General features: G+C 65.9%; 57 protein-coding genes, 1 pseudogene and 1 riboswitch (2 of these 59 cut by a window edge). Of the genes and pseudogenes, 36 read left to right on the top strand and 22 right to left on the bottom strand.

Annotated features, from left to right (window positions below):
* Positions 1-108, top strand: the end of a protein-coding gene (locus tag MNAB215_RS17315; protein ID WP_077079922.1) for an isoprenylcysteine carboxyl methyltransferase family protein. The gene continues 393 nt to the left of window position 1, outside the view; 108 of the gene's 501 nt are visible here — the last part of the coding sequence; its start codon lies off the left edge, out of view; it ends in the stop codon at positions 106-108.
* Positions 105-1121: an NAD(P)/FAD-dependent oxidoreductase gene (locus MNAB215_RS17310; protein ID WP_077079921.1), complete on the top strand. Its 1017-nt coding sequence runs from the start codon at positions 105-107 to the stop codon at positions 1119-1121. Before MNAB215_RS17315 ends, MNAB215_RS17310 begins: the two co-directional genes overlap by 4 nt.
* Before the next feature lie 7 nt (positions 1122-1128).
* Here MNAB215_RS17310 and MNAB215_RS17305 read toward each other — a convergent pair whose 3' ends face one another.
* Complete coding sequence (locus MNAB215_RS17305; RefSeq protein WP_077079920.1) at positions 1129-1929, bottom strand: crotonase/enoyl-CoA hydratase family protein; 801 nt, start codon at positions 1927-1929, stop codon at positions 1129-1131.
* Positions 1926-3074 (bottom strand): thiolase family protein, encoded by a 1149-nt coding sequence (locus MNAB215_RS17300; RefSeq protein WP_077079919.1) that lies wholly within the window; start codon positions 3072-3074, stop codon positions 1926-1928. Before MNAB215_RS17300 ends, MNAB215_RS17305 begins: the two co-directional genes overlap by 4 nt.
* A gap of 375 nt (positions 3075-3449) precedes the next feature.
* On the opposite strand from MNAB215_RS17300, the gene MNAB215_RS17295 reads away from it, so the two are divergent.
* Positions 3450-4643 carry a hypothetical protein gene (locus MNAB215_RS17295; protein WP_165691584.1) on the top strand — a complete coding sequence of 398 codons (1194 nt, stop codon included), beginning with the start codon at positions 3450-3452 and terminating at the stop codon, positions 4641-4643.
* Positions 4613-4864 (top strand): hypothetical protein, encoded by a 252-nt coding sequence (locus MNAB215_RS30040; protein WP_131829138.1) that lies wholly within the window; start codon positions 4613-4615, stop codon positions 4862-4864. Before MNAB215_RS17295 ends, MNAB215_RS30040 begins: the two co-directional genes overlap by 31 nt.
* Here the strand turns inward: MNAB215_RS30040 and MNAB215_RS17285 are convergent.
* A complete protein-coding gene (locus tag MNAB215_RS17285) occupies positions 4849-6333 on the bottom strand; it encodes an aldehyde dehydrogenase family protein (protein WP_077079916.1) in 1485 nt (494 codons plus the stop codon). The two genes, MNAB215_RS30040 and MNAB215_RS17285, sit on opposite strands and share 16 nt — an antisense overlap.
* Positions 6334-6726: 393 nt before the next feature.
* Between MNAB215_RS17285 and MNAB215_RS17280 the strand changes: the two genes are divergently transcribed.
* From MNAB215_RS17280 to metE, 8 genes are all read left to right on the top strand, one after another.
* Positions 6727-7719, top strand: coding sequence for an SDR family NAD(P)-dependent oxidoreductase (locus tag MNAB215_RS17280; RefSeq protein WP_077079915.1), 993 nt, complete (start codon positions 6727-6729; stop codon positions 7717-7719).
* An 88-nt stretch (positions 7720-7807) separates the two neighbouring features.
* Positions 7808-8974 carry an acyl-CoA dehydrogenase family protein gene (locus MNAB215_RS17275; protein ID WP_077079914.1) on the top strand — a complete coding sequence of 389 codons (1167 nt, stop codon included), beginning with the start codon at positions 7808-7810 and terminating at the stop codon, positions 8972-8974.
* Positions 8971-10092, top strand: a complete 1122-nt coding sequence (locus MNAB215_RS17270; RefSeq protein ID WP_077079913.1) for an acyl-CoA dehydrogenase family protein — start codon at positions 8971-8973, stop codon at positions 10090-10092. The genes MNAB215_RS17275 and MNAB215_RS17270 overlap by 4 nt, the downstream gene beginning before the upstream one ends.
* Positions 10092-10739, top strand: a complete 648-nt coding sequence (locus MNAB215_RS17265; RefSeq protein ID WP_077079912.1) for a nitroreductase family protein — start codon at positions 10092-10094, stop codon at positions 10737-10739. Before MNAB215_RS17270 ends, MNAB215_RS17265 begins: the two co-directional genes overlap by 1 nt.
* A 104-nt stretch (positions 10740-10843) precedes the next feature.
* The gene (locus MNAB215_RS17260) at positions 10844-12151 is read left to right on the top strand and encodes a TetR/AcrR family transcriptional regulator (RefSeq protein ID WP_077079911.1); all 1308 of its coding nucleotides are present in this window, start codon (positions 10844-10846) and stop codon (positions 12149-12151) included.
* A 99-nt stretch (positions 12152-12250) separates the two neighbouring features.
* Positions 12251-13093: an SDR family oxidoreductase gene (locus MNAB215_RS17255; RefSeq protein ID WP_077079910.1), complete on the top strand. Its 843-nt coding sequence runs from the start codon at positions 12251-12253 to the stop codon at positions 13091-13093.
* 30 nt (positions 13094-13123) lie between these two features.
* Positions 13124-13765: an NAD(P)H-binding protein gene (locus MNAB215_RS17250; protein ID WP_077079909.1), complete on the top strand. Its 642-nt coding sequence runs from the start codon at positions 13124-13126 to the stop codon at positions 13763-13765.
* Between the two features lie 38 nt (positions 13766-13803).
* A riboswitch (cobalamin riboswitch) is annotated at positions 13804-14007 on the top strand.
* A gap of 155 nt (positions 14008-14162) precedes the next feature.
* Positions 14163-16433 (top strand): 5-methyltetrahydropteroyltriglutamate--homocysteine S-methyltransferase, encoded by a 2271-nt coding sequence (gene metE / locus MNAB215_RS17245; RefSeq protein ID WP_077082097.1) that lies wholly within the window; start codon positions 14163-14165, stop codon positions 16431-16433.
* On the opposite strand, the gene MNAB215_RS17240 is transcribed toward metE, so the two are convergent.
* Positions 16430-18187: a DUF3556 domain-containing protein gene (locus MNAB215_RS17240; protein ID WP_077079908.1), complete on the bottom strand. Its 1758-nt coding sequence runs from the start codon at positions 18185-18187 to the stop codon at positions 16430-16432. The two genes, metE and MNAB215_RS17240, sit on opposite strands and share 4 nt — an antisense overlap.
* 163 nt (positions 18188-18350) lie before the next feature.
* Between MNAB215_RS17240 and MNAB215_RS17235 the strand changes: the two genes are divergently transcribed.
* From MNAB215_RS17235 to MNAB215_RS17225, 3 genes and pseudogenes are all read left to right on the top strand, one after another.
* The gene (locus tag MNAB215_RS17235; protein WP_077082096.1) at positions 18351-18578 is read left to right on the top strand and encodes a hypothetical protein; all 228 of its coding nucleotides are present in this window, start codon (positions 18351-18353) and stop codon (positions 18576-18578) included.
* A 75-nt stretch (positions 18579-18653) separates the two neighbouring features.
* Positions 18654-18933, top strand: a pseudogene (locus tag MNAB215_RS17230) (short-chain fatty acyl-CoA regulator family protein); the annotation flags it as partial.
* 98 nt (positions 18934-19031) lie between these two features.
* The gene (locus MNAB215_RS17225) at positions 19032-20396 is read left to right on the top strand and encodes a flavin monoamine oxidase family protein (protein ID WP_077079906.1); all 1365 of its coding nucleotides are present in this window, start codon (positions 19032-19034) and stop codon (positions 20394-20396) included.
* A 68-nt stretch (positions 20397-20464) separates the two neighbouring features.
* On the opposite strand, the gene MNAB215_RS17220 is transcribed toward MNAB215_RS17225, so the two are convergent.
* Positions 20465-21643 carry a cytochrome P450 gene (locus tag MNAB215_RS17220; RefSeq protein ID WP_165691583.1) on the bottom strand — a complete coding sequence of 393 codons (1179 nt, stop codon included), beginning with the start codon at positions 21641-21643 and terminating at the stop codon, positions 20465-20467.
* A gap of 284 nt (positions 21644-21927) precedes the next feature.
* Here MNAB215_RS17220 and MNAB215_RS17215 point away from each other — a divergent pair, with 284 nt between their 5' ends.
* Positions 21928-23244, top strand: coding sequence for an HNH endonuclease signature motif containing protein (locus MNAB215_RS17215; protein WP_245830343.1), 1317 nt, complete (start codon positions 21928-21930; stop codon positions 23242-23244).
* Here MNAB215_RS17215 and MNAB215_RS17210 read toward each other — a convergent pair whose 3' ends face one another.
* Complete coding sequence (locus MNAB215_RS17210; RefSeq protein ID WP_077079904.1) at positions 23245-23754, bottom strand: DoxX family protein; 510 nt, start codon at positions 23752-23754, stop codon at positions 23245-23247.
* Between the two features lie 190 nt (positions 23755-23944).
* Between MNAB215_RS17210 and MNAB215_RS17205 the strand changes: the two genes are divergently transcribed.
* Together MNAB215_RS17205 and MNAB215_RS17200 are read left to right on the top strand one after the other, a co-directional pair.
* Positions 23945-25522, top strand: coding sequence for a pyruvate, phosphate dikinase (locus tag MNAB215_RS17205; protein ID WP_077079903.1), 1578 nt, complete (start codon positions 23945-23947; stop codon positions 25520-25522).
* On the top strand, positions 25519-26133 hold the full coding sequence (locus tag MNAB215_RS17200; RefSeq protein ID WP_077079902.1) for a MarR family transcriptional regulator: 615 nt from the start codon (positions 25519-25521) through the stop codon (positions 26131-26133). Before MNAB215_RS17205 ends, MNAB215_RS17200 begins: the two co-directional genes overlap by 4 nt.
* Position 26134: 1 nt before the next feature.
* On the opposite strand, the gene MNAB215_RS17195 is transcribed toward MNAB215_RS17200, so the two are convergent.
* The 3 genes from MNAB215_RS17195 to MNAB215_RS17185 form a co-directional block, all read right to left on the bottom strand.
* Positions 26135-27376, bottom strand: a complete 1242-nt coding sequence (locus MNAB215_RS17195; protein WP_077079901.1) for a WS/DGAT domain-containing protein — start codon at positions 27374-27376, stop codon at positions 26135-26137.
* A gap of 5 nt (positions 27377-27381) precedes the next feature.
* Positions 27382-28284 (bottom strand): alpha/beta fold hydrolase, encoded by a 903-nt coding sequence (locus MNAB215_RS17190; RefSeq protein WP_077079900.1) that lies wholly within the window; start codon positions 28282-28284, stop codon positions 27382-27384.
* A 130-nt stretch (positions 28285-28414) separates the two neighbouring features.
* Positions 28415-28882 (bottom strand): VOC family protein, encoded by a 468-nt coding sequence (locus MNAB215_RS17185; RefSeq protein ID WP_077079899.1) that lies wholly within the window; start codon positions 28880-28882, stop codon positions 28415-28417.
* Positions 28883-28969: 87 nt separating this feature from the next.
* Here MNAB215_RS17185 and MNAB215_RS17180 point away from each other — a divergent pair, with 87 nt between their 5' ends.
* A complete protein-coding gene (locus tag MNAB215_RS17180; protein ID WP_077079898.1) occupies positions 28970-29851 on the top strand; it encodes an alpha/beta fold hydrolase in 882 nt (293 codons plus the stop codon).
* Between the two features lie 18 nt (positions 29852-29869).
* Here the strand turns inward: MNAB215_RS17180 and gnd are convergent, their stop codons facing one another.
* Both gnd and MNAB215_RS17170 read right to left on the bottom strand, forming a co-directional pair.
* On the bottom strand, positions 29870-30898 hold the full coding sequence (gnd, locus tag MNAB215_RS17175) for a phosphogluconate dehydrogenase (NAD(+)-dependent, decarboxylating) (protein ID WP_077079897.1): 1029 nt from the start codon (positions 30896-30898) through the stop codon (positions 29870-29872).
* A gap of 13 nt (positions 30899-30911) precedes the next feature.
* Positions 30912-32321, bottom strand: a complete 1410-nt coding sequence (locus MNAB215_RS17170) for a glucose-6-phosphate dehydrogenase (protein WP_077079896.1) — start codon at positions 32319-32321, stop codon at positions 30912-30914.
* A gap of 132 nt (positions 32322-32453) precedes the next feature.
* Here MNAB215_RS17170 and MNAB215_RS17165 point away from each other — a divergent pair, with 132 nt between their 5' ends.
* Entirely contained in the window at positions 32454-33290 is an 837-nt protein-coding gene (locus MNAB215_RS17165; protein WP_077079895.1) for an adenylate/guanylate cyclase domain-containing protein, read from the top strand.
* On the opposite strand, the gene MNAB215_RS17160 is transcribed toward MNAB215_RS17165, so the two are convergent.
* Positions 33230-33418 carry a hypothetical protein gene (locus MNAB215_RS17160; protein WP_077082094.1) on the bottom strand — a complete coding sequence of 63 codons (189 nt, stop codon included), beginning with the start codon at positions 33416-33418 and terminating at the stop codon, positions 33230-33232. The genes MNAB215_RS17165 and MNAB215_RS17160 overlap by 61 nt on opposite strands.
* 25 nt (positions 33419-33443) lie before the next feature.
* On the opposite strand from MNAB215_RS17160, the gene MNAB215_RS17155 reads away from it, so the two are divergent.
* From MNAB215_RS17155 to MNAB215_RS17145, 3 genes are read left to right on the top strand one after another with little or no spacing between them, the layout of a single operon-like run.
* The gene (locus MNAB215_RS17155; RefSeq protein ID WP_077079894.1) at positions 33444-34235 is read left to right on the top strand and encodes an SDR family oxidoreductase; all 792 of its coding nucleotides are present in this window, start codon (positions 33444-33446) and stop codon (positions 34233-34235) included.
* A gap of 15 nt (positions 34236-34250) precedes the next feature.
* Positions 34251-34616, top strand: coding sequence for a carboxymuconolactone decarboxylase family protein (locus MNAB215_RS17150; RefSeq protein ID WP_077079893.1), 366 nt, complete (start codon positions 34251-34253; stop codon positions 34614-34616).
* A gap of 13 nt (positions 34617-34629) precedes the next feature.
* Positions 34630-35310: a guanylate cyclase gene (locus MNAB215_RS17145; RefSeq protein ID WP_077079892.1), complete on the top strand. Its 681-nt coding sequence runs from the start codon at positions 34630-34632 to the stop codon at positions 35308-35310.
* On the opposite strand, the gene MNAB215_RS17140 is transcribed toward MNAB215_RS17145, so the two are convergent.
* Positions 35307-35630 (bottom strand): putative quinol monooxygenase, encoded by a 324-nt coding sequence (locus MNAB215_RS17140; RefSeq protein WP_077079891.1) that lies wholly within the window; start codon positions 35628-35630, stop codon positions 35307-35309. The genes MNAB215_RS17145 and MNAB215_RS17140 overlap by 4 nt on opposite strands.
* 302 nt (positions 35631-35932) lie before the next feature.
* Positions 35933-36454 carry a glycoside hydrolase gene (locus tag MNAB215_RS17135; RefSeq protein WP_077079890.1) on the bottom strand — a complete coding sequence of 174 codons (522 nt, stop codon included), beginning with the start codon at positions 36452-36454 and terminating at the stop codon, positions 35933-35935.
* A gap of 333 nt (positions 36455-36787) precedes the next feature.
* Here MNAB215_RS17135 and MNAB215_RS30035 point away from each other — a divergent pair, with 333 nt between their 5' ends.
* The 4 genes from MNAB215_RS30035 to MNAB215_RS17115 all read left to right on the top strand — a co-directional run bounded on the left by MNAB215_RS30035 (position 36788) and on the right by MNAB215_RS17115 (position 38659).
* Positions 36788-37156 carry a DUF2510 domain-containing protein gene (locus MNAB215_RS30035; RefSeq protein ID WP_083746153.1) on the top strand — a complete coding sequence of 123 codons (369 nt, stop codon included), beginning with the start codon at positions 36788-36790 and terminating at the stop codon, positions 37154-37156.
* 82 nt (positions 37157-37238) lie between these two features.
* Positions 37239-37571, top strand: a complete 333-nt coding sequence (locus MNAB215_RS17125) for a DUF732 domain-containing protein (RefSeq protein ID WP_083746152.1) — start codon at positions 37239-37241, stop codon at positions 37569-37571.
* Positions 37572-37655: 84 nt separating this feature from the next.
* Complete coding sequence (locus MNAB215_RS17120; protein WP_083746151.1) at positions 37656-38234, top strand: DUF732 domain-containing protein; 579 nt, start codon at positions 37656-37658, stop codon at positions 38232-38234.
* On the top strand, positions 38159-38659 hold the full coding sequence (locus MNAB215_RS17115; protein WP_077079888.1) for a nitroreductase/quinone reductase family protein: 501 nt from the start codon (positions 38159-38161) through the stop codon (positions 38657-38659). Before MNAB215_RS17120 ends, MNAB215_RS17115 begins: the two co-directional genes overlap by 76 nt.
* Before the next feature lie 40 nt (positions 38660-38699).
* Here the strand turns inward: MNAB215_RS17115 and ychF are convergent, their stop codons facing one another.
* Positions 38700-39773 carry a redox-regulated ATPase YchF gene (gene ychF, locus MNAB215_RS17110; protein WP_077079887.1) on the bottom strand — a complete coding sequence of 358 codons (1074 nt, stop codon included), beginning with the start codon at positions 39771-39773 and terminating at the stop codon, positions 38700-38702.
* 144 nt (positions 39774-39917) lie between these two features.
* Between ychF and MNAB215_RS17105 the strand changes: the two genes are divergently transcribed.
* A complete protein-coding gene (locus MNAB215_RS17105) occupies positions 39918-41117 on the top strand; it encodes a DUF6542 domain-containing protein (RefSeq protein ID WP_077079886.1) in 1200 nt (399 codons plus the stop codon).
* A gap of 92 nt (positions 41118-41209) precedes the next feature.
* On the opposite strand, the gene MNAB215_RS17100 is transcribed toward MNAB215_RS17105, so the two are convergent.
* Positions 41210-42208 carry a 4-hydroxy-3-methylbut-2-enyl diphosphate reductase gene (locus tag MNAB215_RS17100; protein WP_077079885.1) on the bottom strand — a complete coding sequence of 333 codons (999 nt, stop codon included), beginning with the start codon at positions 42206-42208 and terminating at the stop codon, positions 41210-41212.
* 77 nt (positions 42209-42285) lie between these two features.
* Here MNAB215_RS17100 and MNAB215_RS17095 point away from each other — a divergent pair, with 77 nt between their 5' ends.
* From MNAB215_RS17095 to MNAB215_RS17075, 5 genes are all read left to right on the top strand, one after another.
* The gene (locus MNAB215_RS17095; protein WP_077079884.1) at positions 42286-42870 is read left to right on the top strand and encodes a lipid droplet-associated protein; all 585 of its coding nucleotides are present in this window, start codon (positions 42286-42288) and stop codon (positions 42868-42870) included.
* Positions 42867-44114 (top strand): exodeoxyribonuclease VII large subunit, encoded by a 1248-nt coding sequence (xseA, locus tag MNAB215_RS17090; RefSeq protein ID WP_077079883.1) that lies wholly within the window; start codon positions 42867-42869, stop codon positions 44112-44114. Before MNAB215_RS17095 ends, xseA begins: the two co-directional genes overlap by 4 nt.
* Positions 44104-44352: an exodeoxyribonuclease VII small subunit gene (locus MNAB215_RS17085; RefSeq protein WP_077079882.1), complete on the top strand. Its 249-nt coding sequence runs from the start codon at positions 44104-44106 to the stop codon at positions 44350-44352. Before xseA ends, MNAB215_RS17085 begins: the two co-directional genes overlap by 11 nt.
* Positions 44353-44414: 62 nt before the next feature.
* Positions 44415-45515, top strand: coding sequence for a 3-beta-hydroxysteroid dehydrogenase (locus tag MNAB215_RS17080; protein WP_077079881.1), 1101 nt, complete (start codon positions 44415-44417; stop codon positions 45513-45515).
* 31 nt (positions 45516-45546) lie between these two features.
* Entirely contained in the window at positions 45547-46692 is a 1146-nt protein-coding gene (locus tag MNAB215_RS17075) for an AI-2E family transporter (protein ID WP_077079880.1), read from the top strand.
* Here MNAB215_RS17075 and MNAB215_RS17070 read toward each other — a convergent pair.
* Together MNAB215_RS17070 and MNAB215_RS17065 are read right to left on the bottom strand one after the other, a co-directional pair.
* The gene (locus MNAB215_RS17070) at positions 46673-47470 is read right to left on the bottom strand and encodes a dienelactone hydrolase family protein (protein WP_077079879.1); all 798 of its coding nucleotides are present in this window, start codon (positions 47468-47470) and stop codon (positions 46673-46675) included. The genes MNAB215_RS17075 and MNAB215_RS17070 overlap by 20 nt on opposite strands.
* Positions 47471-47496: 26 nt before the next feature.
* Entirely contained in the window at positions 47497-48168 is a 672-nt protein-coding gene (locus MNAB215_RS17065; RefSeq protein ID WP_077079878.1) for a DUF4245 domain-containing protein, read from the bottom strand.
* Between the two features lie 80 nt (positions 48169-48248).
* Here MNAB215_RS17065 and glpX point away from each other — a divergent pair, with 80 nt between their 5' ends.
* Genes glpX through MNAB215_RS17050 form a run of 3 tightly spaced genes read left to right on the top strand, consistent with a single transcriptional unit; the run spans position 48249 to position 51887 of the window.
* Positions 48249-49358: a class II fructose-bisphosphatase gene (gene glpX, locus MNAB215_RS17060; protein WP_077079877.1), complete on the top strand. Its 1110-nt coding sequence runs from the start codon at positions 48249-48251 to the stop codon at positions 49356-49358.
* Between the two features lie 50 nt (positions 49359-49408).
* A complete protein-coding gene (locus MNAB215_RS17055; RefSeq protein ID WP_077079876.1) occupies positions 49409-50812 on the top strand; it encodes a class II fumarate hydratase in 1404 nt (467 codons plus the stop codon).
* A 49-nt stretch (positions 50813-50861) separates the two neighbouring features.
* Entirely contained in the window at positions 50862-51887 is a 1026-nt protein-coding gene (locus tag MNAB215_RS17050) for a hypothetical protein (RefSeq protein ID WP_077079875.1), read from the top strand.
* A gap of 25 nt (positions 51888-51912) precedes the next feature.
* On the opposite strand, the gene MNAB215_RS17045 is transcribed toward MNAB215_RS17050, so the two are convergent.
* The 4 genes from MNAB215_RS17045 to MNAB215_RS17030 all read right to left on the bottom strand — a co-directional run.
* Positions 51913-53370: an adenylate/guanylate cyclase domain-containing protein gene (locus MNAB215_RS17045; RefSeq protein WP_077082093.1), complete on the bottom strand. Its 1458-nt coding sequence runs from the start codon at positions 53368-53370 to the stop codon at positions 51913-51915.
* A gap of 111 nt (positions 53371-53481) precedes the next feature.
* Positions 53482-54357: a polysaccharide deacetylase family protein gene (locus MNAB215_RS17040; RefSeq protein ID WP_077079874.1), complete on the bottom strand. Its 876-nt coding sequence runs from the start codon at positions 54355-54357 to the stop codon at positions 53482-53484.
* A gap of 81 nt (positions 54358-54438) precedes the next feature.
* Positions 54439-55740, bottom strand: coding sequence for an RNA 5'-3' helicase PhoH2 (phoH2, locus tag MNAB215_RS17035; protein ID WP_077079873.1), 1302 nt, complete (start codon positions 55738-55740; stop codon positions 54439-54441).
* Positions 55741-55991: 251 nt separating this feature from the next.
* Positions 55992-56079, bottom strand: partial view of an acyl-ACP desaturase gene (locus tag MNAB215_RS17030; protein WP_077082092.1) — the 3' end only. It continues 740 nt past the right edge of the window; only the last 88 of its 828 coding nucleotides appear in the window; the start codon falls outside the window, past its right edge — the gene reads right to left on this strand; the stop codon is at positions 55992-55994.

Below are 56079 nucleotides of genomic sequence, written 5' to 3'. Positions count from 1 at the left end.
CCGCTGATCCACACCGCATGGCTGACCGCGGGGATTTTCACGCTGGCCAACGCGATCCTGCTCAGCGTGCGCATCCGGGTCGAGAATTCGGCACTGGGCTACACGTGACGAATTTCGACACCGACCTGTTGATCGTCGGCGGCGGCCCGGGAGGACTCGCCACGGCATTACACGCTCGGCGCCTTGGACTTTCGGTCATCGTTGCCGAGCAACGCGAGGGCCCCATCGACAAGGCGTGCGGCGAAGGTCTGATGCCGGGCGGACTCGCCGAATTGGCCTCGCTCGGTGTGGACCCCGTCGGCATGCCCTTCCACGGGATCGCCTACGTCAGCGAGTGTCACCGCGCCGAGGCGCGGTTTCGCGGCGGGGCGGGCCGCGGCGTGCGACGCACCACGTTGCACGCCGCGCTGGCGGCGCGGGCCAAGGAGCAAGACACCGAATGGATCCAGACACGAGTGACCACCATCGAGCAGGACGCGCACTCGGTGACGGCCGCCGGCGTGCGCGCGAAGTGGCTGGTCGGGGCCGACGGTCTGCATTCGACGGTGCGGCGCGCCGTCGGGATCACGGCCACCGCCGGAAAACCGCGGCGCTACGGCGTGCGCCGGCATTTCAAGGTGCCCGCGTGGTCGGAGTTCGTCGAGGTGCATTGGTCGCGGTGGGGTGAGGCATACGTGACGCCGGTGGAGCCGGATCTGGTCGGCGTGGCGATCCTGTCTCGCGGACGACCCGACCTGGCCTGGTTCCCGTGGCTGGTCCGGCAACTGGGCACTGCCGAGCACGGCCCGGCGCGCGGCTGCGGCCCCCTGCGGCAGGTGGTTTCCCGCCGGGTCGCGGGGCGGGTGCTGTTGGTGGGCGACGCGGCGGGCTATGAAGACGCGCTTACCGGCGAAGGCATCAGCCTCGCGGTCAAGCAAGCGGGCGCATTGGTCAACGCCATCGCCGACGATGCCCCGGCGTCATACGAGGCGGCGTGGCATCGAATCACCCGCAATTACCGGCTGCTCACCCGGGCGCTGGTGTTGGCCAGCGCGCCGCGCCCGCTGCGCCGCGCGATTGTGCCCGCCGGCCAGCTGCTGCCCTCGGCGTTTCGGCTCGGGGTCAACGCCCTGGCGGGCTAGCGGCCGCTCAGCGCGCCTGCCAGACCGGTTCGCGTTTCTCCGCGAACGCCAACGGGCCTTCCTTGGCGTCCTCGGACCTGATCAGGGTCTGCATCTCGCGCGTCGTGCGGTCCCAGCCCGGCTCGTCGCCGACGATGACGCCGTCGTCGACGCCGTAGGCGACGCGCTTGCTGGCCTGCACCGACAGCGGCGCGTTCACGGTGACCCGCGCCGCCAGGGCCAGGGCCGCATCCAGCACCGAGCCCTCCTTGACGACCTGGTTGACCAGGCCCCACTCCCAGGCGTCGGAGGCGGTGAGTGGTTCGCCGGTCAACAGCAGCTCCATCGCCACCTTGCGTGGCAGCTGATCCATGATCCGGAAGACCCCGCCGGCGGCGGCGATCAGACCGCGCTTGACCTCCGGCAGGCCGAACTTGGCGAGCTCGTCGGCCACCACTAGATCACTGGCCAGCGCGAGCTCGGTCCCGCCACCCAGTGCCGTGCCGTTGACCGCGGCGATGGTCGGCTTGTCGATGAAGTGGTGGACGTATCCGGCGAAGCCCCACTCCGCGTGGTCGGGGTGGTAGATGTTCTCCCGGCGCGAGATCGCTTTGAGATCGGCTCCGGCGCAAAACGATTTCTCGCCGGCACCGGTGATCACCACCGCTCGCACGGCGGGATCGTTCTGCGCCTCTTCCAGCGCTTCGCCCACGCCGATGCTGACGGCAGCGTTGATCGCGTTGCGCGCCTCCGGCCTGTTGATCGTGATGATCAAGACGTCGCCGGAGCGGCCGACCAGCACCGCCGGCTGCGTGCCGGGATCGGTCACAGGAGCTCGACGATGGTCGCGTTCGCCTGACCGCCGCCCTCGCACATCGTCTGCAGGCCGTAGCGAATTCCCTTGTCCCGCATGTGGTAGAGCAGCGTGGTCATGATCCGCGCCCCCGAACCGCCGAGCGGGTGGCCCAGCGCGATCGCACCGCCGTTGGGGTTGAGCTTGTTCTCGTCGGCACCGATGTCCTTGAGCCAGGCCAGTGGGACCGGCGCGAACGCCTCGTTGACTTCGTACGCCCCGATGTCGCCGATGCTCAGCCCGGAGCGCTTCAGCACCTTTTGGGTGGCCGGGATGGGCGCGGTCAGCATGATCACCGGGTCGGCTCCGGCCAGCGTCGCGGTGTGTACCTTGGCGATTGGCTTGAGCCCCAACGACTTAGCCTTCTCCGCCGACATGAACAGCAGCGCGGCCGAACCGTCGGAGATCTGCGAGGAGTTACCGGCGTGGATCACGCCGTCTTCCTTGAAGGCGGGCTTCAGCGACGCCATCTTTTCCATCGGCGTGCCGCGGCGGATGCCTTCGTCCTTGAGGACCGCGTTTCCGTCCTGGTCCTTGATACCCACGATCTGGTCGTCGAACGCACCGGAATCCTGTGCCGCGGCGGCCTTTTCGTGGGATGCGAGGGAGAATTCGTCGAGCGCGACGCGGTCGAGTCCCCACTGCTCGGCGATCATTTCGGCGCCGAGACCCTGGTTGGGGATCCGACCTTCGTAGCGCGACAGGAAGCGCTCGGGGTAGGGCCGCCCGCCGTTGGCCAGCGATGCCCCCATCGGGGTGCGCGACATCGACTCGACGCCGCCGGCGACGACGACGTCGTAGTGCCCGGCGATCACACCGGCCGCGGCGAAATGGATGGACTGCTGGCTGGATCCGCACTGGCGGTCGACGGTCACGCCGGGCACGGTCTCTGGCCAGCCGGCGGTCAACAGCGCGGTGCGGCCGATGTCGAGGGCTTGTTCGCCGGCCTGCATCACGCATCCCCAGATGACGTCGTCGACGAGTTCCGGATCGACGCCGGCCTTCTCGACCAATCCGTTGAGTACCTGCGCAGACAGTTCGGCCGGGTGCACTCCCGACAGCCCGCCATTGCGCTTGCCCACCGGTGAGCGCACTGCCTCGACGATGACTGCTTCAGCCATGGTGATGTCTCCTTTGACCGTGTGATTCTTTGACGGTTGTCAACCAACGCGCTCAGACGATTGTCAACCAGCGCGTTGGGCGGCCCGGAAGCGGGGGTGGTGTCCCGGAGTACGGACATGGGCGTCTTGAACTGTCACGACCTGGATGCCGACAAACATTAGCGAACTCGTGGAGTTGACCGATGGGAGCGGAAAGGACCTGCGCGGAAAACCACTCGGGCTCAACCCGCGATCAACATACAAAACGTGTTGGGCTGGTTGAGAAGGGCAAAATTCAAGCGACATTCCCCGGTAATGATATGTCGCTCCCAAACCGCCATTGTCGCAATCCTCAAAACCAGCCTGGGCTTGGCGACGCGCGCGTACGCTCTCGACGTGGTCAAACAGGTGGCTGCGTCCGACGATCAAGGAGTAGTAATGGAGTCGCCAAAGTCCTGTCGACGTTTTCTTAGATCAGCGTTGGCGCTTGGATCGGGAGTCGTGGTGCTCGCCGCGGTGACGTGCTTCGCACCGATTGGCTTCTCGTTGGCAGACCCAGCTGCCGAATCGGCAGCTACCGCCGCGGTCACCATCCCGTTTCCGACACCGCTGACGGATGAGATCAAGAAACTTGACGAAGAGGCAGCGAAGGACCCCTCACCGCATAAGCTACACGCTAAGAAGGCCTCTATCCTTAAGGCTGCTTTCGACAATTTGCCACCAGCGCCTTGGAAGAGCGAAACAGCCGTGGTGGGGCTGGCACACCCAGAAAACTATCAGTTCGACACTTCAAAAAAGCCATCTGACCCCAAGTATTTCCCGAAGTATTTCCCCGATAACTTCAAAAACAATAACGTTACCGTGACGGCCGAGCCTCAGGGTCTCTATGACTACAAGCCAACCGACGAGATTTGGGTCGATTTCGCTAACCATGACCTGGGCGGCGGTGTCTTCGGCGATGGGATGGTCCAAGAAGAGACCATGGCTCTGTCAATGCCTCAGCTCGCGGATGCGGCCGCTATTGGATACACGACCCGCGATCACGGCAAACCGGGCCCGTTGGGGAGCAATCCGACACCTTTGGTCCTCACGAAGGTCCACCGCGCGATCGAGCTCGATAAACAGCTTTATGGGAGCGGGTGGGAGTCCAAGTCGTTGGACGAGGTCAAAAAGCTTCTCTACCCCCAAAAACCTAACCAGGAATTGAACGTGCTGGCCGTCGCGGTGGAAAAGATCACAACGGCGCAGCAAACCGAGCTCGACACGCTCGACGACCTATTCAACACGTTCGTTGCCGCCTACGCGGTGGCCAAAGACGCGAAACCCAACACCATAATCAACACAGGCCCCATCGGTACCGGAGACTTCAACAACGACGACAAAGTCATCTACGTGATGCAGCACCTGGCCGCGCAGCAAATCGGCGGGCTCAACCTACGTTACTGGGGTTTGACGCAAGGGCAGCAGAATACCTATGACTCAATGGTCGCTAAGATCATCGGCAACTGGCAAAAAGACCCCAACAAAAGCATGACTCGGCTGGTCGTGCTCGCACACGAATGCCTCACATCGTCGCAGAATTGCAAATGATTTACCGGGACAATAATGGTGGAGTAAAGCGGCTCAACGGCATCGACGCGATGCTTTTGTACAGCCAGACGCCGAACCAAACTCGCGGTTCACGCGCATCGCTCCAAGATGCGGCGCCGGCGTCGGGTGCCGCCGAGATTGCCGTCACGGTCGCGATCGTGCCCACAACAACAACCAAGACGGCAATCTCGGCGCTAGTGGTCCCCTACACCGCGGGATAGGCCACCGACTTGATCTCGGTGTACTGGTCGAACCCGGCGATGCCGTTCTGGCGGCCGATGCCGCTCTCCTTGTAGCCGCCGAACGGAGTGTCGGCGCCGTACGGCGCACCGCCGTTGACGCCCATGAAGCCGGCCTTGATCCGGCGGGTCACCGACAGCGCGCGCTCGAGCGAACCCGCAAACACGTTGCCGGCCAACCCGTACACGCTGTCGTTGGCGATCCGGATCGCGTCCTCCTCGTCGTCGAACGGAATGACCGAGAGCACCGGGCCGAAGATCTCCTCCTGGGCGATGGTCATCTTGTTGTCGACGTTGATGAAAAGCGTTGGCCGGACGTAATACCCCTTGTCGAAACCGGTTTCCGCGCCGGGGCCGCCGACCAGCGCCGTGGCGCCCTCGTCGACACCCTTCTGGATGTAGCCGGTGACCCGGTCGTACTGCCGCTGCGAGATGACCGGGCCGCAGAGCGTCCCGGGGTCCTGCGGGTCGCCGCATGTGACGTTCTCGTAGATGTTCTTGAGGATCTCGACACCCTCGTCATAGCGCGACCGCGGCAACAGCAGCCGGGTCGGGTTGGCGCAACCCTGACCGGCGTGCATGCACGGCGCGATGCCGACCATGCAAGCCGTGCCGAAGTCGGCATCCTCCAGCACGATGGAGGCCGACTTGCCGCCGAGCTCGAGGAACAGCCGCTTCATGGTGGCCGCGCCCTTTTCCATGATCCTCTTGCCGACCACCGTCGAGCCGGTGAACGAGATCAGGTCGACCTTGGGCGACAGTGTCAGTTCCTCACCCACGAAGTGGTCCGAGGCGGTGACGACGTTGACGACACCGGCCGGGATGTCGGTCTTTTCGGCGATCAATCGGCCCAGCCGATTCGCATTGAACGGGGTGTTGGGTGCGGGCTTGAGCACCACGGTGTTGCCGGTGCCCAGCGCCTGGCCGAGCTTGTTGAGGGTGACCTCGAACGGGAAGTTCCACGGCACGATCGCGCCGACCACGCCGACCGGCTCGCGCCAGACCTTGCGGGTGGTCAGGGTGCCGGTCAGGCTGATCACCTTGTCGCCCAGGTCGGTCTCCCAGGCGTATTCATCGATCAGGCGTGCGGGGTACTTCAGCCCGTCTTCCAGTGGAGCATCCAGCTGAGGCCCGAATGTGATGGCCCGGGGCGAGCCGACCTCGAGGATCAGCTCCTCGCGCAGCTCGTCTTTCTCGGACTCGATCGCCTCGTGCAGCTGCAGCAGGCAGCGCTTGCGCAGCTCCTTGTTGGTCGACCAGTCGGTCTCGTCGAACGCCCGGCGCGCGGCGTCGATGGCCCGGTGCATGTCCTCTTTCGACGCGTCGGACACTTCGCCGAGCGATTCTTCGGTCGCCGGGTTGATGTTGGTAAAGCTGCCGGCCTGGCCGTCGACGAGCTTGCCGTCGATCATCATCTTCGGCTCGAACCGGACCTTTACAGTGTCAGCCATTTTTGTTCAGCCCTCTTCTGACTCGTTCTCGTGTGACTCATCCCACCGGAGAGCCTTACTGGAAACTAGCCGATTGGCAACATGCAACGTCCGGGTGGTGCCTTGACGTGCACATGGCGCACCGCGTCGCGGCGCGATGGTGAGCCTGTCGGCACGGCACGACGATCGTTGCGCGCTCGTTGGACACACCCATCTCCGTCGGCACGGTCAAGAGTAAACCTAAGATTTGTTCAGAGGCTGACCCGGGAAGCTTCCCGGGCGTCAAGCGCCCGGAAAGAGGGCTCCCAGCGAGCCCTCCCGGACGCTTGACCAAATATCTGTTCCGGCGTAGGGTCCGGTTCCACCCGCGGCCAATCAATCAGGCAGTCGGCTGTCCCTGCTCAGGAGCACACCATGATTGACTTCACCGGTCAGGTGGCCGTCGTCACCGGTGCCGGACGTGGACTCGGTCGGCTCTACGCGCTGGATTTGGCGCGCCGTGGTGCCTCGGTCGTCGTCAACGACCTTGGCGGCTCGATGCGTGGCGAAGGTGTCGACTCGCGGGTCGCCGACGAAGTGGTCGACGAGATCAAGAGGGCGGGCGGCACGGCGATCGCCTCGCATGACTCGGTGGACAGCCCCCGGGGCGGCCAGGCCATCGTCGACGCCGCCGTCGGCGCATTCGGGCGGCTGGACGCGGTCATCAGCAATGCGGGGATCTTCGGCAGCGTGCCGTTCGAAGACCTCTCGCTCGACGAGTGGACTCGAATGCTGCGCGTGCATCTCGACGGCGGCTTTTTTCTCTCGCAGCCCGCCTACCGAGTGATGAAGAACAACGGGGGCGGAAGATTCGTGTTCATCTCGTCCTCCGCCGGGATCTTCGGCCAGCCGATGGAGGCTCACTACGCCGCGGCGAAAGCCGGCCTGGTGGGGTTGACGAACGTGATCGCGATCGAGGGCGAAGCGCACGGAATACTCGCCAATTCGGTTATGCCCACTGGCTTCTCGCGAATGGTCACCGAGACGGTCGGCGACGAGAAGTTTCTCGCCGAATCCGGATTTATGCGGGCGATCCGTCCCGAACTGGTCGTCCCCCTGGTCAGCTTTCTGGCAAGCCGTGCCTGCACGTTCTCGCACCGCAACTACTCGGCCGCCGCCGGACGCTATGCGCGGGTGTTCGTCGGGCTGAGTGAAGGGTGGCTGGCAGACGCCGGGAGCGAACCGACGGCAGAAGACATCGAGGCGCATCTCGGACAGATGTCAGCCACGGACAAATTCTTCGTGCCCACGTCGATCGTCGACGAGGTGCTCGAGGTATGCGAACGACGCGGCGTCAACGCGATGCCAGGACAAAGCCTTGCAGAGACAAAAGTCGCATTCCCTGAACCCCAACGCAACACACGCTGATGTTTGCTCGCCGCCATCGAGATTGTTGACCGACTAACTGCACAACCGTAGAGTCCGGCTAAACGACCAGGGACCAGAGTCAAGAACAGTGGATTTCTCGTACCCCGCGGAAGTGGAGCAGTTCCGCACCCAGTTACGCGAGTGGCTGTCCGCGAATCTGACCAGTCAGCTGATCGCCGCTCGACGCCTCTCCGGCTCCGACGACGCGGCCTTCGAGAAACAGCGCGAGTGGAATCGCACGATGGCCGACGCCGGCTGGGCGGCCGTCTCCTGGCCCCGGGAATACGGCGGTCGAGGGGCGACCGTGCTCGAGCAGCTCGTCTACACCGAAGAGACCACCCGGGCTCGGGCTCCCATGCCGCTCAACGTCATCGGGATGAACAACATCGCTCCGGCCATCATGCAGTACGGCACTGAATCTCAGAAGACGACGCTGCTCCCCCGGATGATGCGCGCCGACGACATTTGGTGCCAGGGCATGTCGGAGCCAGAAGCCGGGTCCGATCTCGCCTCCTTACGCACCAGGGCGGTGCGCAGTGCCGGTCCGCAAGGCGACGACTTCGTCGTCAATGGCCAGAAGATCTGGACGTCGCTCGGGCATCGGGCGCAGTGGTGCCAGCTGTATGTGCGCACCGACCCAGAGGCCCCGAAACACAAGGGGATCTCCTGCCTGATCGTCGACATGAGGCTGCCCGGCATCGAGGTCCGACCACTCGTCACGCTCAACGGCGAAACAGATTTTGCCGAAGTGTTCTTTCACGATGTGCGAGTGCCGGCCGACGCCCTGCTCGGACCGCTCAATGCGGGTTGGCAGGTGGCGACCACCACGCTCAGCCACGAGCGAGCCGGGGCCGCGCGGTTGTACACCGAAATGCACGTGCGGCTGGAGGAACTGGTGGATGACATCGCCGCGCAGGGCGACCTGCTCGATGACCCGGTGACCTTGCGGCGCCTCGGCGAAATCGCGCTTCGCATCAAGTATCTCGAGGTGCTGTGCCAGCGATCCATCTCAGCGACCCTGCACGGCGGATCAGAACATGCGGCCTTTGGGACGGCCAGCCTGGCCAAATCCGTGTGGGGTGAGATCGGACAGGAGATGGCTGCGCTGGCCTTCGACGTGCTGGGTGCCCGCGGCGAAAATGCTCCGTGGGCGAACTACCGCCTGACGTCGCGCGCACTGACCATCGCAGGGGGTACGACTCAGATCACCAAGAACATCACCGCGCAGCGGGTACTGGGGCTGCCGCGCAAATGAACCTCGAACTCACCGACGAACAAGCGGCACTGCGCGAAACGACGCGACGCTTTCTTGCTGAGAGGGCACCGATTTCGGGCCACGTGCGCCGACTGCTCGACGACCCGACCGGCGTCGACGAAGCGGTGTGGCGCGGTCTTGCCGACCTCGGGACGACCGGGCTGCTGGTGCCGGAGGAATTCGGTGGAGCCGGCATGACCATGGTCGAGGCTGGAATCGTCGCCGAAGAACTCGGCGCCGCCCTGCACCCGGGGCCGTGGCTGTCGACCGCCGTCGCGGCGACGCGGGCCCTGACCCGGCTCGGCACCAACGGCGATGCCGGCAAAATTTTGACCGGGATCGCCGACGGGACCACGATCGCCACCGTCTCCCTGAGTCGTGCGAACCCCGCCGTAGAGGTGGACGAGCAAGGTGACGAGACCGTGCTGCGCGGCGAGATCGCCGGCATGCCCGACGCCGCGGCGGCCGACATCCTGCTGGTGTTTGCCGAGGACTCAAGGGGCATAGGGCTTTTCGCGGTGGATGCCGACTCGGCCAAAGTTTCGCTCGCACCCGAGCGCGGTATCGACCAGACGCGCAAGCAGTTTCGCGTCACGCTTGACGCGGCGCCGGCGCGTCGCTTGGCTGTGGCTTCGTCAGACGACGTCGCGGCGGTGATTGACGATGTGCTGATTGCCACCGCCGCAGACGCGCTCGGCGCCGCACGGGCGGTCATGGACCTCGCGGTCGAATACGCGAAAGTCAGAAGGCAATTCGGTCAAGTGATCGGTTCGTTTCAGGCGGTCCAGCATCTGTGCGTCGACATGTACGAGACCGTCGAGCTCGCGCGCAGCGGCGTAATCCACGCGCTGTGGGCCGCCGATGCCGACGTCGCATCCCCGGGGGCCGACTCCGCATCCGGCGAACGGCATCTTGCCGCGGTGCGGGCGAAGGCGTTCGCCGGGCGATTGGCGACCGTGGGTGACACCGCCATCCAGGTGTTCGGCGGCATCGGTTACACCTGGGAACACGATGCTCATCTTTACCTCAAGCGCCTGCTGAGCTGGAGCGAGCTTCTCGGCAGCCCCGACCGGTATCTCGCCGAACTCGGTGCGCGCCTGAAGAACAGAGGTCGATGATGGACATCGAATACCTGCTCACCGCTACCCGTTCGGCGCGCAAGACGCTCGACCTGGACGCGCCCGTCGACCACGCCGACATCCGCGAGTGCTTGCGCATCGGCCTGCAGGCCGCCAACGGCTCTAACCAGCAGGCGTGGCGATGGCTGGTGGTTTCCGACCCCGCGCTGCGGACCGAGATCGCCGAGCTCTACCGCAAGTCATACCTGCTGCGCGTCGGCGGCGAGCTGTTCGCCGACAAGATGCCGGCCGGCACCCCCGCGACCCGCCTGATGTCCTCGACGGAGTGGCTGGTCGTCAATATGGCAAAGGTGCCACTGCTGGTAATCCCTTGCTACGAGCCGTACTTGCCACGCATCGACGGGGACGAATCGTTCCACTTGGCGACGCTGTACGGCTCGATCTTCCCGCCCGTGTGGAACTTTGAGCTGGCCTTGCATACCCGGGGCTACGGGACGTGCATCACGACGCTGCACCTGCAGTACGAGAGCGAAGTGCGGCAACTGCTGGGCATCCCGGCGACCTACACCCAGGGCTGCCTGCTACCTGTCGGGCGGCTACGCGCCGGGCACACATTCTCACCGGCCATCCGCCGGCCGGTCGAGGAAGTGGTCGCGCTGGACCGCTGGGACGGTCCTGCCCTCTAGAATGGGTTCGTCACCGCCCTAAGCTGCGGGTTTCCAAGGTGGCAGTCTGATAGCCTTTACCAAAGATTTGGTTCAGGTCTCTTTCCTGGGAGGACTGGCTAGCCATGGCCAAAGCCGATGCACTGGCGAAGGGCAGGCGGCCGGCGACCGATCGATCAGATCAGAGCGGCGACGACGTCGGCACCCGGCGCACCGAGATCCTGCAGACCGCGGCGTCGTTGATCGCGTCGTCGGGATTGCGAACGTCGTTGCAGGAGATAGCAGATGCGGCCGGAATTCTGCCGGGCAGCTTGTATCACCACTTCGAATCCAAAGAGGCAATCCTTGTCGAGCTGATCCGGCGTTACCAGGAGGATCTGGATCGCATCGGCCGAAACGCGCAGGCGAGGTTGGACCAAGCCGACTCGCGATCGGCATACGAGAAGATCGTTGACCTGGGATCGGCCATCGCCAATTGCGCCGTGCAACATCGGGCTGCGCTGCAGATGTCGTTCTACGAAGGACCGAGCACAGATCCCGAACTGATGGCGCTGACGCGTCAGCGCCCCAACGCAATTCAAGAGGCGATGCTGCAGACGCTGCGCGCCGGCAGGTGGAGCGGCTACATCAAGCCCGACATCGACCTGCCCATCCTGGCCGACCGTATTTGCCAGACCATGCTGCAGGTCGGGCTCGATGTGATGCGCCACAATTCGTCCGGCGACCAGGTGGCCGAGTTGTTGTGCCGAATCATCTTGCAAGGATTGGCAATTCGGACGCCCACCGATTCAGCGCTGGACCGGTCGAATGCCATCAGCGCCGCCAACGACGCGATCAAGACGTGGGCCGACGACAGCACCGCCGATCCCAGCGACAAGGCGGCGCATGTCCGCGCGGTCGCGCGAGCGGAGTTCGGGCGCAAAGGGTACGAAGTCACCACGATCCGGGATATCGCATCGGCGGCCGGCCTTGGCACCGGAACGGTCTACCGAGTGATCGGGTCCAAGGACGAACTCCTGGACTCGATCATGCGTTCATTTGGGCAGAAGGTCGAGGCGGGCTGGGTGAGTGTGCTGCGCGCCGACGCGACACCCATGGAGAAGCTGGACGCACTGTGCTGGGTCAACGTCAACGCGCTCGACCAGTTCTCCGACGAGTTCCGCATTCAGCTGGCGTGGATGCGGCAATCGCCGCCGACGGCCAACCCGGGCTGGTCCTACACGACGCGCCTACGACAGATGAAATCACTGCTCTCCGAAGGAATCCGGTCGGACGAGATCTACATTGACGCTCCCTCCACCGCGATGCTGGCCCGTTGCGTCATCGGCCTGCAGTGGATACCGGAAAACATTCTTCGCGCCGTCGGCAAGCGGGCGGCGCTGGTACACACCCGAGACACCTTTTTGCGCGGTGTCGCGGTACGCAGCAAGTAAGACCAAATTCAATCCGCCCCCGGTATTGAACCAAATAACTGGCACCCATACAGTTGGGCCATTAGAACCGGGTTAGCGGTGAATGAGAAGGGGATTTCCATGTCAATTGTCGATCGGTTGCGCTACGACGGTAAGCGCGCACTCGTTGTCGGCGGCGCGACCGGCATGGGCGCGGCCGCAGCCAAGTCGGCCGCGGAGCTCGGCGCCGAAGTCATCGTGCTGGACTACGCGCCGGTGGACTACGACGTCGCCCAGGCGGTGCAGGTGGACCTGCGCGACCCTGCCTCGATCGACGCCGCGCTCGAGCAGATCGAGGGGCCCATCCACGCTCTCTTCTCCGCAGCCGGGGTGGCCGACGGCACGACCGACCTGTTGAAGATCAACTTCATCGGCCACCGCCACCTCATCGAGCGGCTGCTGGAAAAGAACCAGCTGCCCAACGGCTCGGCGATCTGCTTCATCTCGTCGGTCGCCGGCATGGGCTGGGAGAACGACCTGGAACTGATCAACGAGTTCCTGGCCACGCCGGACTTTGCGGCGGCCGAGGCCTGGTCCAAGGCCCACGAGTCCGAGGGCATCATTCACTACGGCACCAGCAAGAAGATCATCAACCAGTACGTGGCCACCCAGGGCTACCCGCTGCTGAAGAAGGGCATCCGCATCAACGCGATCTGCCCCGGCCCGACCGACACCCCGTTGGCCCAGGCCAACGCGGACCTGTGGCTGTCCTTCGCCCAGGACTACCGGGATGAGACCGGCTCCAAGGTCCACACGCCCGAGCAGATGGGCGACGTCATGGCGTTCCTCAACAGCGACGCCGCCTCTGGCATCAGCGGCATCACGCTACTGGTGGACACCGGACACACGATGGCGTCGGTGACCGGGTCGTACGCGCCGGGCAAGCCACTGATCGACCTGATCATGGGCAAAGTCAAGCTCTAGCCCACTTACGCCTCGCGTAGCGTCGGGGGCATGGCACGGGTCATCCTCATCGGCGGGCACGGCAAGGTCGCATTACAGCTCGCCCGCATCCTGACAGAGCGCGGCGACGAGGTCACCTCGGTGTTCCGCAACCCCGATCACTCGGACGATGTCGCCGATACGGGTGCCGACCCGGTGGTGGCCGACATCGAACGTCTGGACACCGACGCGCTGGCCGATCTGGTCTCCGGGCATGACGCCGTCGTTTTCTCCGCCGGAGCTGGCGGCGGCAACCCGGAGCGTACCTACGCCGTCGACCGGGATGCCGCGATCCGGACCATCGACGCCGCCGCCCAGGCGGGAGTGGGGCGGTTCGTCATGGTCTCCTACTTCGGCGCTGGCCCGGATCACGGTGTGGCGCAGGATGATTCGTTCTTCGCCTATGCGGAGGCTAAAGCCGCCGCCGATGCGTATCTGCGGTCCAGCGAACTGGCCTGGACCGTGCTGGGGCCCGGCCGGCTGACCCTCGAGCCAGCCACCGGCAAGATTGCGCTCGGGAAGGGCAAGGGCGAAGTCTCGCGAGCCGACGTCGCGCTCGTCGCCGCAGCCGCCCTGGCCGACGACTCGACCATCCGGCGGACTATCGAATTCAACAACGGAGACATCCCAATCGCGTCAGCGCTTGCGGACTGACTAAACTCCGGCTTGCAGCTGGTTTGCAGTCGCCGCACCACGCGGCGCCTGTATCGAGCGAAACATGTTAGCCATGCTTCGTAAGAGGGAACCCGGTGAGAATCCGGGACTGTCCCGCAGCGGTATGCAGGAACGAAAGCCGTTAACAGCACTGGTCACCCGACTGGGAAGCGACGGCCGGTAGGAGCACCACCCGGTGCGCGCCTGCGAGTCCGAAGACCTGCCAGCTGCGCCGGGCGCACCCGCGCCCGGCGGCTCATCGCCTCGTGGAATGGGCGTTTGGCTGCAGCCGTTGCGGTTTACGTACCTATATGTACCTAGAGGTGTGAACCGCGTCCGGATCGGCTGCACGTCCGCCGGCGGTGACCACCCCGTCGATTTAAGGACGAACGAAACCGTGACCCCCCAACCATTTACCGCAACCATTGTCGGCTCCCCGCGGATCGGCCCCAAGCGTGAGCTCAAGCGCGCCACCGAGGGTTACTGGGCCGGGCGCACCAGCCGATCGGACCTGGAGTCCGTCGCGGCCACCCTGCGCCGCGACACCTGGGCCGCCCTGGCCGCCGCCGGGCTGGACTCGGTGCCGGTGAACACTTTCTCCTACTACGACCAGGTGCTCGACACCGCGGTCATGCTCGGCGCCCTGCCGGCCCGGGCCGCGCAGGTTCCCGACGAGCTGGACCGCTACTTCGCTGCGGCACGCGGCAACTCCGACGTCGCGCCGCTGGAAATGACGAAGTGGTTCGACACCAACTACCACTACATCGTTCCCGAGATCGAGCCCGCGACGACGTTCTCGCTGAACCCGGCAAAGGTGCTCGCCGAGCTGAAAGAGGCTCTTGGGCAAGGCATTCCCGCCCGCCCGGTCGTCGTCGGGCCGATCAGCTTCCTGCTGCTGAGCAAGGCCGTCAACGGGGGCGGCGCGCCGATCGAGCGGCTGCAGGAGCTGGTGGGAATCTACTCCGAGCTGTTGTCACTGCTTGCCGACAACGGCGCGCAGTGGGTCCAGCTCGACGAGCCCGCGCTGGTGACCGACATCTCCCCCGACGCGCCCGCGCTGGCCGAGGCGGTCTACAACGCACTGGGCAAGGTGGCCAACCGGCCCGCCATCTACGTGGCCACCTATTTCGGTGACCCCGGCGCGTCGTTGGCGGGCCTGGCCCGCACGCCCGTCGAGGCGATCGGTGTCGACCTCGTCTATGGTGCCGACACCGCGATCGCGGCGGTGCCCGAGCTGTCCGGCAAGACGCTGGTGGCCGGTGTCGTGGACGGACGCAACATCTGGCGAACCGACCTGGAGGCGGCGCTGGGCAAGCTGGCGACGCTGCTGGGTTCGGCGGCCCACGTCGCGGTCTCGACGTCGTGCTCCACGCTGCACGTGCCGTACTCGCTGGAGCCGGAGACGGACCTGGACGAAACGCTGCGCAGTTGGCTGGCGTTCGGGCAGGAGAAGGTCGCCGAGGTGGTGACACTGGCCCGGGCCCTGCACGGCGGACTCGAGGCGGTCGCCGACGAGATCGCGGCCTCCAACGCCGCCGTCGCCTCCCGCAAGCAGGACCCGCGGCTGCACAACGACGCGATCCGGGCCCGCATCGACTCCATCGTCGCGTCCGGCACGCACCGCGGCGACGCGGCCGACCGCCGCTCCAGCCAGGAGGAGCGGCTGCATCTGCCGCCGCTGCCGACCACCACGATCGGGTCGTTCCCGCAGACCGTCGAGATCCGCAAGGCCCGCGCCGCACTGGTCTCCGGTGAGATCGACGAGGCCGAGTACAAGCGCCGGATGCAAGCCGAGGTCGCCGACGTCATCACGCTGCAGGAGCAGCTCGGCCTCGACGTGCTGGTGCACGGTGAGCCGGAACGCAACGACATGGTGCAGTACTTCGCCGAGCAGTTGGACGGCTTCTTCGCCACCAAGAACGGCTGGGTGCAGTCGTACGGCAGCCGCTGCGTGCGCCCGCCCGTTCTCTACGGTGACGTCACCCGCCAGCACCCGATGACGGTGGAGTGGGCCACGTACGCGCAGTCACTCACCGACAAGCCGGTCAAGGGCATGCTGACCGGGCCGGTAACGATCCTGGCGTGGTCGTTCGTCCGCGACGATCAGCCGCTGGCCGACACCGCCAACCAGGTGGCGCTGGCCATCCGCGACGAGACCGTGGATCTGCAGGCCGCCGGCATCGCGGTCATCCAGGTCGACGAGCCGGCGCTGCGCGAGCTGCTGCCGCTGCGTCGCGCCGAGCAGGACGAGTACCTGCGCTGGGCCGTCGGGTCTTTCCGGCTGGCAACATCAGGTGTCGACGACTCGACGCAGATCCACACCCACCTGTGTTACTCGGAGTTCGGCGAGGTGATCGGGGCGATCGCCGACCTGGACGCCGACGTGACGTCCATCGAGGCGGCCCGCTCGCACATGGAGGTGCTCGACGACCTGAACTCGGTCGGCTTCGCCAACAGCGTCGGGCCGGGCGTCTATGACATCCACTCGCCGCGGGTGCCGAGCACCGACGAGATGGCCGCATCGCTGCGCGCGGCGCTCAAAGCCGTTCCGGCGGGGCGGTTGTGGGTCAACCCGGACTGCGGCCTGAAGACCCGCAAGACCGACGAGGTGACGGTGTCGCTGCAGCACATGGTCGCCGCCGCGCAGGAAGTCCGCGCGGGAGTTTAGGCCTGGGGAGCCTCCGGCTCGACGGGTTCTTCGGCAGCATCCGACAGCACCTGGACCGGCACGTCGTCGGCCCAGGGCTGTCGGGTCACCATGTCGGACACCTTGACGATGCCGCGCTCGAACTCGCCGGTCGCGGCGTCCACCAGTCGGTAGGTCTGCGTCTGCTTGTGGATCGGCTGTGCGTCGAGTAGGACGACGCGCACCTCGCCGGGCGCGAAGCGGCAGCGCTGCTGCATCGCGGCGATCAGCTGCTCGTTGTGCATGTGTCCGTCGCCGAAATTCCAGCCGATGGCGGTGCTGCAAATGCGTTCGCCGTCCGTGAGGACGTAGTCGTCCTCGTTCTCGCCGGCCATCGCCCGATGCGCCAGCGTGAACAGCGCCCGGCCGTGAGTGTTCATGGCGCGGAACGCATATCCGAGGTACATCGGGATCTGAGCGCGCTCCTTGCCATACACCTTCTCCAGCTGGGCCGCGGGCATGCTGGCGATCGAGACGATGTTGTGGGCGATCTTCTTGTCCGCAGACGGCTTGATGCACCACAGCGTGGTGTCCCAGTTGCCCGCGTAATAGCGCATGCCCGGCAAGAACGAGATCTTGCGCGGGAACAGGTTGCCGGCGATCACGATGCTGGCGATGAAGGCGATGAAGATCCCCACCGCCACAGGGTGTTTCAGGTCGGTCAGGCCCGCATGCGCGTGGCCGACGAACAGCGACAGCACGCCGAAGATCATGAACACGTTCCACTCCAGGGGCACCCCCATCGGAATGGCCGTCAGGATCCCGAGATGGAACAACACCATGATGGCCGCGGGCACCGCGGTCCACCAGCCGCCGTGCGCGACGAATAGCGCGATGGGCACACACATCTCGACGAAGGTGCTGACGTGGGCGAACACCCGCGACAATCGCCCGGGCCGCAGGTCCTCGGGGAACTTCTCGAAGAATGCCCGCTTGATGAACCGGGGCCGGAACAGCGGATTGTTGGACATCATCGTCGACATCACGAACGGGAAGTGCTTGTTGAGCTTGGAGGTCGCCGCGCCTATCCAGATGACCAGGAACACCAGCTTGGCGGCGACGACCATGTCCGCGCCGAACAGGAACGTCACCGCCAAAGACGCGTAGACCTCACCGCGGGCGGCCAGGAAAATCACCTTGTCGCGCAGCCCCAGCACCCCGAGCAGCACCAGGATCAGCACGATCCGCCACGTGGGTATCAACCCAACATGGGTGGCCAGCCCCGGCACCGGGCCGGTGCCGTCGGCGAACAGCGTCAGAAAGGTCACCAGCAAAAACAGGCCATACAGCGCGACATCCACCAGGGTGCGGGCGGTGCCCTTGGTCGCCGGGACGCGCCTGGGCCACGGGGGCAGCCGGATGGTGTCGGGCCGCAGCCAGTACAGGATCGAGCCCATCGGCGGGTTGAACCGGTTGTTCAACGGCCCGAAGCCACAACCGAGGCCGATTACCTCGAACAGCATGGTGTAGAGCACAACCTTCTCGAACACGATCGGCTCGGCGTACCAGGACATCACGTCGGTGAACGCCAACCCGCGAGTGGTCGGCACCGCCAATAGCCACGCGAACAGGATGTACAGCAGGATTTTGCCGACGTAGAACAGGTGCATCACCACCGGCGTGCCGAAGCCGACCTCGGCCCAGTGCTTGGCCATCGGTCGGATCTTTTCGCTGCGGGTGCCCTTGCTCCACTCTTCGATGTCGATCTGCGGCAAGTCGGGCTGGAGAAATCCCATGGTGCACAGACTAGAACGCGTTCTAGGCATGCGGTCGCATTCCCCACCCAAAACCCCGTGACCCCAATATCGTTTGCTCGCTGTTTGGGCGGCGGATAGCGTGATGAAAGAAGTGGCCTTTCACCGTGCGCGCTGCCCGGTAGCCACTGAGGAGATGCCCGCTATGAACCGACGCCGGTTTCGCAGATCAGCACTGGCAGTCGTCGCCGCCTTGGCGATCGGGGGGATTGCCGGGCCGGGTACCGCCGGGGCCCAGGCTCCCTCGCCGGGCGATTCGTGCACTGTGCTGCGTGCCACCACGCAGGACGCCAATGGCCGCACGATGTGGTGCAACCCGACGATGACCGGGGACCACAGCCTGGTCTGGCAGTACGGCGGCCCGGGCGACTAGCCGGCTTGCCTGAACGCGAGTGAATGACATCGACCAGCTCGCACGGCGATTCGAGGTGAGCTTCGAAATTGCTAGTCCGCCAATACATTTCAGTTCTCCCGCGTAGGTGCAACTGCCCGCTGCGGCTCGTCCACCACGCCCTTGCCCGGCCAGGTCAATTCCTGACCCAGATCGCCCAAATGCCGCAGGCATCGATCTCAACGACGCCGAGGCGATCGTGCCGATCGGCGCCGGCTGCAAGATCTGCGACCGTCCCGCCTGCCCGCAACGCGCCTTTCCCTATCTGGGCCACCCCGTGCGCGTCGACCCGCACTCGAGCACCGAACTGCCGTACCCGCCGGCGATCGCGCCGTAGCCCTGAACCAGTCGTGAAATCCGGGCGAACACAGCGCCGCCCGGTCGCAATCGGAGTAGTTTGCTGCTGGGCACACCGATGCGGGCGAGGAGCCGGTCATGGCGGACGTCGATTATTGCGTGGTCGGGGCGGGATTCGCGGGGCTGACCGCCGCGTTGCGGCTGAAGCAGGCGGGCCGATCGGTGGCCTTGCTGGAGGCACGCGACCGGGTGGGCGGCCGGACATTCACCGTCACCCGTGACGACGGAAGCTGGATCGACCGCGGCGGCGCCTGGGTCGGCCCTGGACAGGACCGCATCCACGCGCTGATGGACGAGTTCGGCGTCCCGGAATACAAGCAGAACCACGACGGCGACGCCATGATGATCGTCGACGGCAAGAAGCACCGCTACGGCGGCACCATCCCGTGGAGCATGAGCCCCTGGGCGGTGACCAACCTTGGCGTCGGTTTGACCGTCCTGGAAGAGATGTGCAAGGCGGTTCCGCGCGAATCGCCGTGGGAGGCCAAGAAGGCCGACGAGTGGGACCGGATCAGCCTGGCCGAATGGATCGAGAAGAACAGCCTCTCCAAGCAGGCCCGCGAGATGCTGGACATGGCCTTGGCCGGCACCTACACCTCGGCGGCGTCGGAGACGTCACTGCTGTGGATGCTGACGCAGATGGGGTCGGGTGGCGGACCCGGCTTCGTCATCGGCGGCAAAGGTGGCGCCCAGGATGCCCGGCCGGTCGGCGGGATGGGTGCCATCTACCGCCCGATGGCCGCCGAACTTGTTGACGCACTTCATCTTTCGCAACCGGTGCAGCAGATCAGTCAGGACGCGGATGGCGTGACGGTCAGCGCGGCGGATGTGACCGTGCGGGCCCGGCGGGTCATCGTGGCGATCCCGCTGGCGATCGCCACCTCCATCGTCTACGAGCCGGCGCTCCCCGTTGATCGGGCATTTCTGCACCAGCGCATGCCAAGCGGCGCGGTCATCAAGGTCTCGGTCATCTACGACGAGCCCTTCTGGCGGGCGGACGGATTCTCCGGGCAGTCCTCCTCGCCGAACTCCCCCGCCACCCTGACCATCGACGCCTGCACAGACACCGCCGACCCGGGGATCATGTGCATCATCACCGAAGGGCCCGCGGCGCGCCGCCTCACCAAGCTGGACGAGGCGGAGCGCAAAGCGGTGTTCATCGGCGAACTCGTCGACCGGTTCGGCAGCAAGGCCAAGACACCGCTGGAATTGCACGAGCAGAACTGGACGGTCGAGCGCTACTCCGGTGGCGGGATGATCGGCCACGCCCCCACCGGCGTGCTGACCCAATTCGGTTACACGCTGCGCCCGCCCTGCGGTCGCGTGCACTGGGCCGGAACCGAGAGCTCGGCCGTCATGTGCGGCTGGATCGACGGTGCGGTCCGCTCCGGTGAGCGCGCCGCGTCCGAAGTGATGGCGGCAGAAACCGCTGCGGTCAGTTAGACGCCCAACGGCAATTCGTTGACCCGGCAGCCTGATTCACGACGCCCCGTCCGTACTCGCCGCTGCGATCACCACCTGAGCGGCACACAATTCGGAATCCAATCGTCGAAAATCGCGCCCGACGACGGGTCGTAGGGTCGGGGATGCCACGCTTTGGGGACATCGCCACCTTTCCAGTCGAACCAGAAGAACGGGACCTCGGCAAGCCAGACCTCAAAGAAGGCGCCCAGTAGATCCCGCGCCAGGTGCGACGCCGGACACCGATAAGGACCTCCCCCAAAACTCCAATGCCGATGCGCGCCATCCAGTTTCATGTCGTGACCGGACAAGTCGTCGGACTCGTCGCGGTGAATCAGTCCGACACACAACTCGACGGGGGACCCGGCTGGGATTGTCGTTCCGCCGATCGTCACACTGCGAGTCGTGATTCGTGAAACGGTCTTCGCCCCGCCCTCCAACCGCAGCAGCTCCTCGATGAAACTGCTTTGCCAGCGTGGATTTTCGCGTAGCTGCTGCTGAAGCATCGGCCTCCGCGCCAGTACCGCCAGTCCGACCTTCATGGGGAACGACGCGAACCTCAAACCCCGGGCCACCGACCCCATCAGCCCGAATATCTCTTCGTTGGTGAGCGGTTCGGCGGCGAGGCGGCTGATCACATCAGGGCCACCCGGCGGCGCCTGGCGGATCTTCCCAACCAGCTCCGCGCCGACCGTTTCCAGAGCAATGTCCGACGGCAGCCCGCACACCATTACGAATGCTGCGCGCCAAACGATGTCAGCGACACGCGCACCGTCGCAGCGGTCCAGCTTCGTCGCAATGGCGCCGACGCATTCTTCGATGACTCCACGTACGGGTTTCAACATTTCCAGCGAACTGCCCGGATTGAACAGCTCGAGCAGGATTTCCCGGTACGGCCCGAAGGGCGGATTGCCGGGCATCACTTCGCCCTGCCGGCTGGCGAAAACCTCGCCATCACGTACGGCGGCGAGTACATCATCGCGTCGCCATAACACGTACGTGCCGTGCGGCTCCCGCAACACTCTTTGGCCGGCCCGCTCAGCGGCGGCCAGCCACTCCCGATAACCCGCCGCTGCATCCTCGTCGGACCGCATGACTTCCTGCGCGGCCTCGACACCGGACCCGGTCAACGCGCACCACCGACTTCCACGATCGGCGGGCCGCGGACCACGCACCAACGGCCCCACCCGCAACTCCGACGTCGCCACTCTATCCTCAAGATCGGCCACGCCGCCGCGCGTACCCGTTGGCATGGGGGCGGGTTCGCCGTGGAGACGCCACCCGCAGCGCGGGCCGAGCGGCAGGATCCGGACCCTACCGCTGCCGCTTGGCCGCTGGGCCGCCGGGCCGCTGGGCCGCTGGGCCGCTGGGCCGCTGGGCCGTCAAACCACTTGCGTCACTGGCGTTTCTATGGCCGCAAGCCAGGGGTTCTTGTCGGTGGTCGGCGATAGCATTCGAACATGGGTCGAGTGGTCGAGAAGAGGTCGAAGCGGACTTCGCCACGTTGCACGACGTGGTAGCGCGCATCGTCGGCCACTCGTACGACGCGCTAACCACTCCGGAGCGATTGGTCCTGTTGGAAAAACTCGAACACGAAACTCGACGCCTCGCATTCCCACGCCACGAGTTGATCAACCAGGTCGCCGAGCAAGCCACGCCCGAGGAGTTCGGCGGCAAACTCTCCCACGCGTTGGCCGACCTGCTGCACATCAGCCGCGCAGCGGCCGCTCAGCGGGTGGCTGACGCCGCCGACCTGGGGCCACGCCGCGCGATCACGGGCGAACCGTTAGAGGCACGGCTGCCCGCCACCGCGGCCGCACAGCGCGACGGCTCTATCGGGGACGGTCACGTTGCGGTCATTCGCCAGTTCTTCGACCAATTGCCTCACTGGGTCGACGTGGAAACCCAGCGATGCGCCGAGCAACACCTTGCTCAGCAAGCCGTCCGGTTTCGCCCCGAACAGGTCCGGAAGCTGGCAGACCGACTCACCTATTGCCTCAATCCCGACGGCACCTTCACCGATACCGACCGTGCTCGACGCCGCAGCCTGGTCCTGGGCGTACAGGACATCGACGGCATGTCGCGCCTCAGCGGCTGGCTGACCCCCGAAGCCCGCGCCACGCTCGAGGTGGTGCTCGCCAAGCTGGCCGCACCTGGCATGTGCAACGCCGACGACCAAACGCCAATCGTCGACGGCACGCCCGGGGAGGAATCCATCAAGCGCGACACCCGCTCGGCAAATCAGCGAAACCACGACGGATTGCAGGCAGCGCTGCGCGCGACACTGGCGAGCGGAAAGCTCGGCCAGCACAACGGCATACCGGCCACCATCGTCGTGACCACCACATTGGAGCAACTGGAATCAGCGGCCGGAAAGGCGAGCACCGGCGGCGGAAGTCAGTTGCCGCTGAGCGATGTGATCCGGCTGGCCAGCCATGCCCACCACTATCTGGCGATCTTCGACGAAGCCACGCCGATCGGGCTGTATCACACCAAACGAATCGCCTCGACTGGACAACGAATTGTGCTCCACACCAAGGACCGTGGGTGTACAGCACCCGGCTGCGACGTACCCGGTTACCTCTGCGAAGTCCACCATGTCGACGAGTCCGCCAGCTGCCACACCACCGATGTGGACAACCTCACCTTCGCGTGCGGATCCCATCATCGGCTGCTCAAACCAGGCGGCTGGACCACCCGAAAACGTGCGAACGGCGACACCGAATGGATCCCGCCACCGCATCTGGACTTCGGGCCTTTGCGAGGCCGACCGCGGACCAACACCTTCCACCACCCGGAGAAGCTGCTCGGTGAGGAAGGCGACCCGTAACTACCCGGCTTGCTTAGCCGGTGGGCGGTAGAAGATCAGCAGCTGGCCGAACGCGCCGGCGAGGCCGAGCCCCAGCGAGATCAGCAGGCCTTGCCATCCGTCGAACCAGTTCTTCCCGAAGATCACCCAGTCCAGGCTGAATCGTCCGGGCCCTAGGGTGGCCACCGTCACGGCTGCGGCCGCGAGAACGAGGTTGTACTCCCAGCCTTCCTTGACGATGAAGAACCCGTTGTGGCGATGCACCGTCCAGGCGGCGACCAGCATCAACGAGACGAACCCCGCGGCCGGGATGGGGGTGAGCAGCCCCGCGGCCAGGCCGAGTCCGGCCGAGATCTCGGTGGTAGCGGCCACGGTGGCGTGGAACTTGCCCGGCTTCATGCCGATGCTCTCAAACCACCGCGCGGTGCCCGGGATCCGGCCGCCGCCGAAGAACTTGTTATAACCGTGCGCGGCCATGGTCACGCCCAACACCAGCCGCAGGATCAGTAACCCAACGTCATACGGAGTCATAGCTGCAAACCTAGATCATCGGTCTCGGGCGGATAACAGCAGCGGCAAGCCGGTGTGTCCGCTCCCCCGTGTGGAAACATAGCGGGCGTCCCGCGTTTGCCCGACCCGTAGCCGAACCAGGAGGGGGTGCACCACGACTCGTACCTCACGAGACGGAGGCACTTCCCACGGCACCCCCGAAAACGCACCCGTGGTGTTGCTCAACGGCGACGCTAACCTTCCGCGGCAGATTCTGGGCAACAAGGGTCACGGCATCAACGCGATGCGCCGGCAGAATTTGCCCGTGCCGCCGGCCTTCTGCATCACCACCGAGGTGGGTCTGCGGTTTCTGGACGACCCCACGGCGGTGATCGACGCCATCTGGGACGACGTGCTCGCTCAAGTGAAATGGCTGGAAGCTCACACCTCGCGCACGTTCGGCCGGGGCCCGCGCCCACTATTGGTCAGTGTGCGCTCAGGGGCCACGCAGTCGATGCCCGGAATGATGGACACCATTCTGAACGTGGGCATCAACGACGACGTCGAGCAGGCACTGGCCGCCTGCGGGACAACGGATTTCGCTCAAGACACCCGGCGGCGTTTCACCAGCATGTATCAGCGCATCGTGGGCACCGAATCGCAGACCGTGCCCGACGACCCGTACACGCAATTGCGAGCCGCCATTGTGGGCGTGTTCGACTCGTGGCACTCTCCGCGCGCGGTTGCCTACCGCGCACACTATGGCCTGGACGATCGGGGCGGTACGGCCGTGGTGGTGCAGGCCATGGTATTCGGCAACCAGGGCCCCAAATCCGGAGCGGGGGCATTCTTTTCACGCAACCCGATCACCGGCGTCAACGAACCGTTCGGCGAGTGGCTGCCCGGTGGCCAGGGTGATGACGTGGTGTCCGGGCTGGTCGATGTCGAGCCGATCACCGCCCTGCGCGACGAGCAACCGTCGGTGTACGACGAGCTGATCGACGTGGCCGCCAACCTGGAGCGGCTCGAGTCCGACGTGCAGGAGATCGAGTTCACCGTCGAAAACGGCAAATTGTGGCTACTGCAGACGCGGGCCGCGGAGCGGTCGGCGCAGGCGGCGGTGCGACTCGCGTTGCAGTTGCACCACGAAGGGCTCATCGACGAGGCCGAGACGTTGCGCCGGGTGACCCCCGCGCACGTAAGCGCCCTGCTACAGCCCGCGCTCCAGCCTGAAACACGTTTGGCTGCACCACTTTTAGCGAAGGGCTTGTCCGCGTGTCCCGGTGTGGCATCGGGTAAGGCGTATGCGAAGGTCGACGCGGCACTGGATGCCGCCGACCGGGGCGAGCACGTCATCCTGGTGCGCGACCACACTAAGCCCGAAGACGTGCGGGGCATGCTGGTCGCGCAGGGCATTGTCACCGAGGTCGGCGGAGCGGCCAGCCACGCCGCGGTCGTCAGCCGCGAACTGGGCCGGGTCGCCGTGGTGGGCTGCGGTCACGGAGTCGCCGCGGCGCTCGACGGCAAGCAGATCACCGTCGACGGCTACGAAGGCGAAGTACGCGAGGGCAATCTGACGCCGACCGCGTGGTCGGAGAACGACACGGCGGAGTTGCGCGAACTGGCCGACATGGCGCGACGGGTCAGCCCGCTGCGTGCGCACGCCGCCGGTGACCACCCGAGGTGCGATGACAGCTCCGACGCCGCGGTACGCGCTGCGCTCGACGGTGGGCAAACCGATGTGGTGTCGCCCTCGCCGCTGATCGTCATGCTGGCCGCGCTGCGCCTGACACGCGAGGCCGACCAGTGAGCGAATTGGCTGTGCTGCAAGCGGTCCGGCTGAAGGGCCGGGTAACTGCCGACGACCTTGCCGCGACTTTGGACCAGGATCCGGCCACCCTCACCGGGCTCGTCGAGCGCCTGGCCGAGTCCGGGCTTCTGGTCGACGGGCCGACGCTGCGCATCAGTCCCGACGGCCGGTCCAGGCTCGACACGTTGCTCGCCGAGGAGCGCGCCGGCATCGATTCCAGCGTGATCACCGCCGCCTACGACGCCTTCCGCTCCGTCAACGTCGATTTCAAAGCCCTGGTCACCGACTGGCAGCTCAAGGGCGGCCCCGCGGGCACGCCCAACACCCACGACGACGCCGACTACGACGCCGAGGTGTTGGCCCGCCTCGACGAGGTACACGCACGGGTGGTGCCGATCATTGACGAGGCCGCAACACAATTGCCACGACTGAACGCCTATTCGTCGAAATTGTCGGTGGCACTGCGCAAAATCAATGCCGGCGAGACCACGTGGCTGGCCAGGCCGCTGATCGACTCCTACCACAGTGTCTGGTTCGAGCTGCACGAGGAACTCATCGGTGCCGCCGGTCTGACACGTGAAGAGGCAGCCAAATCTGGTGACGCGCAATAACTTAGAGTGCGGCGTCCAGACGATCCAGATAGTCGTCGATGTCGGCGATCGCCGACTCTGCCGCGTTGACACTGATCGCGATCGTCTCGCCGATGCCGTGCACCCCGTGCGTCAGGCCCATCGCAGGCGACAGTGGTGGATAGGTGGCCGTCAATGCCACCGGAAGACCGCCAAAATTCAGATCGGCGGGACCACGATTATTGCTGGACACCACGGTGTTTCCCAGCACCTGCGTGGGCCGGGCATCGGGGTCGAACAGCGAGACACCCCAGCGCAGCAGCGGGGCGGGTACCGCGGCGAAGGCCCGGTCGGCTGAACGCTTCGCCGGATGTTCGAAACGGCGCCTGCCGTCGGCCAGGTCGGCCGCGATCCGCTGCACCCGGGCATCCCAATCAAGCTGTGGGTAAAGTCCGACGACGACATTGCCGAAATGGTTATATGCGTGTGGCACACCGGGTTTAGCCATCGGCACCTCCGCACCCAGCGAATCGGCCGCATCGCCGAACAAATCCGAGAGTGCGGTGGACACCGCGGCCAGCACCGCGACGGTGACAGTGGGACCCGGCATTTGCGAGCGGTGGCGGACCAAGGTACGCATCGAGCGGGCGCCGGCCGGAGGCGCGTTGGTGGGCAGCAGCGGCCGGTAGCCGATCCCCGGCGCCAGCAGCCCCGCCTGGGTATCGCGAACCAGCTGGCGATGCGTGCGGGCCGCGTCGAGGGCCCGCCAGGGCAAAAAGCCCGCCGGTATTGGCCGCACCTCGGGCAATGGGACAGCCCGCCCGAAGAGCCAAGCCCCCATCGCCGAAGCACGAACGCCGCCAGCCAACGCATGTGGATACTGCCAGAGCACAACGGTGCCCGGGCCGTCGACGCCCGGGACACCGAAGACCGGCGTGAATACGTGCACCCGCCAGAGCATCTGGCGTATGTCCAACTGGTCATCGGCGAGGCCGACAATGGTCGCCAGGCAGCCGTGCCAGCTGCGGTCGACCAAGTCGTGGCAGACCACCTGCTCGCGGCGGACCGGCGCGGGCACCCACTGCGGATAGGTCAGCGGGCTTCCGTCGTGGACCCGCATGGTCAGATCGGGACACGCGCGGGCCCGGCGACAGACCTCGTCGATCGCAGCGCCGAGATCGGCGGGCTCGCCATCAAATGCCCAGAGCTGGAAGTCGTCGCTGGGGACCTTGGCCGCCATCCAATAGAACTCCGCATCGACGGCGGCCATCCGGTGCGCCGCCATGGGAGTCAGTCGGCCGCGCCGATGAACGCCAGCACCCGTTCGGCAACCTTGGCCGGCTGTTCGAGCTGCAGGAAATGCCCGGCGTGATCGACGATGCTCACGTCGCTGCCGGGCGGGAGTACCTTCTCGGTCCAGTGCGCGAAAGCCGGTGTCATGCAACCGTCGTCGCGACCATGCAGATATAGGCTCGGCAGGATGGGCGCCTCGGTCCACAACCGGTTCAATTCGGCATACCGCTGCGGCGGTCGGGTGTTGCGCACAGTGGCCCGGTAGGTCCCCAGCGCCGCCCGCCAGCTCTCCGGTGTTCCGATCGCGGCGTCGACATGGCGGAGGTCTTCCTCGGCGCCGCGATAGCCCGGCGACCACCGGCGCCACAGCAACGGCAATATCCAGCGGGCGGAACGCTCGGGCAGGACAGGCAATTGGAAGTACAGGATGTACCAACTATGCAGCAGCTGGCGCGGCAGCTGGCGGACCAGTCGGCCGCGCTCGCTCACCCGGCCCCGGAATCCGGCCGAGACCGGCAGCGACATGATCACCGCCTTGGCGAACGGGCTGTTGGGCATGGCGGCGAGGCCGGTGGCTGCCAGCGCGCCCCAGTCATGCCCGATCACCACGTCACGGTCGGTGCCGCCGGCGGCCGCGCGCACTCGCAGCGCGTCGTCCATGATGGCGCCACCGTGATAGCTGCCGTCGTCCGGGATCGATGAGGGCGCGTACCCGCGCATGAACGGCGCGACGACCCGCCAGCCAGCTTGGGCCAGCAGCGGGGCGAACTTGCGCCACCCATAGGCCGTGTCGGGGAAGCCGTGCAGGCACAATGCGATCGGGGCGTCGGGCCGACCCCAGGTCAGCGCCTTCAGATCGCCGGGCGGGCCCGGCACGTCGATCCAGCGTGGCTCAGTCATCGCTCTCGCTCCCTGTTCGGCGCGTCCGCACGGACCAACCTAACGCGTGCGACTCAGCGACCGCACCAAAGGTCGCGAAAAATTGCTAAAACTCGATTCCACCAACGGTTTTCGCGTTCGCGAACGGCTTCTACTCCACTGCCCGCTCCAGGTCGGCAAGCACGATCTTGCGCATGCCGTACATCGCCTTGGTGGCGGCGGTCGCCCGGGCCGGATCCGGATGGCTGACCAGCTCATAGAGCCGCTGCGGCACGATCTGCCAGCTCAGCCCGAACCGGTCCTTGCACCAGCCGCACTGCGATTCCTCGCCGCCGTCGGTGAGCCGGTCCCAGTAGTAGTCGACCTCGTCCTGGTCCTTGCATTCCACCGTGAACGACACCGCTTCGCTGAACGGGAACTGCGGACCGCCGTTGATTCCGATGAACCGCGTTCCGTCCAGCACGAACGCGCCGGACAGCAGGTCGCCGGATTGGCCCGGTCCCGCGTCGGTGGCCCGGTTGACCTCCTCGATCCGCGAGTTCGGGAACACCGAGCTGTAGAACGTCACCGCCTCCTCCAGGTTGTGGTCGAACCACAGCGTGGGCGTGATCGGTGGCATATTCGGCTCCTCATTTGTTGGGGTCATTTCACAGTTAGACCCCGCCAATCGGCGGATGTCATCGGCCCACTAGGTAACGTCAGCTCGATGAGCACGGTGAGCAGCGGTTTCCAGACGGTCGAGTATGCCGGTGTCGGCGGGATCAGGCTGGTCGCCGACGAATGGAACCGCGACGCCGATACCACTGGGCATCCGACGATCCTGATGCTGCACGGCGGCGGCCAGAACCGTCATTCCTGGAAGAACACCGGCCAGATCCTGGCCGACAGCGGCTACCGCGTCATCGCGCTGGACAGCCGCGGACATGGTGACAGCGACCGCGCGCCGGGTGCGGACTACGCCATCGAGACGCTGACGGCCGACGTGCTGCTCGTCCTCAAGGCGATCGAGGGCCCGGTGGTGCTGATCGGGGCCAGCATGGGCGGGTTGACCGGCATCCTCGCCGCCCACCGGGCCGGCCCGACCAAGGTGACCAAATTGGTCCTCGTCGACGTGGTGCCCCGATTCGAGAAGAACGGCAGCGCCCGTATCCGCGATTTCATGATGAGCGGGCTGGACGGTTTCGAGACTCTCGAGCAGGCAGCCGACGCCGTTGCCGCCTACCTCCCCTACCGCGAGAAGCCGCGTAGCCCCGAGGGGTTGAAGAAGAACCTGCGCTTCCGCGACGGGCGCTGGTTTTGGCACTGGGACCCGGCCTTCATGACCAAGCCGGGCGACGACCCCGAGCTGCGTACCGAAAACTTCGAACAGGCGGCCAAGCACCTGACGATCCCCGTGTTGCTGATCCGCGGAAAGCTATCCGACGTGGTCAGTCCGGAAGGCGTCAAGTATTTCCTGGCCACCGTGCCCCGCGCGGAGTTCATCGAGCTGTCCAACGCGGGCCACACCGCCGCCGGCGACGACAACGACGCGTTCAGTGAGGCCGTGGTGAAGTTCGTCAGGCGGCCGGCCGGCTCATCAGGCCGCTGAACGGCTGGTCGGCCGGCATCAGCCGCCCACACCCGGTTTCTCGGCGTGGCCCCCGAACTGCTTGCGCATGGCCGACAGCGCCTTGTTGGCGAAGTCGTCGAGGCTGCGCGAGGCGAAGCGGGACTGCAGTGCGGTCGTGAGCACCGGCGCCGGCACACCCTCGTCGATCGCCGCGATGGCGGTCCACCGGCCCTCACCCGAATCGGAGACGCGTCCGGAGAACTCCGACAGCGTGGGCGATTCGTGCAGGGCGATCGCCGTCAGGTCCAGCAGCCAAGAGCCGACGACGCTGCCCCGGCGCCACAGCTCGGCGACGTCCTCGATGTCGAAATCGTATTGGTAGCACTCCGGGTTCGACAGCGGCGCGGTTTCCGCGTCGCCCGCCTCGACGCGCTTGCCGATGTCGGCGTTGCGCAAGATGTTCAGCCCCTCGGCGAGCGAGGCCATCATGCCGTACTCGATGCCGTTGTGCACCATCTTCACGAAGTGCCCGGCCCCTGACGGGCCGCAGTGCAGATAGCCCTTTTCGGCTTGCGCGACCTCGCCGTCGCGGCCCGGGGTGCGCGGCGCGGCGTCAACGCCGGGCGCGATGGTCTTGAACAGCGGCTCGGCGTGCGAGAACGCGTAGTCGTCGCCGCCGATCATCAAACAGTAGCCGCGTTCACGGCCCCACACCCCGCCACTGGTGCCGCAGTCGATCAGGTGAATCCCCTTCTCGGACAGTAGCTTTGAATGCTTCAGGTCGTCGCGGTAGTAGGAGTTACCGCCGTCGATCACGATGTCGCCGGACTCCAGCGTCTTGGCCAGCTCCTCGATCACCGACTGGGTGATCGTGCCCGCGGGGACCATCACCCACACGATCCGCGGCGCGGTCATTTTCTCCTTGAGTTCCTCCAGGGAATACGCGCCGGTGGTGTTCGGCTCATCGGCCATCGCCTTGACCGCGTCCGGGTTGTAGTCGTACACAACAGTTTCGTGGCCGTTGTCGGCCACGCGGCGAGCGATGTTCGCACCCATTCGGCCGAGGCCGATCATTCCTAACTGCATTTCTCCGGTCTCCTTACTGTCCCGACTCCGTTTGCGGAAGCAACCACGGCTCTTGCCAACTGTGGTGACCGCGCAGCAGGGACTGCGCGGCTTCGGGTCCCCAGGACCCGCGCTCGTACTGCTGGATTTCACACGGCTTATCGAGCAGCGATTGGACGATCCGCCATGTCTCTTCGATGCTGTCTTCTCGCGCGAACAGCTCATGGTCTCCGGTCAGCGCGGCGTGCAGCAGCACCTCATACGGCCCCTCGGGTTCACCGAGATCCGCCTCGAACGAGGAGTCCAAGCGAACGTCCTGCCACGCGTCACCGACTCGGGCCGACAACTGCAGCCGCAGCCCCGGCGCGGGATCGATGCGCAGCACAATCTGATTGGCATCGGCCGGCCGGTGCCCCGGCGGAAAGGCCAACCTGGGCACCCGCTCCAGAAACAGCCGCACTTCGGTGACGCGCTCGGGCAGACCCTTGCCGGCGCGCAAAAAGATCGGCACACCGGCCCAGCGCCAGTTGTCGATCTCGGTGCGCAGCGCGACGAACGTCTCGGTCTGCGAATCCCTTTGCACGCCAGGGATATCCGTGTAGCCGCGGTACTGACCCCGCACGCAGCGCTTGGGATCCAGCGCCGGAATGGCGCGGAACAACTCGGCCTTCTTATCGTTCACGTCGTCGGCGCTTGTTCCGACCGGAGGATCCATAGCGACCAGCGCGAGCACCTGCAGCAGATGGTTTTGCACGACGTCGCGCAGCGCACCGACCGGATCGTAAAACTTGCCGCGGTCCTCCACCCCGATGTTCTCGGCCATGGTGATGTGGATCTCGGAAACGCTGTGGCGGTCCCAGACCGCGGCCAGCGCCTGGTTGGCGAACCGCAGGTACTCCAGCTCGACCACGGGCCGCTTGCCCAGGAAGTGATCGACCCGCATGATCTGGTCTTCGTCGAGCACGTCGCGCAGCCGGGCGTTGAGCTCACGCGCAGAGTTCAGGTCGTGGCCGAACGGCTTTTCCACAGCCACCCGCGCATCTTCCACCAACCCGGCCTTGCCGAGATTCTCGACGATGGGCGCGAACAGGAACGGCGGCATTTCCAGGTAGTAGAGAGGACGCTTCCCCGATCCGATTCGCTTGGCCAGCTGCTCGTAGAGCGACGTGTCGGTGACGTCGCCGTGGATGTAGTCCAACCGCCCGGCCAGCCGGTCGAACACCGCGTCGTCGATCTTCTCCCCGGAGTCGTTGATGGCCCCCCGGGCGCGTTCGATTAATTGCTGGACGCTCATGTCGTCGCTGGCCACCCCGATGATCGGGCAGCCCAGCAGCTTGCGGGACTCCAATCGGTACAGGGCACGAAACGTCATCTTGCGCGCGAGATCACCGGTAATGCCAAAGATCACCATCAGATTCGATGAACCACCACCGTCGTCGGCCACGACCGAAACCTCCCAAAAGCCACCAAATGGGTTTACTGGGGATGCACTACCCGGGGCGTTCGAGGTCAACCCTAGACATTGCTTATAGGGCCGACAACCGGAAGCCACCGGGCGCTTTGCAAGGATGCTGACGTGGGTGACGTGCTGCACATCGCGATCTATGCCCTGGCCGGAGTCGCCGCCGTCGAGGCAGGCGCACTCGCGGTGTTGTGGAGGTTGCTCTTACGTAGCCGCGAGGAGGCCGAGGAGTTACGGCAGCGTGCCGACACCCGCAATTGGCTGATCTCCGGTGGCCGCGAGGCGGTCAAGACTGTGTGGAACACCGCGAACATCATGCGCAAGGAGGGCTTTGGCGCCGCGGTACGCGGATCGATCGAGGAACTGGCCGACTGGGCCGAGGTCGAGCGGCCCGACCTGGCCCGGGTCACGCCCGACGGCCGGGTGGTGATTGTGTTCTCCGACATCGAAGAGTCCACCGCGCTCAACGAGCGGATCGGCGACCGCGCGTTCGTCAAGCTGATCAGCTCGCACGACAAGCTGGTCTCCAACCTGGTGCGGCGCCGGTCCGGTCATGTGGTGAAGAGCCAAGGAGACGGATTCATGATCGCCTTCGCCCGGGCTGAGGAGGCGGTGCACTGCGCCATCGACCTTCAACACGAGCTGCGCAAGGACGCAAAGCGCAAGCGGTACGAGGAGATTCGGGTGCGGATCGGCATCCACATGGGACGTTCGGTGCGCCGGGGCGACGATCTGTTCGGGCGCAATGTCGCGATGGCGGCGCGGGTGGCCGCCGAAGCCGTCGGCGGCCAGGTCCTGGTGAGCCAGCCGGTCCGCGACGCGCTGAGCGAGTGCCCCGACGTTTCGTTCGACGAGGGCCGCGACGTCGAGTTGAAGGGCTTCGCCGGCAGCTATCGGTTGTTCGCGGTTGCGGCCGGGCCGGACGAGGAGTCGGATTCGGCCAGCCGCTGATGTAGCCGAGCCCGGATCTGGTCGGGGGTGTAGGCCTGACGCTTGCGCTGATCGCGCACCACCAGCGCACCGCCGGCGACGACGCCCGCAACACCGGCCAGCCCAACCCATTTCCATATGCTGCGCATGACCACAGGCTAGCCTTGGGGCCCAATGGACACGTTGCGCGACAAGGTGTGCGTCATTACTGGGGCGGCCAGCGGTATCGGTCGCGCCATCGCCCACGCCCTGGCCGACCGGGGTGCACACATCGTTGCGGTCGATCTCGACGACGACGGCGTCCGGGCGCTCGCTGACGAACTCGGCACAACGGCACTCGCGCACCGGGCCGACGTCTCGGATCCCGATGCGTTCCAGGGTGTTCGGACCGCGACGCTGCAGCGATTCGGCCGGGCGGACGTCGTGGTCAACAACGTCGGTGTACTGACAAACGGCCTGCCGCAAGACATTCCGGTCGCGGAGTGGCAGCGCATTCTCGACATCAATCTGATGTCGGTGGTGCGCAGCAACGCCGCCTTTGTGCCGTTGCTGCTCGAGCAGGGCCGCGGACACCTGGTCAACACCGCGTCGTTCGCCGGGCTCTTCACCTACGCCTACGACCGGATGCCGTATGCGGCCACCAAGGCCGCCATCGTGCAGATCAGCGAGGGCCTGGCAATCTATTTGCGGCCCAAGGGTATTGGCGTCACGCTGTTGTGCCCGGGACCGGTGCTGACGAATATCGCCGCCGCGGTGCCGACGTTCGGCGGCGGAGCTCCCCTACGGACCCCGGGCGAACAGTTCGAGCTGCTCGATCCCGCGCCCGTCGGCGAGCTGGTGGCCGATGCGATTGTGCGCAACCGATTCTTCGTGCCCACCCATCCTCAGGTTGTCGACGAGCTTCGCCGCCGCCTTGACGACTGGGACGCGTATATCGACTACCAGATCTCCCGCAAACCCCTATGAAAGGCAACATCACCGATGGCTGAATCCCGCGCCGAGGGCTTGCAAGCGTTCAAGGACATGATGCCCGGTCTGATCCCCGACGGCGTCACCAGCCTGGCCGACGACGGCGTCGCCGGTGAACTGGGTGAGTTGACCATCGATCACGTCTTCGGCGCCTTATGGACGCGCCCCGGGCTGGATCGCCGTTCGCGCAGCCTGGTCACCCTCGGCGCACTGATCGCGCTGCGGGCCTCCGAGGAACTGAAGTTCCACTTCCCGATCGCAGTGCGCAACGGGCTGACCATCGAGGAAATCGGCGAGGTGATCTACCACCTGACCGGCTACGCCGGCTACCCGGCGGCCGCCAACGCGCGCAATGTCGCACGCGAAGTGCTCTCCTAGGGCGTCGCCTGACATGCTCACCCTCGATCAGGCGCTGAACGAAACGCGAACGGGCGATCTTTGGCTGTTCCGCGGCGAGTCGGGACCCGACCGGGCAATCCAGACGTTGACCAACGCCCCGGTGAATCACGTTGGCATGACGGTGGCCATCGACGACCTGCCACCACTGATCTGGCATGCGGAACTGGGCGACAAGCTCACCGATATGTGGACCGGCACCAACCACCGCGGCGTGCAGCTCAATGATCTGCACGAGGCCGTCCTGCAATGGACGCAGCGTTACCACCAGCGCTGCTGGCTGCGCCAGTTGACGCCGCACGCCACCCGCGAGCAGGAGAACGAACTGCTGCGCGTGATAGCGCGAATGGACGGCACGGCGTTCCCCACGACTGCACGGCTGACCGCACGCTGGTTCCGTGGCCGGCTCCCGACCGCCTACGACTGGGTGCGCGGGATCCCGGTGGTGGACACGAAGGTTCGCGAGCAGACCCGACGGCGTCGAGAAGAGCGGAAGATGAGCCTGGCCACCGCCTACTGCGCGGAGACGGTGGCGATCACCTACGAGGAGATGGGGCTGCTCCTCACCGACAAGGACACCAACTGGTTCGACCCGGGCAAGTTCTGGAGCGGTGACACGCTGCCTCTGGCGCCGGGATATCAACTGGGCGAAGAAATCCAGATCGCCGTCGGTTAGTCGACCGACATTTCGCCCATCTGAGACCACCCGCTCGCCTCGATGGTCTGACTGACGATCTTGGGCGTCGACGCCAGCGCCTGCGGGAGGTCTTGCATCGCCCGCTTGAAGTGGTCGCTGTTGACGTGGACGCCGCCCGCGTCACCGTCGCGGAATGCCTCGACCAAGACGTACTCGGCCGGGTTGTCCAGGCTGCGCGACCACTCGAACCACAGGTTGCCGGCTTCGGCGCGGGTGGCGGCGGTGAACGACGCGACCAGCTCCGGCCAGCGGTCGGACCACTCCGGCTTGGTTTCGAACTTGACGACGATGAAGATCATTGCGGTCCTCGCCCCTCACTCACCGCGCAAGGATATCGCGCCGCGCGGGTCGAGCTCGAATTTCCCACACAGCAAAGTCCGCCTGGAACGCTTGTCGAAAGATTCGATAGCGCCCAGACGGACTTGGCTTGATCTTTGCTAATCCGGCGAGACGAACGCCCTGGCGACGATAGTGACGCAGCCCACAAAAGAACGCGTTCAGCGATTACTTCACTTTTGCCATGCGCGAAGTGCGATCAATGTGACTAACGTCCCGCGACGATCGGCGGGATAAATCAACACTCGGGCAATTCAAATTTTTATCAATTCGGAATTCCGGGGTCACCCGGCGGTGGCAATTCAGGAGCCGGCGGCGCCGGTGGCGCGGGAGCCGTGGCATCGACGAGGACACCGGGTGCCTGCGGCGGCGGAGGCGGTGCGTCCGGCGGCGGAGGAAGCGCGCCGTCGCCGTCTGGCGGCATCGGAAGGAACATGTGGTGGGTGAATCCGGCCTGGTAAGCGCCAGCGCCGCCGAAATGCACACCCCCGTGTTCGCCGCTGGATACCGCCGTCCCGTCCGGCAGGGTCACCGCCGTGTGGCCGCCGTTCCAGCCGATCACCAAGGCGTTGGGAGCGGTTCCATATTGAAAGCCCCGCGCTAATAGCGCGCCTTCTTCATTGCCGGTGTTGAACCTGTCCCCCCAGACCGGCCGATCCGTTGCAGCATTCGCAATCCACGACGCGAGGCCCGAACAGTCGGTACCCGCGGGCGAATCTCCACCCACAATATACGGCGTCCCCGAGACTTGGTTGACGAGGGACACCAACGTTGCAAGAACAATCATGGCGAGCGACGCTAGCAAGTGAATAGTTCGTTAACCAAAATCTGTGGCACGCATCACGTGCAATTCAAAAAATGGCGTGCACCGCATATACAGCAAACTCATTACATAAAAGCGTCGTTATTGCACCAATGGCCTGCCCGGCCCTGCCGACCCCATCAGCGGCGAGATCGCCCCGCCGAGTCGGCGAGATCGCCGGTCCAACGGCAACCGGAGACAGCGGCCGTTCCGTACGGTGAGAAGGTGCGCTCCCCCGGCACGGCAGGCCGTCATCGGCGCAACTGCGGTGTTCCAATATGGTGCTGTCGATACATGTACGCGCACTGAGGGGGCCCGATGACCGCAGCACTACCTCCGGCGGGCTGGTATCCGGACCCGTCGGGTGCGCGCGGACAACGGTATTTCGACGGCGCCGAATGGACACCCCACTACGCGAGCACGCTTTCGCTGGATCAGCGCTCCGAAATACTCGAAGAGGCGATCTCCAATCACTACCCGTGGGCCCGTGTCGAATCACGCACCCCCACCCAGGCCGTCCTCTTCCTCGGCGGCGGGGTATCGGGGTGGGCGCACGCGATGTGCGCCCTGCTCACCGTCGTCACCTGTGGCCTGTTCGGCATCATCTGGCTGGTCGTGGCCGCGACCTCACCGGAGCGGCGTGCCTATGTAGCGGTCGACTCGTACGGCAACGTCACCTTCAACTAGCCGCCTCGGACCGTCGGGCAGTTCACTCAAAGTTCAAGTCCCCTTGGGCTATTGCTCGTCGCCGGCGGGCACCGCTGAAGGCATGACTTCAACTACCACCCTCAAGAAACTATTGCCGACATCACTTATGGCCGCGTCTGTGCTGCTTTGCTCGGTCCCGGCGGTCGCTAACGCTGCCCCGGACAGCAGGTCGGCCTATCTGACCTCACTCAATCAGCACGGCGTCTCGTACCACGACCCGAACCACATCGTCGCTGTCGGCACCACTTTCTGCCACGAGTTGCGCAACCAACTCCCAGCGGACGAGGCGGTGAACAGGATCCAGGGCATGGGCTACTCGGACCAACAAGCGCACGTGATCGCCGCCAGCGCCGTGTTGTCCTTCTGCCCGGACATGGACAACGACGCCAAATAGCGTCGGCGTTCGGGGCCAAATAGACGAACGTGCCGACATTCGCATCGCCTGGCTAAAATTGGTGAATTCACCCAGGAGGATGCCATGGCGGTAAGAGCCGTTGCGTTGCTAGTCCTCGCCGTGGGGCTGGCCGCCCCGGCCTATGCGGACTCCACTGACGACGCATTCATCGCCAACCTCAGCACCTCGGGCATGGATTACGGCGCACCCGACAGGGCGATCCAGGTCGCGAAAACCGTCGTTTGCGGCACATTGGGCAAAAACCCCAACACCAGCAACGCGGATCTGACCGCCAAGGTCGCCAGCGCCACCAACTGGCCACCGCTCAATGCCGCCTACTTCACCGGGGCTGCCATTCAGGCCTACTGCCCGCAGTACGGCTCTCTTGCATGTAACCATGCGCCCGCCCGTCCCCAGCCTGGCGCCGTCGCTCCCCCCGAAGCCGTCAATTCAGTCGACGTAACGCCGGGACACCTAGACGGTGAACCGGCCGGGCGGGCGCATGGTTACATGATTGCGCCCGGCGAAGTCAGCGACACAGGTTCGGTCCGATCAGCTTCGCCCCCGTCTACGTTCAGGAGTCTTCCATGGCCGACGCCGATGCCGCGGCGATCCGAGCGACGCGAGGTGACTGGATCAGCGAGCACCTCGAGACCTATCTGACCTCCGGTGGCACAAGGGGTCACATCTTGGACCTGAGCGAGGTCGGGGGCCGCAAGCTGACCACGCATTGCTTGATCAAGTGTGTCGGCCGCAAGTCGGCAAAGGTCTACGTCAGGCCGTTGATCTACGGCAACGTCGGGGGCGAGATCGTGATCGTCGCATCGAAGGGCGGTGCCGACACGCATCCAGCGTGGTACTTAAACATCTTGGAGAGCAAGACGATTGGCGTCCAGATCGCTACGGAAGCGTTCGAGGCCACGTGGCGGGAACCCGAAGGCGAGGAGCGTCATCGGGTGTGGGAGTACATGGCCCACCTGTACCCGCCCTACCTGAGTTATCAGCGGTCAACCAGTCGTCAAATCCCGCTGGTGATGTTGGCGCCCGTGCGGCCGATCGACGTCTTCTCCGCGGATGGGTTGCGATAACCCCGTCGGGGCCTAGAGCCCACCGCTTCGACGTAGTTGCCTAGACGTTGAACCTGAATTCGACCACGTCGCCGTCGGCCATGACGTAGTCCTTGCCTTCCATCCGGACCTTGCCGGCCGCCTTGGCCGCCGCCATGGACCCGGCGGCAATCAAATCGTCGTAGGAGACGATTTCGGCTTTGATGAAGCCCTTCTCGAAGTCGGTGTGAATCACCCCGGCGGCCTTTGGCGCGGTATCGCCTTGATGAATTACCCACGCGCGCGCCTCTTTTGGGCCCGCCGTCAGGTAGGTCTGCAGCTTCAGGGTGTGAAAACCGGCCCGCGCCAATGCATCTAGTCCACGCTCGGTCTGCCCGATGGACTCCAGCAGCTCGGCGGCCGACTCGTCGTCGAGCTCTTGCAGTTCGGCCTCGATCTTCGCGTCCAGGAACACCGCGTCGGCGGGTGCGACCATCGCGCACAGCTCGGCCTTGCGGGCATCGTCGGTCAGCACGGACTCGTCGGAGTTGAACACGTACAGAAACGGCTTGGTGGTCATCAGGTTCAGCTCGCGCAGCAGCGACGCGTCGACACCGGCCGCGAAGAGCGTCTTGCCCGAATCCAGCACAGCCCCCGCAGCGACGGCCGCCTCGTACACGGTCTTGCGCTCCTTGTTGTTGCGGGCTTCCTTCTCCAGCCGCGGAACGGCCTTCTCGAGCGTCTGCATGTCAGCGAGGATCAGCTCGGTCTCGATCACCTCGATATCGGAGCATGGATCGACCTTGCCGTCGACGTGCACGACGTCGTCGTCCGCGAATACCCGCACCACCTGGCAGATCGCGTCACACTCGCGGATGTTGGCCAGGAACTTGTTGCCCAGCCCAGCACCCTCGGAGGCCCCCTTCACGATTCCGGCGATGTCGACAAACGTCACCGGCGCCGGCACCGTCTTCTCGGAACCGAACAACTCCGCCAGCTTGTCGAGTCGCGGATCGGGCAGCGCTACGACGCCCTCGTTCGGTTCGATGGTGGCGAACGGGTAGTTGGCCGCCACCACGTTGTTCCGGGTCAGCGCGTTGAACAGCGTGGACTTACCGACGTTGGGCAGTCCCACGATTCCCAGACTCAGGCTCACGGGGAACCAAGTCTAGGGCTCGCCGACACCGCCGACCGCCACGCACCTCGCCGAGGACCGTCGGGTGTGCCCAAGCGGTGGCACGCCAGGCTTCGCTACAAGGTATTTACGAGCGTTTGGTCGCGTAGCCGGTACGGTCTACATGTGTCAGAAGTGCGGGAAAGCGCGACGGTAGAACCTGCCCAGCGCTCCATTTACCCGAGCATCGCGGGTGTGCCGTGGTGGATTGCCCTGCTCATCGCCGTCACCGCGACCGCCATCGGGTACGGAATCGACGCAGGATCCGGCCACAAGGAGCTGACCAGCGTCTTCGCCGGCTTTTATATAGCCGGCTGCGTCATTGCGGTGCTGGCGGTGCGTCAGGATGGCGTGTTCACCACGGTCATCCAGCCGCCACTAATACTGTTCTGCGCCGTGCCGGGCGCCTACTGGCTGTTCCACGGCGGCAAACTCGGCAGCCTCAAAGACCTGCTGATCAACTGCGGCTATCCCCTCATCGAGCGTTTCCCGCTCATGCTGGGCACCGCCGGAGGCATCCTGCTGATCGGTCTGGTCCGGTGGTACTTCGGGATGTCACACCGCACGGCCACCGCGCGCGACACCACCGACGAGACGGCCGACGCCGACGGCGCCAAGTCCTTCTTCCTCAGCAGCATCGGCGCGAAACTAAACTCGCTGCTGGGCATCGACTCCGACGAGGACGACACCAATGAGGCGGCGGCCGCGGGTTCGCGGCGGACCACCGCAAGCCGCACATCGCAGCGGAGCGCCACCAGAACGAACCGGGCCGCCGGCAGGTCTGGCGCCCGGCCCAGCCGCAACGGCTCCCGGCATGCCCGACCGCCACTGGACGACGAGCAGGACCCCGCCGTCGAGCATCGCCGACGCCGCCGCCCGGCGCCGCCGCACGACTACGATCCCGACGACCCGGCCCGCCGGTCGCGCCGGCGTCCGCGGCCGCCCGCTGATTCCGATCCGCGCGGCCAGGCTCCCCGGGACAACCGTCGCGAGCAGCGCGGCTATCGCGATCCCTACGAGCGCTCCGCGCCGCGTGGCAGCCGCTTTGACGGCTACGAGCCGTACGAATCACCGGGCCAGGCGAGGCGCTTCGCGCCCCATGAACCGTACGAATACAACCCGCCGTCGGAGCCTCGCCGCCGCCGCCCCGCACCGAACGGGACCAGCGGCACGAACGGCGCCAACCCGACTCACCACCCGATCTCGCAGGTCCGTTACCGGGGATCCGGCCCGGAGGAGCCGCATCAGGAGCGCCGCGGACGGTCCCGCGCGCCCGGCCGCGCCCAGGACCCTTCCAGGGCCGATTCCTGGGAGTACGACGTCTAGAGCATCGTCTAGAGCATCGTCTAGAGCATCGTCTAGAGCATCGTCTAGAGCATCGTCTAGAGCATCGTCTAGAGCATCGTCTAGAGCATCGTCTAGAGCATGGAGCGGATTTCGCGGGGCAGCGCGAACACCAGCGTCTCCTGGGCCGTCGTGACAGGCTGCACCACGTCATAGCCGCATTCGGCAAGGCGCGCCAGCACCCCACGCACCAAAACCTCGGGAACCGAGGCCCCGGACGTGACGCCTACCGTCGTCACGCCGTCCAGCCAGGCCGGGTCGATATCGTCGGCCCAGTCGACCAGGTGCGCGGCGTGCGCGCCGCCGCCCAATGCCACTTCGACCAGCCGCACCGAGTTCGATGAGTTGCGCGAACCCACCACGATGACCAGCTCACACTCGGGCGCCATCGCTTTGACCGCGACCTGGCGATTCTGGGTCGCATAGCAAATGTCGTCGCTGGGCGGATCCTGCAGCTTGGGGAAACGCTGCCGCAGCCGCTCGACGATCTCCATGGTTTCGTCGACCGACAGCGTGGTCTGCGACAGCCACACCACCTTGTTCTCGTCGCGGACCGTCACGTTGTCCACTGAGGCGACCCCGTCGACCAGCTGCACATGCTCGGGCGCTTCCCCGGCGGTGCCGACGACCTCCTCGTGCCCTTCGTGGCCGATCAGCAGGATGTCGTAGTCGTTGCGGGCGAATCGCCGGGCCTCGTTGTGCACCTTGGTGACCAACGGGCAGGTGGCGTCGATGGTGTGCAGGTTACGTTCGGCGGCCGCGATGTGCACCGTGGGTGCGACGCCGTGCGCGGAGAACACCACGATGGCGCCCTCGGGGACCTGATCGGTCTCCTCGACGAACACCGCGCCGGCCTTTTCCAGGGTGTCGACGACGTGCCGGTTGTGCACGATCTCGTGGCGCACGTAGACCGGGGCGCCGTGCTTTTCCAGCGCACGCTCCACCGTCTCGACGGCCCGGTCCACACCCGCGCAGTAGCCACGCGGCTCGGCCAGCAGCACCCGCTTTCCGATTGGTTCGATGGCGACTGAGCTGGCCGCACCCGGAATCCCCATGTCGATCGTTGGCGGCATGCCCTCAAGGGTACTTGCCCCCCGGCTCGCGGCGCTGGGCTTGGAGTTTGGCCGTCGCTTAAGGCAATCTTGGACCCATGGCTTCTGCACCGTACGGAGTTCGGCTGCTGGTCGGCGCGGCGACAGTCGCCGTCGAGGAGACGATCAGGCTGCCGAAGACGATCCTGATGTACCCGATGACGTTAGCCAGTCAGGCGGCGCAGATCGTGATGCGGTTCCAGCAGAATCTGGCTGAGCTGGTGATCAAGGGCGACAGCACCCTGGAATCGATTTTTCCGCCCAAGGAGGAAAACCCCGAGTGGGCCACGTTCGACGAGGACTCGGCCGACGGGATTGAGGGCGTTCCCACCGAATTGCCCGACGGCGCGGGCGGCGATCGCCGGGCCGAGGGCCGCTTCGCTCTGTACTCCGTCGCCGATGCCGCGCTGGACGCGGGCGCGCCGGCCAAGCCCGCGGAGCATTCGAACAACTCGGTTGTCGAGCCGTCGGTCGCGGCCGAGCTCGACTATCCGGCGCTGACGCTGGCGCAGCTGCGGGCCCGCCTGCAGTCGCTCAGTGTGGACGAACTCGAAGCGCTGCTGGCCTACGAGCAGGCCACCAAGGCTCGTGCCCCGTTCGAGACGCTGCTGGCCAACAGGATCACCCGCGCGAACGCGAAGTGACCCGACCGGCCAATTCGGAGGCCAACTCGGCCGAGAACCCTTTCCCGGTTCGCGCAGTTGCGATCCGGGTCGCCGGCTGGATCGACAAACTGGGCACTGTCTGGGTGGAGGGCCAGCTGGCCCAGATCAACATGCGGTCGGACTCCAAGACCGTGTTCATGGTGTTGCGTGACCCGGCCGCCGATATGTCGTTGACCGTGACGTGCCCGCGCGACCTGGTGCTGAATGCTCCGGTGAAATTGGCCGAGGGTACCCAAGTGGTGGTGTGCGGCAAACCGTCGTTCTATACCGGGCGCGGCACATTTTCCTTGCGGCTCAGTGAGATTCGCGCCGTCGGCATCGGTGAACTGTTGGCGCGCATCGACCGGCTGCGCCGCCTGCTGGACGCCGAAGGACTCTTCGACCCTCGACTTAAGCGGCCAATCCCCTTCCTGCCCAACATGATCGGACTGATCACCGGTCGCGCGAGTGCGGCAGAGCGCGACGTGACGACCGTGGCCAGCACCCGCTGGCCCGCTGTGCGTTTCGCCGTGCGCAACACCGTCGTCCAGGGGCCCAACGCCGTCGCGCAGATCGTGGAGGCACTCCGTGAACTCGATCGGCACCCAGACGTCGACGTGATCGTGGTGGCCCGTGGCGGCGGCAGCGTCGAGGACCTGCTTCCGTTTTCCGACGAGACGCTGTGCCGGGCGATCGCGGCCTGCCGCACCCCGGTGATCAGCGCCGTCGGTCATGAGCCCGATAATCCGTTGTGCGACTTGGTCGCCGATCTGCGCGCGGCCACTCCCACCGATGCCGCCAAGAAGATGGTTCCGGACACCGCCGCCGAGCAGCGGTTGGTGGGCGACCTGCGCCGGCGTAGCGCCCAGGCCCTGCGCAATTGGGTCTCCCGCGAACAACGAGCGCTGACCCAGTTGCGTAGCCGCCCGGTGCTGGCGGAGCCGCTGACCGCCTTGCGGATTCGCGCCGAAGAGATTCACCGCGCCCGCTCGGCGGTGCGCCGCGACGTCACCCGACTGCTCGCCGCGGAGTCCGAGCGCGTCGGTCACCTGGGCGCACGGCTGGCCACCTTGGGTCCGGCGGCCACGTTGGCCCGTGGCTATGCGGTGGTGCAGACCGTCGACGGGGAACCCGCCACGGTGCTGCGCTCGGTGCGCGATGCGCCGGCGGGGGCCCGGCTGCGGGTGCGAGTTTCCGATGGCGCCATCGCGGCGGTGAGTGAAGGGCTGACCGATGGTCACTGACGAAGACGGCGGCGGGGCCCGGCAGGTTACGCCCATTAGTCAACTTGGCTACGAAGCGTGCCGAGACGAGCTGATCGAAGTTGTCCGGCTGCTGGAGCAGGGCGGCCTGGATCTGGATGCATCGCTGACGCTATGGGAACGGGGCGAACAACTGGCGAAACGATGCGAAGAGCACTTAGCTGGTGCCCGTAAGCGCGTCGAGGATGCGCTTGCCGCCGGTCAGGCCGAGGAAGGCTGAACCGACCCCGCGATGCAACATTATTTTCGGAATTGGAACACGTTACAGTTAGGCTTTACGACATGGGTGATTCATCGTTGACCACCGAACTGGGCCGCGTCCTGGTTACCGGCGGCTCGGGATTTGTGGGCGCCAATCTGGTGACCACCTTGCTCGACCGCGGGTACCAGGTGCGATCGTTCGACCGTGCCCCCTCGCCGCTGCCGCAGCATCCACACCTGGAGGTGCTGCAGGGCGACGTCACCGACCCGGCCGTCTGCGCCGCAGCGGTGGATGGCATCGACACGGTATTCCACACCGCGGCGATCATCGAGCTGATGGGCGGCGCGTCGGTGACCGACGAATACCGCAAGCGCAGCTTCGGAATCAACGTCGGTGGCACGGAGAACCTGGTGCACGCCGGGCAGGCTTCGGGCGTCAAGCGATTCGTCTACACGTCGTCCAACAGCGTGGTGATGGGCGGTCAGAACATTCCCGGCGGCGACGAGACGCTGCCTTACACCCACCGATTCAATGACCTCTACACCGAGACCAAGGTCGTCGCTGAGCGGTTCGTGTTGTCCCAGAACGGTGTTGGGGGCATGCTCACGTGTGCGATCCGCCCCAGCGGCATCTGGGGCCGCGGCGATCAGACGATGTTTCGCAAGCTGTTCGAGAGTGTGATCGCGGGCCACGTCAAGGTGCTGGTCGGTCGCAAGTCGGCCCGGCTGGATAACTCCTACGTAGACAATCTGATTCACGGTTTCATCCTGGCCGCCGAGCATCTGGTTCCCGGCGGGACCGCGCCCGGGCAGGCGTACTTCATCAATGACGCCGAGCCGATCAACATGTTCGAGTTCGCCCGGCCGGTGGTCGAGGCGTGCGGCGTGAATTGGCCCCGCATTCGGGTAAACGGCCCCGTGGTCCGCGCGGCGATGACCGGTTGGCAGCGGCTGCACTTCCGGTTCGGAATACCTGCGCCGCTGCTGGAGCCGCTGGCCGTGGAGCGGCTCTATCTGGACAACTACTTCTCGGTCGCGAAGGCATCCAGGGATCTCGGCTATGAGCCGTTGTTCACCACCGAGCAGGCCCTCAAGGAATGCCTGCCGTACTACGTCGACATGTTCGCGCAGATGAAAGCCCAGACCCCGGTCGCCAAGCCAGCGGTCAGCACCTCACGCTAAAAGCCCTCGGCCCCAACGAAAAACGGCGCGGGTGAACACCGAATTCACACTCACTCAAAAACGTGCCCTCGCGGTCTTCACGGTGATCGCGTTGGCGTTCGGCGCTTATTTTCTGCGTGGTTTCTTTGTCCTCATCGTGGTCGCGGCGGTCGGGGCGTACTTGTTCTCGCCACTGTTCTCCTGGTTCAACCGGCGTCTCGGCACCGGATTGTCGGCCACCTGCACACTGTTGTCGGCACTGATCGCGGTGATCGTGCCGATCGGACTCCTCGTGGTCCTGGCGGTCGTCCAGATTTCGCGCATGCTCAGCAGCGTCGCCGGGTGGGTCAAAGCCACCGACCCGAGCGCGCTCGGCGACACAGTGCTGCACGCCGCCAACGCGCTGCTGGCGCGAATTCCCTTCCTGCACATCACGGTAACGTCGGAGATGTTGCACAAGGCGATGGTCGCCGGGGCGCAGAACGCCGGCCAATGGCTCTTGCATTTCCTGCAGGGCGCCGCCGGAAATATCGCCGTTGCCGTCACGTACGCGATCATCTTTCTGTACGTGTTCCTCGCGCTGCTGGTCCACCGGGACAAGATGTTGACCCTGATCGGCCAGCTCAACCCGCTCGGCGACGAGGTCACCGACCTCTACCTGAGGAAGACGGGCGCCATGGTGCGCGGCACCGTGTTCGGCCAGTTCGTGATTGCGCTCTGCCAAGGTGTTGCCGGCGCCGCGTCGATCTATCTCGCCGGATTCCACCACGGCTTCTTCATTTTCGCGATCCTGCTGACAGCGCTATCGATCATTCCACTGGGCGGCGGGATCGTGACGATCCCGTTCGGCATCGGAATGATCTTTTACGGCAACATTTTCGGCGGGGCGTTCGTGGTGCTCTGGCATCTGCTGGTGGTCACCAACATCCATAACGTCTTGCGCCCCATCCTGGTCCCCCGGGACGCTCGACTGAATCCGGCGCTGATGCTGCTTGCGGTGTTCGCCGGAATCGCCATGTTCGGCCCGTGGGGCATCGTCATCGGGCCGGTGCTGATGATCCTCATCGTCACCACCCTCGACGTCTACCTGGCGGTCTACCGGGGCGTCGAACTGATACAAACGCCGGACACGGCGCCCGCGCGCCCCAGCTGGCTGCCGCGCCGCAAGAAGCGGGACGTTAAGTCAGCCGCTGAGTGAGGAATTCGACAACGCGCTTGCGTGCCTCATAGGCCGGGTGGCCGTCGACCTCGCGGACCTCGAGGGTCAGCACCGAGTGCGCAGCCTTGCCGAAACCGTGTTGATTGCCCGGGCGCGAGTCGATCTCGATCACCTCGAACGCGTCGCCGAGGCGCTCCTTGAGCACGGTGAACCGGTCGCGGGGCGACATCCAGTCCTCACTGAATCGCAGGCCGATGGCGCACAGACCCTCGTTGGCAGCGCGATCGGCGATGGTGCTCAGCTCTGACTCACTCAGCCCGGTATCGCTTCGACGCGTGCGGCCCAGCGGAAACGGCACCGAAGGTTGAGAAAGCACTGGAGCCAGCACACTGTCGTCGACCGCGGCGGCCAAGGCGAAGCCCCCGGTGAAACACTCACCGATCACGCCGACGCCCTTGCCCGGCGTCGACGCGTTGAGGTCACGGGCCAGCGCACGCAGGAACAGCGACACCGGCCGTTGTTTGTTCGTCGCGAAGGCCGCGAATTCCTTTGCCACACAGGCCCGCGCGACGGTGGCGGCGATATAGCCCGTCGTGGACGGCTTGCCCGGCTCGCCGAACAGCGACGGAATCGCGACGGTGAATCCGTTGTCCACCAAGTGATTACCCAGGCCCAGTACCCCGGGATGGATTCCGGGGATCTCGGGAATCAGCACCACCCCGGGGCCCACGCCCTTGCGGTAGACATCGTGCGTGTAGCCGCCGCCGGTGAACGGGGCCACTGACCATCCGGAAAGATCTGCTTCGGGCGCAGTCACGCGAATCCCCGCTTTCGGTTCGTCGGTTACCGGCTTGCTAACGGCGGTTGCGACTGGGTCGCCGTCGCCAGCGTACGAAACTGCTCGGCGCTTCCCGCGCCGGTGATCGCGACCTGGGTGGCGCCGGCCGGCCCGGTGAGCCGCGTGGTCCACACCGGTTCGGTGTCCGCCCCGCTCTGGCCGGCGCCGCGATAGGTGATCCAGTTGATGCCGGCCACGTCGACCGTCCCGGTCGGATACGCCGACGGATGGATCGACGCGACAAGCTTGTCCTCGTCGGCGTTGCTCTGCGTCAGGCTCAGATACATTCCGGTCGGGCTGATGTACCCCACCGTCGAGGTGGGTGCGTTCAGCCGCTGACCGTTCACCGTCCGCCCGTTGTCGATATTGCCGCGGCCCCCGGAGTTGGCCTGCCAGCCGCCGGGCAACGCGGGCAGCCGGATCGGAAAGCCCAGCGTCTGCGCATCTGCCCGCAACGCCCTCGCCGCGTCGTACGACGGGATTGTCCCGTTGTTCGTGCCCCCCGGCGCAAACGAGCACATGCCGACCAGGCCGGCCAGCACGACGCAGCCGATCAGCAACGGCACCAGCGACCAGAACATGTCCCGACCGTCCTGCAGCAGCCGCGGTTTGGCGGGCCTCGCCGCGGGCGCAGGCTCGCCAACCTCGTCGGCGTTGGGCTGCTGCTCGTCGGTCACCCCCCAAGTATCACAGCCCGCGATCGACAGCCACAGCCCAGCTCCAGTGGACCGATCTGGCTCTGGGAGAATCGGCAACCATGACAGCTGAAGGCGAGGGCTCGTTCGGATCCGGTTCCCGAGCATCCCAGCCGACCGCGGTTGCAGGCCGCGACCCGGCGCAGCCCAGGGCGCGCCGTGAAGCACCGGACCGCAACCTGGCGCTGGAATTGGTGCGGGTCACCGAGGCGGGCGCCATGGCCGCAGGTCGCTGGGTGGGCCGTGGTGACAAGGAGGGCGGCGACGGCGCGGCGGTCGACGCCATCCGCGAGCTGGTCAACTCGGTGTCGATGCGCGGCGTGGTAGTGATCGGCGAGGGCGAAAAAGACGAAGCACCCATGCTGTTCAACGGCGAAGAGGTCGGCAACGGGGACGGCCCGGAGTGTGATTTCGCCGTCGACCCGGTGGATGGCACCACGCTGATGAGCAAGGGCATGCCCAACGCCATCTCGGTGCTTGCGGTGGCCGATCGGGGCTCGATGTTCGACCCGTCGGCGGTGTTCTACATGAACAAGATCGCCGTCGGGCCCGACGCCGCGCACGTGCTGGACATCACCGCGCCGATCGCCGAGAACATCCGGGCGGTCGCTCGGGTCAAGGGCTTGTCGGTGCCCGACATGACGGTGTGCATTCTGGATCGGCCGCGGCACTCGCAGCTCATTCAGGACGTGCGCCACACCGGGGCACGCATCCGGCTGATCACCGACGGCGACGTCGCCGGCGCGATCTCCACCTGTCGCCCCGGCTCCGGCACGGACATGCTGGCCGGCATCGGCGGTACCCCGGAGGGCATCATCGCCGCGGCGGCGATCCGCTGCATGGGTGGCGCCATCCAGGCGCAGCTGGCGCCCCGCGACGACGCCGAACGCCGCAAGGCGCTCGACGCCGGCTACGACCTGGACCAGATCCTGACCACCCGGGACCTGGTGTCCGGCGACAACGTCTTCTTCTGCGCGACCGGAGTGACCGACGGCGACCTGCTGCAGGGCGTGCATTACTCCCCCGGCGGCTGCACCACTCAGTCGATCGTGATGCGTTCCAAGTCCGGCACCGTGCGCATGATCGAGGCCTACCATCGGCTCTCGAAACTCAACGAATACTCCGCCATCGACTTCACCGGCGACAGTTCGGCCGCCTACCCCCTGCCCTGATGGGCGCCGCCCGAAAACGCTGACCACCCCGACGAAGAGGAACGATTTCAATGGCCGACAGCGCCGAATACCGCATCGAGCACGACACCATGGGCGAAGTCAAGGTGCCCGCAAAGGCCCTGTGGCGCGCGCAAACTCAGCGCGCGGTCGAGAACTTCCCGATCTCGGGCCGCGGCCTGGAGCGCACCCAGATCCGCGCGCTGGGGCTGCTTAAGGGTGCCTGCGCGCAGGTGAACAAGGACCTCGGGCTGCTGGCGCCGGAGAAGGCCGACGCGATCATCGCCGCGGCGGCCGAGATCGCCGACGGCCGCCACGACGATCAGTTCCCCATCGACGTCTTCCAGACCGGTTCGGGCACCAGCTCCAACATGAACACCAATGAGGTGATCGCCAGCATCGCGGCGGCCAACGGCGTCACGGTGCATCCCAACGACGACGTCAACATGTCGCAGTCGTCCAACGACACCTTCCCGACCGCCACCCACATCGCGGCCACCGAGGCCGCTGTGCGTCACCTCATCCCGGCGCTCGAGGTCCTGCACGCGGCGCTGGCGGCCAAGGCCAGCGAGTGGCACACGGTGGTCAAGTCGGGCCGCACCCACCTGATGGACGCCGTTCCGGTGACGCTCGGCCAGGAATTCAGCGGATACGCCCGCCAGATCGAGGCCGGTATCGAGCGGGTGCGTGCCACCTTGCCGCGGCTGGGCGAACTGGCGATCGGCGGGACCGCGGTGGGCACTGGCCTCAATGCGCCCGACGGCTTTGGCGCCAGAGTGGTCGAAGCACTGGTCACTTCGACCGGGCTGAGTGAGTTACGCACGGCGACAAACTCTTTCGAGGCCCAGGCGGCACGCGACGGCCTGGTCGAGGCGTCCGGAGCCCTGCGGACCATCGCGGTGTCGTTGACGAAGATCGCCAACGACATCCGCTGGATGGGGTCTGGCCCGCTGACCGGCCTGGCCGAAATCCAGCTGCCCGACCTGCAGCCGGGCAGCTCGATCATGCCGGGTAAGGTGAATCCTGTTCTGCCCGAAGCGGTTACGCAGGTTGCCGCGCAGGTGATCGGCAATGACGCCGCGGTTGCTGTCGGCGGCTTGTCCGGGGCCTTCGAGCTCAACGTGTACATCCCGATGATGGCCCGCAACATCCTGGAATCGTTCAAGCTGCTGACCAACGTCTCGAAGCTGTTCGCGGAGCGCTGCATCGTCGGGCTCAAGGCCAACGTCGAGCACCTACGCGAGCTGGCCGAGTCGTCGCCGTCGATCGTGACGCCGTTGAACTCGATCATCGGCTACGAGGAGGCGGCCGCGGTGGCCAAACAGGCGCTCAAGGAGCGCAAGACAATCCGCCAGACCGTCATCGACCGTGGCCTGATCGGGGACAAGTTGTCGATTGAGGAGTTGGACCGCAGACTCGACGTGCTGGCCATGGCCAAGGTCAAGCCGGCGCAGTAGACCCCACGCTCACCCGCATGTGGTCGACGACAGTAAGGATAATTCGCTAATGACGGCTCCCCCCGGTGGTCCCTACGGCCAAGGTCCCTACGGAGCGAATCCGTATGGCCAGGGCCCATATTGGGGCCAGCCACCAGGCGGACAGCCACCAGGAGGACCGCCACCAGGAGGACCGCCACCAGGTGGTCCATACCCGCCGCCGACCGGCCCGTATCCGTATCAGCCGCCTGGCGGGCCATACAGCACTGGCCCGTACAACACCGGCGCGTACCCGCCTCAGCAGTTTCCACAGGGGGGCCAGCAGTTTCCGCCCGGTGGTCCTACCGGGCCCTACCCGCCCGGGCCACCGCCGCCGAGTGGACCTAACTCGCGCCTGCCGTGGTTGATCGTCGCCGGTCTTGCCGTGTTGGGCGTCGTCGCGCTGGTGGCAACCCTGGTCGTGACGCTGAGCAGCGACGACAACAAGTCGCCGAGTGCCGCCCCCTCGACGTCGACCACGACGAGTGCACCAACCTCCCAGCCCAAGAGCGCCGGACAGACCGCCACCGACTGCGCACCCAACGCGGGGGCCAGCGAACTGCCCAAGGGTGACGCGATCATCGCGGGCAAGCTGTCGTTCCCGGCCAGCGTGGCACCCGGCTGGACTCCGTTCTCGGATGACCAGGACCCCAACCTCATCGGCGCGGTGGGCGTCAGCCAGGACGTGCCCGGCGCCAGCCAGTGGATGATGTCAGCCGAGGTCGCCATCACCGACTTCGTGTCCAGCATGGACGTGGCGGCCCAAGCATCGAAGTTGATGCAATGCGTCTCCAACGGCCCGGGCTACACCAACTCGCAACCCACACTGGGCCCGCTGAAGACATCGTCGACCACCGTCGACGGAATCAAGGCCGCCAGGGTCGACGCCGATGTCACGATTGCCGACGCCTCACGCGGGGTCAAGGGCGACTCCGTCGTCATCATCGCGGTCGACACCAAACCGATCACCATCTTCATGGGCACGACACCGATCGGCGATACGGCTTCGGCAGCCATCGTCAACCGGGCAATCGGGGCACTCAAGGTCGCGAAGTAACCGCGTTCGGCGCAAGGGTTTTCAGCTAGCCGGGGCCTACGGGCGCCGAGACATGGGTAGCTTCGGAGCGGCCGCGCAGCACCGTGGAATAGCACTCCGCCCAGTGCGCCCGCTCGGCCTCGTCGGCGCGCTCGATCGCTGCGGCCGCGCACAGAATCCGCTGCTCCGAGGTCTTCGCAAGGTCAGCCAGCCGGGCGGCCTCGTTGACCGCATCGCCGATTACCGTGTACTCATAACGGTTTTCGGCACCGACATTGCCGGCGAAAACGCGGCCCGCCGACACCCCGATGCCGAAATCGACTGGCAGCCTTCGCAGTTGGATGCCCAGCGTGCGCGCAGTAGCCAGCGCCGCTGATGCCGGCTCGCCGGTCCGCAACGGCGCCCCGAAGACGGCAAGCGCCGCGTCGCCCGCGAATTTGTTGATCAGCCCGTTGTGGTCGTCGACGGCATCGACGACGATCCGGAAAAAGTCGTTGAGAACGTCGGCTACTTCTTGGGGCGGGCGGCTTTCCGCCAGCTGCGTGGAGCCGACCAGGTCGATGAACAACACCGCCGCCTCGACCACGTCTCCGGACAGCGAAGCGCCCTCTTCGATGGCGCGCTGGGCGACGTCGGCTCCGACATGGCGCCCGAACAGGTCGCGCAGCCGGTCGCGCTCGGCGAGCCCGGCCACCATTCGATTGAATCCCGTTTGCAGACGCCCGATTTGAGAGCGCTCGTAGGCGCCGACGGTCGTGTCGATGACACCGCGTTCGACTTGAGCCATCGCGTCGACGACTTCGCCGATCGGATCCGAAATGGATCGCGACGTCAGGATCATCGTGGGCAGCCCGAGCAGCAGCGCGGCCAGCGACACCACTAGAACGGGCACGTCCAACGAGGCGGACTTTGGAATCAGCCAGCCGTAGGAGCGCAGCACAACCAGGGTCGCGACGACTCCGATCGGAAGCGCACTGACCAGAAACCAGAGCATGACCAGCCGCGCGAACACCCCGGGAACCGCCAACTGAGGCTCGAGCCCTCGCGTCGCGGCGCCCATGATGGGGCGCAGGGTGCGTTGCGCAAGCAACATTCCCGTGCCCGCGGCGGCCGGGCCCCCGAGCACAACGCCGAGCACCATCGGCAAAAGTAGCGTGGCGCCGTCGCCGAGATTGACCAGCAGAAAGATGCCACCGGCCACGCCCCAGGCCACCAGCAGGATCGCGGTTTGGCGGCCGGCGAGTCTCATCGCCGCTTCCCGCTGCTCGGTCGTGGGCTCTTCACCGGCGGCATACCAGCGCAGCGTCGGAGCGAGGCTGTACTGACCGGCCACCATGACACCGACGACGCCCAGCACCACCAGCGCCACGACTATCGCCGTGTTCTTTCCCGCGAAGTCGGCGTTGGTGGTGACGCCGGTGTGGCCCCGCAACGGAATCAGGATGGCGGCGGCGTCGATGACGGCGATGAGGTAGGACAGAGCAAGGTCGACCGAGTATTCGATGGATAGCCTGCGGGCCGACTTGCGGTGCGCGGTCTCGGCTGTCGCCGCCGGCTCACGCGATGCGCGCAGCCCGCCCGCCTTGATCACTCTCTAAAGGTAGCCGCGCGCCGATCACGCACCGTTGTTCGGCCCGCCGGAATTCTGGCCCGGGATATCGGTGATGGGGAAATTCGGCATCGGCTTGGGCGAAGGCGTATTGGGCAAGGTCGGGATCTCGCCCGCCGGGATGTCGTGCAGGTCGTTGACGGGCGGACCGTTTTCCCGGCTCCCGTAGCTGCTGCCCGGCGCCCGGGGCCCCAGCAACTCGCTAACCGTCACCAGCCGGTAGCCGTTCGCCTTGAGCACCGGAATGAACTGGTAGACCAGATCAACGGTGCTCGAGTACGTGTTATGGAACAGCACCACCGAACCCGGCTTGATGTACGTCATCAGCATGAATCGGGTCGCCGCCGTGTTCGAGTCGTTCGCCCAATCGAAAGGTATTACATCCCAAAGGATTTCGGCTAGGCCGTAGCGCGCGGCGGTTTGACGCACTTCAGGAGTGGATAGCCCGCCGGCGGGGCGGTACAGCGTCGGGTTCCGGCCGATTGCCGAGTTGATCGCATCGTTGGCCCTGGAGAACTGCCCGGCGATGTCGTTGGGCGGGATCGTCGCCATGTTGGGGTGTTCCCAGGTGTGACTACCGATCTCCATACCGGCATCGGCGATGCGCTTGGCTCCCGCCGGGTTGGCCGCCACCTTGTTGCCGATGAGAAAGAAGGTGGCTTTGGCGTCGTTGTCCTTGAGGATTTGCAGCAGCCGCTCGTCGAACGGGCCCGGCCCGTCGTCGAACGTCAGCGCGACGCACTTGACCACCGAGCAGTTCAGGCTGTCCGCCCGGGTGACGTGACCCGTCAGGCCGCCGATCACCAACACCGCACCGGCGGCCACCACGCCAAATACGGTCCGCCAGTAGCGCCAGGCTTGGCTGTCGGGTCGCTTCGGCATCCAGAAAGCCTACCCGGCCGCGGGGGTGCGATCCGGCAGCCGAGGGCCTCCCCGCACGGTAAAGCCCAGGCCAGAGCCCGCTCAGTGCGGTCCGGCGATCTCCTCGAGCATCTCAGTGACCAGGGCCGCGATCGGCGAGCGCTCGCTGCGCAGCAGGGTGATGTGCGCGAACAGGGGGTGGCCCTTGAGCTTCTCGATCACCGCCGCAACGCCGTCGTGACGGCCCACGCGCAGGTTGTCCCGCTGGGCGATGTCGTGGGTCAGCACGACCCGCGAGCCAGTCCCGAGCCGCGACAACACGGTCAGCAGAACGTTGCGTTCCAGCGATTGCGCTTCGTCGACGATGACGAACGAGTCGTGCAGCGAGCGACCCCGGATGTGGGTCAGCGGCAACACCTCGAGCATGCCCCGCGCCAGCACTTCCTCCAGCACCGCCGGGCTGGCCAGCCCTTCGAGGGTGTCGAAGACGGCCTGCGCCCAGGGCCCCATCTTTTCGCTCTCGCTGCCGGGCAGGTAGCCCAGCTCCTGGCCGCCCACGGCGTAGAGGGGGCGGAAGACCACGACCTTGCGCTGGGTGCGCCGTTCCAGGACCGCCTCGAGACCCGCGCACAACGCCAGGGCGGACTTGCCGGTGCCGGCCTTGCCGCCCAGCGACACGATGCCCACCGACTCGTCGAGCAGCAGGTCGAGCGCGACGCGCTGCTCGGCAGAGCGGCCACGCAAACCGAACACCTCACGGTCACCGCGCACCAGTTGCACGCGTTTGGCCGCGGTGACCCGGCCCAGCGCATGCGAACTGCCGCCCAGCAGCCGAATCCCGGTGTGGCAGGGCAGGTCTCGAGCTTCGACCAGGTCGATCTCGCCGTCGGCGAACAGCGCGTCGATCTCCTCGGTCGCGACCTCGATCTCCTGCATCCCAGACCAGCCGGATGCCACCACGTCCTGCGCGTGGTATTCGTCGGCGGCCAGGCCAACCGCGGCCGCCTTGACGCGAAGGGGAATGTCCTTGCTCACCAACGTAACCCGCTTGCCCTCGGCCGCGAGGTTGGCCGCGCAGCTCAGGATCCGCGAGTCGTTGCTGTCGGTGCGGAAACCGGCGGGAAGCACCGTCGGGTCGGTGTGGTTGAGCTCGACGTGCAGCGTACCGCCTTGTGTCCCAACGGGAATCGGCTGATCCAGCCGTCCGTGCTCCAACCGAAGATCGTCGAACAGACGCAGCGCCTGCCGGGCGAACCAGCCCAGCTCATGATGATGGCGTTTGGCCTCCAGTTCGCTGATCACCACCAACGGGACCACCACCTCGTGCTCGGCGAAGCGGCTGCAAGCCCACGGGTCGGACAGCAGCACGGAGGTGTCGATCACGTAGGTCCGGAGTTCGGTCACGAATTGCTCCTCGGGCGGAATAAGCCCGTGCGGACCCGCACAGGCATGTCGGCGGGAACTGCGACACGAGGACCGGGGCCGGTCCTTCCCTCGGCGTGACGGGAGGTGCCGCCCTGGCAGCAAAGCATGACGCTGACCATCGAGAACGACGCTACTCTCGTCGCCGCTTTGCCGCCGCGCAGGCGCGCCGAACGTCGACTCAGCGAGCGGCGTTGAGGAAGCGGGCAGCCCTGTCGGGCGCGTCTATCGGCTCAGCCGACGACGAATTGCCGGAGTTGCGGCTCGTCGGCCACTCCCCAGGCAACGATGCGATCCGAGATCGCCTGACGCAGGTCCTGG

It is taken from the genome of Mycobacterium numidiamassiliense (assembly GCF_900157365.1).
Lineage (GTDB): Bacteria > Actinomycetota > Actinomycetes > Mycobacteriales > Mycobacteriaceae > Mycobacterium > Mycobacterium numidiamassiliense.
Note: the sequence above shows the minus strand (reverse complement) of the source record. Positions and strands in the feature narration are given on the sequence as shown.

Bases quoted from the DNA above. Each gene is read 5' to 3' on its own strand.
- MNAB215_RS17095 (WP_077079884.1), top strand. From the start codon at position 42,286: ATGGCTTCTGCACCGTACGGAGTTCGGCTGCTGGTCGGCGCGGCGACA.
- MNAB215_RS17300 (WP_077079919.1), bottom strand. From the start codon at position 3,074: ATGGCTGAAGCAGTCATCGTCGAGGCAGTGCGCTCACCGGTGGGCAAG.
- MNAB215_RS17155 (WP_077079894.1), top strand. From the start codon at position 33,444: ATGGACACGTTGCGCGACAAGGTGTGCGTCATTACTGGGGCGGCCAGC.
- MNAB215_RS17285 (WP_077079916.1), bottom strand. From the start codon at position 6,333: ATGGCTGACACTGTAAAGGTCCGGTTCGAGCCGAAGATGATGATCGAC.
- MNAB215_RS17135 (WP_077079890.1), bottom strand. From the start codon at position 36,454: ATGATTGTTCTTGCAACGTTGGTGTCCCTCGTCAACCAAGTCTCGGGG.
- MNAB215_RS17150 (WP_077079893.1), top strand. From the start codon at position 34,251: ATGGCTGAATCCCGCGCCGAGGGCTTGCAAGCGTTCAAGGACATGATG.
- MNAB215_RS17085 (WP_077079882.1), top strand. From the start codon at position 44,104: ATGGTCACTGACGAAGACGGCGGCGGGGCCCGGCAGGTTACGCCCATT.
- gnd (WP_077079897.1), bottom strand. From the start codon at position 30,898: ATGCAGTTAGGAATGATCGGCCTCGGCCGAATGGGTGCGAACATCGCT.
- MNAB215_RS17280 (WP_077079915.1), top strand. From the start codon at position 6,727: ATGATTGACTTCACCGGTCAGGTGGCCGTCGTCACCGGTGCCGGACGT.
- glpX (WP_077079877.1), top strand. From the start codon at position 48,249: ATGACAGCTGAAGGCGAGGGCTCGTTCGGATCCGGTTCCCGAGCATCC.
- MNAB215_RS30035 (WP_083746153.1), top strand. From the start codon at position 36,788: ATGACCGCAGCACTACCTCCGGCGGGCTGGTATCCGGACCCGTCGGGT.
- MNAB215_RS17055 (WP_077079876.1), top strand. From the start codon at position 49,409: ATGGCCGACAGCGCCGAATACCGCATCGAGCACGACACCATGGGCGAA.
- MNAB215_RS17235 (WP_077082096.1), top strand. From the start codon at position 18,351: ATGAACCGACGCCGGTTTCGCAGATCAGCACTGGCAGTCGTCGCCGCC.
- MNAB215_RS17225 (WP_077079906.1), top strand. From the start codon at position 19,032: ATGGCGGACGTCGATTATTGCGTGGTCGGGGCGGGATTCGCGGGGCTG.
- MNAB215_RS17180 (WP_077079898.1), top strand. From the start codon at position 28,970: ATGAGCACGGTGAGCAGCGGTTTCCAGACGGTCGAGTATGCCGGTGTC.
- MNAB215_RS17255 (WP_077079910.1), top strand. From the start codon at position 12,251: ATGTCAATTGTCGATCGGTTGCGCTACGACGGTAAGCGCGCACTCGTT.
- MNAB215_RS17050 (WP_077079875.1), top strand. From the start codon at position 50,862: ATGACGGCTCCCCCCGGTGGTCCCTACGGCCAAGGTCCCTACGGAGCG.
- MNAB215_RS17125 (WP_083746152.1), top strand. From the start codon at position 37,239: ATGACTTCAACTACCACCCTCAAGAAACTATTGCCGACATCACTTATG.
- MNAB215_RS17250 (WP_077079909.1), top strand. From the start codon at position 13,124: ATGGCACGGGTCATCCTCATCGGCGGGCACGGCAAGGTCGCATTACAG.
- MNAB215_RS17100 (WP_077079885.1), bottom strand. From the start codon at position 42,208: ATGCCGCCAACGATCGACATGGGGATTCCGGGTGCGGCCAGCTCAGTC.
- MNAB215_RS17185 (WP_077079899.1), bottom strand. From the start codon at position 28,882: ATGCCACCGATCACGCCCACGCTGTGGTTCGACCACAACCTGGAGGAG.
- MNAB215_RS17040 (WP_077079874.1), bottom strand. From the start codon at position 54,357: ATGCCGAAGCGACCCGACAGCCAAGCCTGGCGCTACTGGCGGACCGTA.
- MNAB215_RS17270 (WP_077079913.1), top strand. From the start codon at position 8,971: ATGAACCTCGAACTCACCGACGAACAAGCGGCACTGCGCGAAACGACG.
- MNAB215_RS17190 (WP_077079900.1), bottom strand. From the start codon at position 28,284: ATGACTGAGCCACGCTGGATCGACGTGCCGGGCCCGCCCGGCGATCTG.
- MNAB215_RS17120 (WP_083746151.1), top strand. From the start codon at position 37,656: ATGGCGGTAAGAGCCGTTGCGTTGCTAGTCCTCGCCGTGGGGCTGGCC.
- MNAB215_RS17140 (WP_077079891.1), bottom strand. From the start codon at position 35,630: ATGATCTTCATCGTCGTCAAGTTCGAAACCAAGCCGGAGTGGTCCGAC.
- MNAB215_RS17145 (WP_077079892.1), top strand. From the start codon at position 34,630: ATGCTCACCCTCGATCAGGCGCTGAACGAAACGCGAACGGGCGATCTT.
- MNAB215_RS17080 (WP_077079881.1), top strand. From the start codon at position 44,415: ATGGGTGATTCATCGTTGACCACCGAACTGGGCCGCGTCCTGGTTACC.
- MNAB215_RS17195 (WP_077079901.1), bottom strand. From the start codon at position 27,376: ATGGCGGCGCACCGGATGGCCGCCGTCGATGCGGAGTTCTATTGGATG.
- MNAB215_RS17210 (WP_077079904.1), bottom strand. From the start codon at position 23,754: ATGACTCCGTATGACGTTGGGTTACTGATCCTGCGGCTGGTGTTGGGC.
- MNAB215_RS17115 (WP_077079888.1), top strand. From the start codon at position 38,159: ATGGCCGACGCCGATGCCGCGGCGATCCGAGCGACGCGAGGTGACTGG.
- MNAB215_RS17265 (WP_077079912.1), top strand. From the start codon at position 10,092: ATGGACATCGAATACCTGCTCACCGCTACCCGTTCGGCGCGCAAGACG.
- MNAB215_RS17240 (WP_077079908.1), bottom strand. From the start codon at position 18,187: ATGGGATTTCTCCAGCCCGACTTGCCGCAGATCGACATCGAAGAGTGG.
- MNAB215_RS17160 (WP_077082094.1), bottom strand. From the start codon at position 33,418: ATGCGCAGCATATGGAAATGGGTTGGGCTGGCCGGTGTTGCGGGCGTC.
- MNAB215_RS17260 (WP_077079911.1), top strand. From the start codon at position 10,844: ATGGCCAAAGCCGATGCACTGGCGAAGGGCAGGCGGCCGGCGACCGAT.
- MNAB215_RS30040 (WP_131829138.1), top strand. From the start codon at position 4,613: ATGCCTCACATCGTCGCAGAATTGCAAATGATTTACCGGGACAATAAT.